44 protein-coding genes are annotated in these 55,854 nt (G+C 58.9%); 18 read left to right on the top strand and 26 right to left on the bottom strand.

All coding sequences use genetic code 11. The annotated features are described in order from the left end of the window. Window positions 1–10 precede the first annotated feature (10 nt). Window positions 11–2,638, bottom strand: a complete 2,628-nt coding sequence (locus NANH_RS0100225; protein ID WP_027260250.1) for a right-handed parallel beta-helix repeat-containing protein — start codon at window positions 2,636–2,638, stop codon at window positions 11–13. Between the two features lie 1,143 nt (window positions 2,639–3,781). Between NANH_RS0100225 and NANH_RS0100220 the strand changes: the two genes are divergently transcribed. From NANH_RS0100220 to NANH_RS0100200, 5 genes are all read left to right on the top strand, one after another. Next, the gene (locus tag NANH_RS0100220; RefSeq protein WP_051372162.1) at window positions 3,782–4,582 is read left to right on the top strand and encodes a WecB/TagA/CpsF family glycosyltransferase; all 801 of its coding nucleotides are present in this window, start codon (window positions 3,782–3,784) and stop codon (window positions 4,580–4,582) included. Between the two features lie 123 nt (window positions 4,583–4,705). Continuing rightward, window positions 4,706–7,291 carry an AMP-binding protein gene (locus NANH_RS27275; protein ID WP_051372161.1) on the top strand — a complete coding sequence of 862 codons (2,586 nt, stop codon included), beginning with the start codon at window positions 4,706–4,708 and terminating at the stop codon, window positions 7,289–7,291. Between the two features lie 99 nt (window positions 7,292–7,390). Continuing rightward, complete coding sequence (gene rffA / locus NANH_RS0100210) at window positions 7,391–8,539, top strand: dTDP-4-amino-4,6-dideoxygalactose transaminase (protein WP_027260248.1); 1,149 nt, start codon at window positions 7,391–7,393, stop codon at window positions 8,537–8,539. A 3-nt stretch (window positions 8,540–8,542) separates the two neighbouring features. After that, on the top strand, window positions 8,543–9,109 hold the full coding sequence (locus NANH_RS0100205; protein ID WP_027260247.1) for an acyltransferase: 567 nt from the start codon (window positions 8,543–8,545) through the stop codon (window positions 9,107–9,109). Continuing rightward, entirely contained in the window at window positions 9,099–10,028 is a 930-nt protein-coding gene (locus NANH_RS0100200) for a hypothetical protein (protein WP_027260246.1), read from the top strand. The genes NANH_RS0100205 and NANH_RS0100200 overlap by 11 nt, the downstream gene beginning before the upstream one ends. A gap of 39 nt (window positions 10,029–10,067) precedes the next feature. Here the strand turns inward: NANH_RS0100200 and xrtD are convergent, their stop codons facing one another. The 4 genes from xrtD to NANH_RS24900 form a co-directional block, all read right to left on the bottom strand. Then, the gene (gene xrtD, locus NANH_RS0100195; protein WP_027260245.1) at window positions 10,068–11,672 is read right to left on the bottom strand and encodes a VPLPA-CTERM-specific exosortase XrtD; all 1,605 of its coding nucleotides are present in this window, start codon (window positions 11,670–11,672) and stop codon (window positions 10,068–10,070) included. Window positions 11,673–11,815: 143 nt separating this feature from the next. Next, window positions 11,816–12,907: an acyltransferase family protein gene (locus tag NANH_RS0100190; RefSeq protein ID WP_161631351.1), complete on the bottom strand. Its 1,092-nt coding sequence runs from the start codon at window positions 12,905–12,907 to the stop codon at window positions 11,816–11,818. Window positions 12,908–13,047: 140 nt separating this feature from the next. Next, the gene (locus tag NANH_RS24905; protein ID WP_051372160.1) at window positions 13,048–13,374 is read right to left on the bottom strand and encodes a serine O-acetyltransferase; all 327 of its coding nucleotides are present in this window, start codon (window positions 13,372–13,374) and stop codon (window positions 13,048–13,050) included. 128 nt (window positions 13,375–13,502) lie between these two features. Beyond that, entirely contained in the window at window positions 13,503–14,330 is an 828-nt protein-coding gene (locus NANH_RS24900) for a VirK/YbjX family protein (RefSeq protein ID WP_161631350.1), read from the bottom strand. Window positions 14,331–14,807: 477 nt separating this feature from the next. Here NANH_RS24900 and NANH_RS24895 point away from each other — a divergent pair, with 477 nt between their 5' ends. Beyond that, window positions 14,808–16,145 carry a glycosyltransferase family 4 protein gene (locus NANH_RS24895; protein WP_051372158.1) on the top strand — a complete coding sequence of 446 codons (1,338 nt, stop codon included), beginning with the start codon at window positions 14,808–14,810 and terminating at the stop codon, window positions 16,143–16,145. A 9-nt stretch (window positions 16,146–16,154) separates the two neighbouring features. Here NANH_RS24895 and NANH_RS0100170 read toward each other — a convergent pair whose 3' ends face one another. Further along, window positions 16,155–17,084: a glycosyltransferase family 2 protein gene (locus tag NANH_RS0100170; protein WP_027260243.1), complete on the bottom strand. Its 930-nt coding sequence runs from the start codon at window positions 17,082–17,084 to the stop codon at window positions 16,155–16,157. Window positions 17,085–17,276: 192 nt separating this feature from the next. On the opposite strand from NANH_RS0100170, the gene NANH_RS0100165 reads away from it, so the two are divergent. After that, entirely contained in the window at window positions 17,277–18,596 is a 1,320-nt protein-coding gene (locus NANH_RS0100165; protein WP_027260242.1) for a nucleotide sugar dehydrogenase, read from the top strand. A gap of 1 nt (window position 18,597) precedes the next feature. On the opposite strand, the gene NANH_RS0100160 is transcribed toward NANH_RS0100165, so the two are convergent. Beyond that, window positions 18,598–19,257 (bottom strand): hypothetical protein, encoded by a 660-nt coding sequence (locus NANH_RS0100160; protein WP_027260241.1) that lies wholly within the window; start codon window positions 19,255–19,257, stop codon window positions 18,598–18,600. Window positions 19,258–19,498: 241 nt separating this feature from the next. Between NANH_RS0100160 and NANH_RS0100155 the strand changes: the two genes are divergently transcribed. The 3 genes from NANH_RS0100155 to NANH_RS0100145 all read left to right on the top strand — a co-directional run bounded on the left by NANH_RS0100155 (window position 19,499) and on the right by NANH_RS0100145 (window position 22,510). Then, window positions 19,499–19,957, top strand: coding sequence for a GNAT family N-acetyltransferase (locus NANH_RS0100155; protein WP_027260240.1), 459 nt, complete (start codon window positions 19,499–19,501; stop codon window positions 19,955–19,957). A 24-nt stretch (window positions 19,958–19,981) separates the two neighbouring features. After that, on the top strand, window positions 19,982–20,926 hold the full coding sequence (locus NANH_RS0100150; protein WP_027260239.1) for a GNAT family N-acetyltransferase: 945 nt from the start codon (window positions 19,982–19,984) through the stop codon (window positions 20,924–20,926). Between the two features lie 423 nt (window positions 20,927–21,349). Beyond that, window positions 21,350–22,510: a glycosyltransferase family 4 protein gene (locus NANH_RS0100145; RefSeq protein WP_074920689.1), complete on the top strand. Its 1,161-nt coding sequence runs from the start codon at window positions 21,350–21,352 to the stop codon at window positions 22,508–22,510. A 24-nt stretch (window positions 22,511–22,534) separates the two neighbouring features. Here the strand turns inward: NANH_RS0100145 and asnB are convergent, their stop codons facing one another. The 5 genes from asnB to NANH_RS0100120 all read right to left on the bottom strand — a co-directional run bounded on the left by asnB (window position 22,535) and on the right by NANH_RS0100120 (window position 32,246). Further along, window positions 22,535–24,472, bottom strand: coding sequence for an asparagine synthase (glutamine-hydrolyzing) (asnB, locus tag NANH_RS0100140; RefSeq protein ID WP_027260237.1), 1,938 nt, complete (start codon window positions 24,470–24,472; stop codon window positions 22,535–22,537). Beyond that, window positions 24,472–25,740 (bottom strand): glycosyltransferase family 4 protein, encoded by a 1,269-nt coding sequence (locus NANH_RS0100135; RefSeq protein ID WP_027260236.1) that lies wholly within the window; start codon window positions 25,738–25,740, stop codon window positions 24,472–24,474. Before NANH_RS0100135 ends, asnB begins: the two co-directional genes overlap by 1 nt. Before the next feature lie 114 nt (window positions 25,741–25,854). Beyond that, complete coding sequence (locus NANH_RS0100130) at window positions 25,855–26,964, bottom strand: acyltransferase family protein (protein ID WP_027260235.1); 1,110 nt, start codon at window positions 26,962–26,964, stop codon at window positions 25,855–25,857. Between the two features lie 182 nt (window positions 26,965–27,146). After that, window positions 27,147–29,594, bottom strand: a complete 2,448-nt coding sequence (locus NANH_RS0100125; protein WP_027260234.1) for a PKD domain-containing protein — start codon at window positions 29,592–29,594, stop codon at window positions 27,147–27,149. Beyond that, entirely contained in the window at window positions 29,595–32,246 is a 2,652-nt protein-coding gene (locus tag NANH_RS0100120) for a fibronectin type III domain-containing protein (RefSeq protein WP_027260233.1), read from the bottom strand. A 306-nt stretch (window positions 32,247–32,552) separates the two neighbouring features. On the opposite strand from NANH_RS0100120, the gene NANH_RS24890 reads away from it, so the two are divergent. From NANH_RS24890 to NANH_RS0100100, 4 genes are all read left to right on the top strand, one after another. Further along, on the top strand, window positions 32,553–34,034 hold the full coding sequence (locus NANH_RS24890) for an O-antigen ligase family protein (RefSeq protein WP_051372157.1): 1,482 nt from the start codon (window positions 32,553–32,555) through the stop codon (window positions 34,032–34,034). Between the two features lie 119 nt (window positions 34,035–34,153). Beyond that, complete coding sequence (locus NANH_RS0100110; protein WP_027260232.1) at window positions 34,154–35,116, top strand: glycosyltransferase family 2 protein; 963 nt, start codon at window positions 34,154–34,156, stop codon at window positions 35,114–35,116. Between the two features lie 3 nt (window positions 35,117–35,119). Continuing rightward, a complete protein-coding gene (locus NANH_RS0100105; protein ID WP_027260231.1) occupies window positions 35,120–35,962 on the top strand; it encodes a sulfotransferase family protein in 843 nt (280 codons plus the stop codon). 9 nt (window positions 35,963–35,971) lie between these two features. Continuing rightward, the gene (locus NANH_RS0100100; protein WP_027260230.1) at window positions 35,972–36,967 is read left to right on the top strand and encodes a glycosyltransferase family 2 protein; all 996 of its coding nucleotides are present in this window, start codon (window positions 35,972–35,974) and stop codon (window positions 36,965–36,967) included. Between the two features lie 3 nt (window positions 36,968–36,970). Here NANH_RS0100100 and NANH_RS0100095 read toward each other — a convergent pair whose 3' ends face one another. The 5 genes from NANH_RS0100095 to trfA (NANH_RS0100075) form a co-directional block, all read right to left on the bottom strand. Continuing rightward, complete coding sequence (locus NANH_RS0100095; protein WP_139236524.1) at window positions 36,971–38,404, bottom strand: oligosaccharide flippase family protein; 1,434 nt, start codon at window positions 38,402–38,404, stop codon at window positions 36,971–36,973. Window positions 38,405–38,573: 169 nt separating this feature from the next. After that, complete coding sequence (locus NANH_RS0100090) at window positions 38,574–38,840, bottom strand: hypothetical protein (protein WP_027260228.1); 267 nt, start codon at window positions 38,838–38,840, stop codon at window positions 38,574–38,576. Beyond that, window positions 38,837–39,478, bottom strand: coding sequence for a ParA family protein (locus NANH_RS0100085; RefSeq protein WP_027260227.1), 642 nt, complete (start codon window positions 39,476–39,478; stop codon window positions 38,837–38,839). The genes NANH_RS0100090 and NANH_RS0100085 overlap by 4 nt, the downstream gene beginning before the upstream one ends. Window positions 39,479–39,663: 185 nt before the next feature. Further along, window positions 39,664–39,867 (bottom strand): hypothetical protein, encoded by a 204-nt coding sequence (locus NANH_RS29015; protein ID WP_027260226.1) that lies wholly within the window; start codon window positions 39,865–39,867, stop codon window positions 39,664–39,666. A 189-nt stretch (window positions 39,868–40,056) separates the two neighbouring features. Then, window positions 40,057–41,046 (bottom strand): plasmid replication initiator TrfA, encoded by a 990-nt coding sequence (gene trfA, locus NANH_RS0100075; RefSeq protein WP_245601333.1) that lies wholly within the window; start codon window positions 41,044–41,046, stop codon window positions 40,057–40,059. 539 nt (window positions 41,047–41,585) lie between these two features. Between trfA (NANH_RS0100075) and NANH_RS0100070 the strand changes: the two genes are divergently transcribed. Together NANH_RS0100070 and NANH_RS0100065 are read left to right on the top strand one after the other, a co-directional pair. Beyond that, window positions 41,586–43,007: an MBOAT family O-acyltransferase gene (locus tag NANH_RS0100070; protein WP_027260224.1), complete on the top strand. Its 1,422-nt coding sequence runs from the start codon at window positions 41,586–41,588 to the stop codon at window positions 43,005–43,007. A gap of 7 nt (window positions 43,008–43,014) precedes the next feature. After that, window positions 43,015–44,106 carry a hypothetical protein gene (locus NANH_RS0100065; RefSeq protein ID WP_139236526.1) on the top strand — a complete coding sequence of 364 codons (1,092 nt, stop codon included), beginning with the start codon at window positions 43,015–43,017 and terminating at the stop codon, window positions 44,104–44,106. On the opposite strand, the gene NANH_RS0100060 is transcribed toward NANH_RS0100065, so the two are convergent. The 9 genes from NANH_RS0100060 to trfA (NANH_RS0100020) form a co-directional block, all read right to left on the bottom strand. Next, the gene (locus NANH_RS0100060) at window positions 44,097–44,489 is read right to left on the bottom strand and encodes a GtrA family protein (protein ID WP_027260222.1); all 393 of its coding nucleotides are present in this window, start codon (window positions 44,487–44,489) and stop codon (window positions 44,097–44,099) included. The two genes, NANH_RS0100065 and NANH_RS0100060, sit on opposite strands and share 10 nt — an antisense overlap. Continuing rightward, window positions 44,479–46,023, bottom strand: a complete 1,545-nt coding sequence (locus tag NANH_RS0100055; RefSeq protein WP_027260221.1) for a hypothetical protein — start codon at window positions 46,021–46,023, stop codon at window positions 44,479–44,481. The genes NANH_RS0100060 and NANH_RS0100055 overlap by 11 nt, the downstream gene beginning before the upstream one ends. Continuing rightward, entirely contained in the window at window positions 46,020–46,799 is a 780-nt protein-coding gene (locus NANH_RS0100050; RefSeq protein ID WP_027260220.1) for a WxcM-like domain-containing protein, read from the bottom strand. The genes NANH_RS0100055 and NANH_RS0100050 overlap by 4 nt, the downstream gene beginning before the upstream one ends. Beyond that, window positions 46,796–47,782 carry a glycosyltransferase family 2 protein gene (locus NANH_RS24885; RefSeq protein ID WP_051372155.1) on the bottom strand — a complete coding sequence of 329 codons (987 nt, stop codon included), beginning with the start codon at window positions 47,780–47,782 and terminating at the stop codon, window positions 46,796–46,798. Before NANH_RS24885 ends, NANH_RS0100050 begins: the two co-directional genes overlap by 4 nt. After that, complete coding sequence (locus NANH_RS0100040; RefSeq protein WP_036048990.1) at window positions 47,782–48,900, bottom strand: DegT/DnrJ/EryC1/StrS family aminotransferase; 1,119 nt, start codon at window positions 48,898–48,900, stop codon at window positions 47,782–47,784. The genes NANH_RS24885 and NANH_RS0100040 overlap by 1 nt, the downstream gene beginning before the upstream one ends. Before the next feature lie 233 nt (window positions 48,901–49,133). Beyond that, the gene (locus NANH_RS0100035) at window positions 49,134–49,646 is read right to left on the bottom strand and encodes an RES family NAD+ phosphorylase (protein WP_027260218.1); all 513 of its coding nucleotides are present in this window, start codon (window positions 49,644–49,646) and stop codon (window positions 49,134–49,136) included. Next, window positions 49,646–49,993 carry an antitoxin Xre/MbcA/ParS toxin-binding domain-containing protein gene (locus NANH_RS0100030; RefSeq protein WP_027260217.1) on the bottom strand — a complete coding sequence of 116 codons (348 nt, stop codon included), beginning with the start codon at window positions 49,991–49,993 and terminating at the stop codon, window positions 49,646–49,648. The genes NANH_RS0100035 and NANH_RS0100030 overlap by 1 nt, the downstream gene beginning before the upstream one ends. A 267-nt stretch (window positions 49,994–50,260) precedes the next feature. Next, window positions 50,261–50,887, bottom strand: coding sequence for a recombinase family protein (locus tag NANH_RS0100025; protein ID WP_027260216.1), 627 nt, complete (start codon window positions 50,885–50,887; stop codon window positions 50,261–50,263). 242 nt (window positions 50,888–51,129) lie between these two features. Further along, the gene (gene trfA / locus NANH_RS0100020) at window positions 51,130–52,170 is read right to left on the bottom strand and encodes a plasmid replication initiator TrfA (RefSeq protein WP_027260215.1); all 1,041 of its coding nucleotides are present in this window, start codon (window positions 52,168–52,170) and stop codon (window positions 51,130–51,132) included. A gap of 1,145 nt (window positions 52,171–53,315) precedes the next feature. Between trfA (NANH_RS0100020) and NANH_RS0100010 the strand changes: the two genes are divergently transcribed. After that, a complete protein-coding gene (locus NANH_RS0100010; protein WP_027260214.1) occupies window positions 53,316–54,608 on the top strand; it encodes a hypothetical protein in 1,293 nt (430 codons plus the stop codon). A gap of 593 nt (window positions 54,609–55,201) precedes the next feature. Then, the gene (locus NANH_RS24880) at window positions 55,202–55,603 is read left to right on the top strand and encodes a helix-turn-helix domain-containing protein (RefSeq protein ID WP_051372154.1); all 402 of its coding nucleotides are present in this window, start codon (window positions 55,202–55,204) and stop codon (window positions 55,601–55,603) included. The last annotated feature ends 251 nt before the right edge of the window (window positions 55,604–55,854 follow it).

The following is a 55,854-nucleotide window of genomic DNA, read 5'->3' as shown; positions in this document are numbered from 1 at the left end:
TGTGGTCGGGTCAGGAAAGCAACCAGACCTGGTCTTCGGTCGGCAAACCGATGTCATCGGTCAGATCGGAAACGACCGGCCCGACGGCAGGCGCGACATTGTCGATGATATCCGTCACGCCCTGGCCACTGCCCGAGCTGATATCGAGCCGGACGGTGTCGGTGGCGTGGTCGACCACCAGATCGGCGTCCAGACCGTTGCCCAGTCCGATGAACTCGATCTTGTCCAGCTGGCCCAGCAGTTCGTCCACCGCGATCAGGGTGTGCGACCCGGCCCCACCGTCATAGTCGGACAGGTCGATCCGCAAGGTGCCGTCCAGCGTGACGCTTGATTTGACCGGGCTTCCGGCCTGATCCCAGGCACCGGAACGGAATTCCTCGATGGTCGAGAACCCGTCGGCATCGCCCTTGAAGGTCAGCGTGCTGCCGTTCTGCATTTGCAGTTTGGCATCGCCGCTGCTGGCACCGTCAAATCCGATTCGGGCGTCCGAGCCGTCGATGATCAGCTGGCTGCCGTTGGTGACCTTGTAGGTGGCGCCCGAGGTCGCCAGCAGGGTTTGCCCATCAGTGGCCTGCAGCAGGGTCTTGCCAGTGACGTCGCCGGTATTGGCAAAGCGCCCGCCATCCACCTGGAGCGTCAGCACCTGGTTGCCGGCATAGCCGTCGGTCCAGAACTGTCCGGCGTTGATGGTCTGGATCAGGCCCGCGTCTCCGCTGGAGGCCAATGTATCCTCGACGCTGAGCTTGCCGCTGTTGACGTAGAGTGCGCCGCCGCCCAGGTCCAGATCGTCCAGCTGCGTGGTGCCGCCGTATTGCACGTGGTTGCCGCCCAGATCGACGCGGTCGCCGTTGTCGGGCAGTTCCTCGTTGTTCCAGTTGATACGGTTGTCCCAGCGGATGCCATCGGCCAGAGCGTTCGGAATGAAGCGATGGCTGGTGGCGCTGCCGTTGCCGCTGGCTTCGACACCGAACCCGTTCTGGAAATAGGCGATGATATCATCCGCCGTTACATCGACCTCATCTGCCAAGATGGCTTCCATCAGTTCGGCGATGGTGGCCTTGTCCTGACCCAGAACCTCTGCCGCAAATCTCTGGATCGTGGTCTGGTCTGCGAGGTCTGTGTCCGTCACTTTGCCGTTGTCTGTGACAGAGGATGGGCTGACCCAACCGCCGCCTGCCCAATTGTAGATGATAGTATCGTCATAGACTGTTTCGTTTCGAATTTGCAGCGCATCATGGGTGACCGTTTTTCTTGCCAGTTCTTCCGGATTGTCCGGATCTGCGAGATGCGCGATGATGTTGTCCAGCAGCGTGGTGTCGATGGCCTTAACTTCCACGCCCAGGGTCCGACCGCCGACAGCGCCATGGGTCCATTCCTTGTGCGCCCCGGAGGTCACCACATTGTCGGTGAAGAAAGTGAAATTTCCGATCGGGCCATCGCCCTGCGATTCATAGATGCCGCCCATCATGTTCACGGCGACATTGTTGTCGACAAAAACGTTGTCTTCGATGAATGCGCCGCCCCGGAACTGGACTCCCACTGAGCTCGCCTGCGAGATGATATTGTCGCGCGCGGTGACATCAGAGGTGTCGTTTTGAAGATAAACACCGTGGGAGAACATGGTGGGCGGCACACCACCTTCAGTGGATCCGTCCGGCAGGTAATCGTCCTCCCAGCCATTGTGGTGGATGATGTTGCCTTCCATGAGGATGCCAGTTGTGTTGGTCGAGAAAAAGGCGGTTCCGCCTCCGGACCAATACCCATCGGTTTGCGCTGGGTTGAGGATGTGTGAGAGGTCGGAATCGCGGAGGGTAAAACCTTCCGTATTCTGGATGTTTATAATCCCGCCACCGTCGGAGACTTGACTGTTGTTGACGATGATGTTTTCACCGCCCAGGCTCAGGATACCGCCTTGCGGTGCGATATCGTCGAACACGACATTCTGGCTTTCGAGCTGGTAGATCTTGATCGGGTCGGTTAGTACTGGCCGATCACCTTCGCCCCATGACGATACATAGAGCGGATGCAGCGGGCTTTCCCCCGATGCGGCCACACCGATCAGCCGTCCGGCATTTTCATAGGTATAGCCCTTTTCGAACATCAGCCAATGCGATGCAATGGTCGGAGTTCCGCCGGAGGGGTAGAGGAGCGCATCCCACAGGTCCATGCCGACATCCGTGGCCAGGGCCATGTCTTCCGAGCCACCGTATTCCGGATGATCCATCAGCCACTTTCCGGTGACCGTACCCTCGCTGACGCCTTCGCGGGCGGCGATGTCGGCAGCTGTCAGCGCGCCGTCGCTGCCCGAGACATAGACCTTGCGGTGATTGTCGCCGGTTTCGACGACCAGATCGCCCTGTGCATCGGTCTCCAGCATGTAGTGCTTGCCTTCACCCCAGCCGGCGTCCTGTTCGGGGGCGGCAACATCCAGCGCCGCGCTGCGGGTCTCGGTGGTGCCATTGGCATAGGTGATTTTAAAGTCGAACGAGAGTGCTCCGCTGTAGTCGCTGCCCGACATGACCAGGGCCAGCGTGTTGTCGGGATTGACCGTGACATTTCCGTGCGCGGGGCCATTGGTGATCTGGATCGAAGCGATGTTCTGCGTAGCGTCGAATGTTCTGCGTAGCGTCGACCGCAAACACGGTCACCCGCCCACCAGCGACGGCGGCAGTCGCCCCTTGGCTTAACGAGACAGGTTCAATCTGCCCTCCATTATCGACCTCGGGCGGCTCTGGCGGTTCGACTTCCGGGTCTTCCGGCTCTTCGGGCTCTTCGGGCGGCCTTGGCAGTTCGACTTCCGGCTCTTCGGGTTCTTCCGGCGGTCTTGGGAGTTCGACTCCCGGCTCTTCCGGGACCTCGGGAGTGACGACCTCGGGCGGCTCTGGCAGCTCGACTTCCGGCTCTTCGGGCGGCCTTGGCAGTTCGACTTCTGGTTCTTCCGGCTCCGGGGCGGCGGTGTCCAATCCGCGTCTCCAGGCAAGCATGTCCTGCCAGGAGGGGGGCTTTGACCAAGAAAAAGAAAGGTTGGAAGTCCAAGGCATATGTTTGTCCCAAGTTTTTATGGCCTGCGCGTCAGCCGATCATTCTTCCGAACTGCCGCAGGCTGTTTTTTTTGTGTGTGTTTTATGTTTCTCGATCCATTCGGCAACCGGAACCCCTGCGGGTGGAGGCTGTTTGATGCCAAGATGGTCAGGTGGTGTCGGTCCGTTTACGTTTCGCCATGGCAAGGTGTGCCACAGGATAACCTGTCTGCTCGTGTCATTTGCTCTGCCTGTTCTCGTGAGTGTGATGCGATGCAGGACGCGTCGCGCCCGCCTTGTACGGGCAACGATCCGATTTCGGAATGGGGAGATCCGAATACGCGCGCTATCTGCGGGTTTTCGCCGATGGTTCATCTTTAACGGGAAAGATGACCCTGCGTCACCCGAGTTTCGGGATTCCTTTTCCCGCTCTGCGGTCCCGTCAGTACAGTGCAGAATTGCCCTTTGGTCGCTGTGCTTCAGTCTCAATGTGGCCCCAATGCAGTTGCAAGGATGGGCTGAATGCCCGATACGTCAGGGGCATTTTCGCGGCAGTGCCGGCCGATTTCTGAAGGGTGAACGATTTCGATCATGTCTGAGCAGCACTTGGAAAAGGCAGGGTTCGGCGGGGAGAGGATGGGTTCGTCTTGTTACTCAAAGATTAACGCACTCTTGATTTGCTCTACCATAAGTTGTGTTTTTTCGGCGGAGGGCATTTCGCTTGCCCCTTCTGGGGTCGACAGAACGAAAGGCGCTTTCACATGAAGGACAATTGTCGCGACGTGGTACCGGCTGCGGGCTTGGGAGAGCTTAAGCGTGTGCCGCTGCTGAATGCGTGGGTGAACGATCTGTCCATGGACGCCCTGGTCAGGGATTTTCCCGAGGGGTCCATGCTGACGCTGCATGTGGACATGATGATGAAGCTGCAGCACGACCGTGCGTTCTATGACCTGCTGGACAAGTTCGATGTGATCACATGCGACAGCCAGATCATGTATGCCGTTCTCAAGCTGCTTGGCACACCGGTGCAAGAGCGCGTGTCAGGCAGCGACTATTTCCCGCGCTTTTACATGCACCACAAGGACAATCCGGAGGTGACCGTGTTTCTGTGCGGCGGCAAGCCGGGGATCGCCGAGCTGGCGCGCGAGCGGATCAACAGGAAGGTCGGCCGCGACATCATCGTCGGCACCGATGCCCCGGCCTTTGACCTCGAGACCCGCGAAGGCGAGATCGAGCGCGTGATCGAGGCGATCAATGCGTCCGGTGCCTCCGCCTGCCTGGTCGGTCTTGGCGGCGGGCGGCAAGAGAAGTTCATTGTCAAATATCGCGACAGGATGCCGGGGGTGAAGCTGTGGCTGCCTTTGGGCGGCACCATCGATTACGAGGCAGGCACCTTGCCCCGCCCCGCGCCGTGGGTGACGGATGCTGGGCTGGAATGGTTCTATCGCCTGATCAAACAACCCCGCGTTCGGTTCCGCCGCTATATCATTGAAAACCCGCCCTTCCTGTGGCTGGCGCTGAAACAGAAGCTGGGGATCTATCGGGATCCGTTCGGGGAATGACCCTGCCGTTGCGGTCTTTGTGTTCGTTTGAACAATCAGTGTTTTTGTGCTTGCCGGTCTCCGGATTTGTAAAGGTACCAAGGCATGAGATAATTCGTAAACCATGGTGACGAGCGAAAAAACATGAGTGTAAGCCGACTGGATCATCTGGTTCGCATTCGGGCGAAAAATTCACTCTCGTTTCTTGAGAAGGCTTTTGAACTTTACAGTCGGAGCACCCCCTTTTGCATCGAGCGGGATACAATCGAGCATCCTGCGATTCAGGCCATGTCGCCGCAGGATCCGGAACCGGTGGAGGAACGCTTTGGCTGGGGGCAACTGAACTACAAGCCGGATTTCTCCGAGGCGATTGCGCAGATCGTTTTCACCTCCGGAACGGAAGGCCGCCCCAAGGCCATCGCCATAACCCATCGCAACCTTGCGGATGTGGTTGTGCGCCTCAACCGGGTCATGGAGGTCGATGACAGTATCCGGGAATACATCGGTGTTCCGGTGACCTATTCATTCGGTCTGGGCCGCGCGCGGGCGGTTGCGGCGGCGGGCGGTGCCTTTTTCCTGCCCGAACGCTTCGATCCCTCCGAGATCGCGCGGATGGCCGCCGCCGGAGAAATCAACGCGATTTCTGCGGTGCCCGCGCTGTGGCGTCTGGTTCTTGCCAATCCCGGCATCATTGGCGATGCGGGCCGGGCGATCCGCTGGATCGAAATCGGCAGCCAGGCCATGAGCGCCGAGGAAAAGGCCGGGATGCGCCGCCTGTTCCCGAACGCCCGCATCGTCCAGCACTATGGTCTGACCGAGGCATCACGCACGACGTTTCTGTGCATCGATTCCGCCCCGGACGATGTCCTGGGCTCTGTCGGCGATCCGACCGGAGAGGTCGAGATCGAAATCGGACCCGATGGCAGTATTCGGATCCGGGGGCCGCATGTCGCGACCGGCACAGTCACCGATGATGGCGCGATCCTTCCTCTGGTGGATGGCGATGGCTGGCTCGTGACCAAGGATCAGGGCCGGTATGAAGATGGGGTGCTCTGGTACGACGGGCGGTTGGATGACCAGATCAACGTGGCCGGGATCAAGGTTGGCGCCGAAGCTTTGGAGGCACGGGTTCGGGAGTTGATTCATGCGAAACCCGGCTCATTCGCGATCGGGGCGGGGTCCGATGCCTTGCGCGGCGAGATTGTCCTGTTGGCCGTGGTCCAGATGCCGGATGTCAATCCGGCTCTGGTGGAGGAAGCAACACGGATTGCACTGCGGGAACGCGGAGTCGAGGCTGACGGTGCCTTGCGCCGCATCGAGGTTTCCCAGTTGCCGACCACCGGAACAGACAAGGTCCAGCGCCGCAGGCTGCGGGATCTTGTTCCCGTGCCCCCTGCCGGGCCGGTTCAGGCAGAGCAGGTCGACCTGAGCCCGGAACAGGCCCGGATTGCCAAGGCATGGCGCCGGGTGGTCGGGGATACCCTGATCCGCCCCGATGACAGCTTTTACGATCTGGGCGGCGATTCCCTCAGCGCGATGCAGATTGGCCTGACGATGGAATCCGACGGGTATCCCAATGCCGTTGTCAAAGGCACGTTGGAGGGGCGCACCCTGGCCGAGCTGGCCGGGGCCGAAGTGCGGGACGGATTTCCGGATGCGACGATCCGCAGCTGGGCGCTGAACCTGGTGCGTGGCCTCATGGTGCTGTCGGTGCTGTTCGCGCATTGGGCCCCGGGCGTCTTTGCACGTCTTGGTCTTGAGGAGGCGACCGCCCGGATCATGGGGCCGTTCTATCGTATGGGAACACCCGGGTTTGCCACGGTTTTCGGCCTTGGGCTAGGGTTCTTTCTTTTTCCCAATGTTCTCGATCGTCCTGCCGCGGTGCGCAGACGCTTGCGCCAATCCTGGCTGCTGGTCGGGGCGGCGGCGCTGCTGCTGGCACTGGTGCTGGGGCTACGTCTGAAACTGTATCAGGGGCACATGCTGTCGGCCGAACAGATTGCGGTTCTGTTTTACGGTGTGCTCACCTTCTATCTGGTGGCGCTGGCGCTGGCCTTTCCTGTGATGCGGCTGATCGCCCGGCGGGACCGTCCCTATGCGGATTGTCTGCTGGGAGCGGTGTTGCTTTGGTCTGTTTACCTGATGCTCCGGCCGCTGATGCCGCCGGACTCTCTGGGGTCGCCACTAGAGCTTCTGAAACTGCTCGCGGTGGGGCATTACAGCGTTCCCAGGATCGGGGGGCTTGTCCTTTTGGGGCTCGCTGCGGGAATTTGGTACGCGCGTCAGACGGAGGCGGCCAAGGCCGCAAGAACCGCCGCCGTGACCGGGGCGGGGATTGCGGCGGTGGCTGTGCTGATCGGTATCGAGCACGGCGGAATACAGGCGCTGGCGGATCCTCTGGGCGGGTTCCACAGATCCCTTGCGGGTTATGTTTTTTATGCGGCGCTTGTCGTGACCCTTTTGGGGTTGGCCACACGTGCCATATCGCATTGGTCCTCATGGCCCGGGGGGGTGCGGACAGGTCTGAAATTCCTGATCGTCACCGGAGCTTTGGCCCTGCCGATCTACGCCTTTCACGGGGCGGTCATTCCCGTGGCCGACATCGGCAAGGACCTTGGGGTGCCCGGCGGCATTGCGATCGCAGTTCCGATGGGCTTGTTTCTGTCCGGGATCGGTTGGCTTGGGCTTCGCGTCTGGCGGATGTACTTTGGAGTTTCCGTGAACAATTAACAGAATGTCAGACCACATATTGGCTTAAGGTTTGCGTTAATCCCGGCGCTGACTAAAACAGGTTCTCGATGCCGACGGGATCGATTTGGAAAAATAAGAATGACCGCAAGTAAGACACCCTTCAATAAACCCTCCATGGTGGGCAAGGAGGTTGCCTATCTGCAAGAGGCAATCGACCGGGGGCAACTGTCCGGCGATGGTCATTTCACCAGGCTCAGCAATGCCCGTATCGCCGAGATGACCGGGGCTCGCTGCGCGCTGCTGACCCATTCCTGCACCGCCGCGCTGGAAATGGCGGCGATCCTGTGCGATCTGGAGCCGGGGGACGAGGTGATCATGCCGTCCTTCACCTTTGTCTCGACCGCAAACGCGGTGGCCTTGCGTGGGGCGGCGCCGGTCTTTGTCGATATCGACGCGCAAACGCTGAACATGGACCCCGAAAAGACAGCCGCCGCTGTCACGGATCGGACCAAGGCCATATTTGCGGTACACTACGCGGGTTTTCCGGCCGACATGGATGCTTTGGCCGTAATCGCCCGCGACCATGATCTGCTGCTGGTCGAAGACGCGGCCCAGGCGCTGGGATCCACCTACAAGGGGCGTCCGGCAGGCAGTCTGGGCGACATGGCGGCGTTTTCCTTTCATGAGACCAAGAACATCATCTCGGGCGAGGGCGGTGCGCTGACCCTGATGCGCCCGGATCTGGTCGAACGGGCCGAGATCATCCGCGAGAAGGGCACCAACCGCTCGCGGTTCCTGCGCGGGCAGGTCGATAAATACACCTGGGTCGATATCGGCTCGTCCTTCCTGCCGGGCGAGTTGGTGGCGGCCTTTCTTTATGGCCAACTCGAACAGGCCGAGGCGATCAAGCTGCGCCGTTTGGCCCTGTTTGACCGCTATGCCGAGGCTTTTGCCGATCTGGCCGGGGCCGGGCGGGTGCGCCTGCCGGTGGCACCGCCGGATACCACGGGCAACGGTCACATGTTCTATCTGCTGCTGCGCGACATCGAGGATCGCGACGCCTTTATTGCGCATATGCGCGCGGCGGGTATCATCACGCCGTTCCACTATGTACCGCTGCACTCCGCCCCGGCCGGTCGGAAACATGCCCGGTTTATCGGCAATGGCCTGCCGGTGACGGATGACATCTCGGCCCGGCTTGTGCGTCTGCCGCTGTTTTACGGGCTGGAAGACGGGATCGAAGGGGTGATCGAGGTGGCGCAGCGTTATTTCGAGCAAGAGGTTTGAGCCATGGCGTATCTTTCGCAAAAGGCCCTGGAGGCCATGGGGTTCGCCCGCTTGGGTCGCAACGTGAAGATCAGCGACAAGGCGTCGATTTACGAGGCCGAGAAGATGGAGATCGGGGATAATTCCCGGATTGACGATTTCTGCGTCGTTTCAGGGAAGATCGTGATGGGGCGAAACGTGCATATTGCGCCCTTATGTCTGGTCGCGGGCGGAAACCCAGGGATCACTTTCGAAGATTTTTCGGGTTTGGCTTATCATGTAAAGGTGTTTTCACAGTCTGACGATTACAGTGGCGCGACCATGACGAACCCCACGGTACCTTCTGTCTATAAGGCAGAAGTGGGTAAACCGGTGCATTTGGGAAGGCATTGTATTGTTGGAGCTGGAGCCGTCCTCACGCCTGGGGTCACTCTTGGGGAGGGTACGGCGGTAGGCGCTTTGGCCTTGGTACTCAAATCAACAGAGCCGTGGACGATTTATGCCGGGACCCCGGCTCGTCGCGTAAAAGCGCGTAGTCGGGATCTTCTGGCGCTGGAAAGGGACTATCTTGGCGCTGAATATGAAGGTTGAACGCATCTCTATGCAACGAAACTACATCGTCTACGCCCCGGCCTATAACGAAAATGTGGGAGGGATCATCTTTCTGCACGAACTGGTCCATGTGCTGAACCAGATGGGGGAGCGGGCCTTTCTATGGCCGATGTTGCCTTCATATGGAACCAATTTCCGCGGCCGTTTGAAGAAGTTCAAAAGGACTCTGCTCGACAGGCAGCATGCGCGCTATACGGTGTCCCCCAATCTGAACACCCCCATTGCCACCTCCGGAGATTTGGGGGGGGCCAGTATCGTGGTCTATCCCGAGATTGTTCTTGGCAATCCACTCAAAGCCAGAAACGTGGTGCGCTGGCTGCTCTACAAGCCGGGCCTGCGCCATCCGTACGAGTTCGGTTCGGACAACATGTTTTTTCGGGCGGGAGAGATGTCTGACCTCCCCGAAATCACCGGTGGCGCACCAGACCTGTTCCTATGGAAGATCAACCGGACCTACCACAACGAGAACCGTCCGGATCGCGACGGAGTTTGCTATATCGTCCGCAAGGGAGTCGACAAACCGCGTATTCAGGAAACCGAAGCGCCGGGTGCGATCCAGATCGACAAGATGTCTCATGCCGAGATCAACGAGATATTCAACCGCTGCCACACGTTCTATTCCTACGACGAGGCGACGATGTACTCGCAATACGCCGCTATCTGCGGTTGCACCTCGGTGGTGATTCCGGGGCTTTACGGATCACGTGAGGAATGGGTGAAAAACCACGAACTGGCGCGCTATGGTGTGGCCTACGGGCTGGACGACATCCCCCACGCCGTGACGACCCGGGACAAGGTTCTGGGTTTGCTCGAAGTCGAGGAAGCCAAGGGGCAGGCCACGGCCGAGCGTTTCGTGGAACTGACCAAGGCCCGGTTCTGGAGAGACGCCGCCGCATGAGATGCGGCGGCGCAGTCCGGGATTGCGGGCGCTTTTTCGTTACTTGTCCGGAATAAAGCGGGGCAGGGGCTCCTGGATGCCACGTAATACTTCAAGCAACCGCGCCTCCGCTTCTGCATCGGTTTCGTTCCGGTCGATGAGCGTGGTCAGACGCACCAAGCCACCATCGGTCCGGCCGGTCTTGATACCATCCATCATCAGCCAGAATTTTGCTGCAAAATCCCAAGCTATTCGGCGGTCTTTCTGCTGGAACCAGTAGAACACCATCATCCGCATCTCACCTTTCTGAATGATGGCGCGGTTGATCCGGAACGGCGTGTCCGATCCCATTGCCTCGGTGATGTCCGTGCGCTCCAGCCAGGCGATTTCCCAACCCGAACCCGGCAGGCAAATCTCGGGGGAATGCACCCCCCCGTCGCTTTGATCTTCGTACCAGGCCATGAACAGACCCACGGGGAGATCCTGACCCGGTTTGGCCAGGTTGACCTGATGGTAGTCATCCGCTCCCAGAGCTGCGGTCAGCTGGGCATTGAGGATATCGCGCGGACCTTGCTGCTGCCACTCGCCAAGCTGGCGAGGGAAGGTCGCGAAGCCTTCCCGCTCGGGCACGCGGCCGTCGCGGTCGGGCATCGTCATGATTGCCGTGGCTCCTGCCAGCGCCAGAATGGCGGCCGTGATCAGTGCCTTTGACGGGCGCACATATTGCAGCCGGGAGATTTGCGGCAGCAGGTCGGACAACTCGAGATCAAGTGCGTCCGCGAGGCTGAGCTTGTCTGGATGCAGGAACAGCATCAGCCAGGCCAGGAGAAACAGGATTGCGATACAGGCCAGAAAGATCACCCAGCCCTCAAAGAAATGGCTGAACCCTTCCAGCCAATCCAGCCCGTAATACTGCACGATGATCCCGGCAATTGCGATCCGGATCGAGTTCATCAGGAGGGCGATCGGGACAGCCGACAGCAGCAGCACCGCCTTTTGCCATTTTGGACCGCGATAGAGCACCGCGAAGATGTAGGAAAAGGACAGGATCGGGAACATGTAGCGCAGGCCCGAACAGGCCTCGGCCACATGCAGCTTGGTCACGCCCAGGTCGATGATGTTGCCGTCCAGAAACACCGGCACCGATAGCATCTGCAGGAACCAGACGCCCATTTCCGAGGACAGGAACTGCAGCGAGGTCGAGACCTTGTAATAGATCACTCCGGGCAGGGGCAGCATGTAGACCAGGTGCAGCACAGAGGGCCAGAAATTCCGCCCGGTGCGCCAGCCGAAACTGGTCAGAAGCAATCCACCAACCCAGAGGATCATCGCATAGGCGACGATATCGTCGATATTGGCCAAGATCCCCAAGGCGCCGAACAGCAGCGAAAAGGTGATCAGAAGCACGCCGGGCCAGCGGTCGGATTTGGGTCCGGGATCGGCCGGCTGATCGCGCAGCTCGCGCAGGAACAACAGCGCCGACAGCACTGGGATCAGAGGGCCGTGGCTGTATTCCGGCAATTGCCAGGCGACCAGCAATGCATTGATGCCGTTGGCAAAGAAAATTCCCGCCGCCATGATGGTGATCAGGAGCCAGAACATGCCCCAGGTAAAAAAGGAGGAGAGGCGCGGAGGCGCGGCTACTTCGGAACTGGGTGCAGACATATATAACCTCTTTGGCGCCAATCGTATCCTGACCCCGCAACACGTCAGCACAATGACATGCGGGATCGGGCGGCACAGTGGCACATCGTTCGTTGAAGTTCTATTGCCAGGCCGGGGTTCCGAGCAAAAAACTGGACGGCGGATCAGCCTTTGGGGTTTCGGGCCAGTGCCGATTTGACCTGCAACTCGAAATCGGCGATGAATGCAAGGATTTGGTTTTTCCGGTCGAGGATCGGTTTTTCCACGAATGTCCAGCTTCCCATCGCGAATAATGCCGAAAAAGGTATAGTTAGCGCCATCAGGAGCAGGGTATTGTTGACGCCCATCTCGATATGAAGGGTTTGCATGATCGGATAGTGGAACAGAAAAATACCGTAGGAAAGATCACCGAACGGGATCTTCGGAAGCTTCAGCAGCCCGAAACAGACGGTTGCATAGGAAATCGGTATGATCGCCAGGTACCGCGTTTCATATATTTCAAGAAGAATCACTCCCAGCACGAACATGATGACCGTCAGAGCCCTGCTGTAGGGCAACTTGTCTTTGTACAGATAAATGCTGCAGGCCCAGAGAAAGGCGAGTTCGAGAGATCGCCCATTGACGTGCAGCTCTCCTCCATCGGGTTGGAACCTGAACAGCTCTCTTGCGGTCAGGAGGATTGCGAACAACAGCATCGCGACTGAGAAATGCCTTTGTAGATAGGGAAACTTCAGCGTCACGAGTGCGATGCCGATCAGGAAGATGTAACATTTCAGCTCGTAGGGTATTGTCCAGAGCTGGGCATTTACAAAGCCGCCCTTGAAGACCCCGGGCAGCGTAAAGTGGATTTCTCCGATTATGTTGAGAAAATATTTGTAGAAATCTATGTGAGTGAAATATTCGGACAGTGGCAGGCTTGTGTAGATCGCGCCCAGAAGGGTCGCCGACAGAAAAACTTCAACGGCCAGCGCCGGGACAATACGCAATATCCGCAGCGCGGCAAATTGCATGATCGAATTTCGGAACAGGCTGCCCAGAACGAGATATCCGGACAGGGCAAAAAAGGCCGGCAGAATGAAGTACCAGACATAGGTATTGCCGAATGTCCATGTGTTCGAGGCCGGGTTTGATTCTACGGCGCAGTGCTGAAGAACAACTCCGGTTGCAAGCCCGATCCTCAGGTAATCGAACCCGACCGTATGGCCCTTGTTTTTCAATGCCATCTCCGCGATGGTTTGGTTAGTCAGCGTCTTCAAAAACGTCTCCATCAAAAAAATCCCGGAGCCGCGTCGCGCGCCGGATCATGGTTTGGTAATAGGCTGCAATTCCTCAATTTCCGGTTTTATTCTACTTCCCGTAAGGCTGCTCGTTCAGAATATGTGGAAATGTGGGCGGCTCACAAGGTCCGGGCCGGGATGCCGACGGCGGTCGCATTTTCCGGGACATCGGACAAAACGACGGCATTGGCACCGATCTTGGCGTTCTTTGCGATGTGAACGCCGCCCAGAACCTTGGCTCCGGCCCCGATGTAGACGTTCCTGTCAAGGCGGGGCGCGCCGGGGCCGGATGTCTGGCCCAGGGTGACCTGCTGCATGATCAGGCAGCCCTCGGCGAGGATGGCGTCCTGGTGAATCACGACGCCCGTCAGATGTGGAAACCGGACCGAGGCGTCTATCGTGGCGTCCCGATGGATGTCCGATGCGCTGATCACGGTCCAGAACATGTGCCCGAGCTTTCCCCATGCACATCCAAGCCAGGCCATGGGGCCGGGTTTGTTCCGGTATCTCTGATAGCGATGAATGGCGCGGATGAGTTTGCGATCTTGATGAGCCAGTAACATGGGCAGCGCCTTCAGGTGTCAACGAACGTTACGACCGGTGCTCTGGGCAACGTTTCGCATATTGCCGCCTCCGTGTCTTCGAGGAATGCGCGGCGTTTGCGATACAGGGATCGCTTCTTGGGTTTGACGGTGTCCAGGTCCCGATGTCCCGGGTCCACCTGAAGTTCAAAGAATTCCGGGCTGACCTCCTCACCTCCTCGATCACGCCAAATATCATCATAATCAGGGGTCAAGTCGGCCTTGCCAAAGTAAGGATGTTGATGGTGACGATGGGCCTGCGAGACCGCCAGGATACGTTCGACGCCAATCTGGCGGCACAGAATGCGCAGTATATCGACCATGAAGTCCCGCGGGCGGATGCCCATGAAGGATTTGGTCAGGTCGCGGTACAGGGCCAGGGCATCTTCGGTCTTGCGCCCCTGAAGCCCGCCTATGACAGCTTCAAGTGTGCCATCCGGCGCTTTGTGCAGCGAAAAGGCCAGAGAATAGGCCCTGAAATCCCCTTTGAACAGATTGATGACCAGACCGCCCTCGCGCATGAACCACCGTGGCTGATCCATGATCAGGCGCAGATCGTCATGGATATCGGACATATCCAGAATTTCGATCTTTTCGTCGGTTTCAAACCGGAACGGTGGGGGCAGGCTGTCGATCGCCTGGTAATGGGCCAAAATGCGTTGCAGCCGTGTCGGCACGTCCCATCCCGCGCATTGATAGGGCCAGATCAAGGCACCCAGCATTTGGGGCCGATCGGTCATGATCCGGGCCAGGGCGCTGCGAGGGGCCGCCGTGAAGAACCGCCGGGTCAGTGCGCGATGGCGATGTCCCGCGACGATCATGCGCGTTCTCAACAGCAACGCTCCGGGGCGGTACCCTGGAAAACAGGCCCGCGCGCCTTGCAACAGATTGAGAGAGAAATTTGTTTCCATCGGACGGGTTTTACGCCTCATTTACAAAATTGCCGGTACCGCACCGCGCGGGCCACGATGGCATGTCGCAGCAAGCTTCTGCACGTGATCGCGTGCGTGGGCAAGCAGAGCCAGAGAATATGGCATGAAGCGTCAGACTTCACCGAACCTGTTTAAGAAAAGGTTCAAGCCCATCCCGATGATGAGCTGTTAGCGTACCGGCTCCAGGGCGACTGGATTTCCGGTCAGTTTACGATTTATCCCGTATCTTGGGCATCAGTATCTCAAAGGACCAGCATGTTTCGGTTGTTGGCTTCGGTATCGCGCAGTTCAGGCTTGGCCCAAGAGCTTGCGCAGAGACCGGGTTTCCGAGACAGGTAGCGTGGTATTCGTTTCCGAGGATCAAACATGTCGAACGCATCTTCCCGCCCACGTGTTCTTGTCATCGCCGAGGCCGCCAACCCGGAATGGGTCAGCGTTCCGCTTGTGGGCTGGTCGATGGCGCGGGCGCTTGGCGAGGTGGCGGATGTTCATCTTGTGACGCAGATCCGCAATCGTGACGCCATTCTGCGCGCCGGACTGGTCGAAGGACAGGATTTCACCGTGATCGACAGCGAGGCGATTGCCCGCCCCCTGTGGAAGCTCGGAAACGTGCTGGGCGGCGGCAAGGGCAAGGGCTGGACCATATCCACCGCAGTGGCCGTGGTGAGCTATCCCTATTTCGAGCATCTGATCTGGAAGGCTTTCGGGGATGCCATTGAAGCCGGGGAATACGACATCGTTCACCGTGTCACGCCGCTGTCGCCGATCACGGTGTCCCCCATCGCCGCCAAATGCGCTGCGGCGGGCGTGCCCTTTGTCATGGGACCGCTCAATGGCGGGGTGCCCTGGCCCAAGGGGTTCGAAGACGTGCGCAAGGCCGAGGGGGAATGGTTGTCGCGTTTTCGCGGGGTTCGCAAACTGTTTCCGGGGCGACGCCGGATGCTCAAGGCGACGCGGGCCATTCTGGCAGGGTCGCGTCAGGCGGTCCGCGAAGTGCCGCGCGCCTTTGCCGACCGGGCCGTCTGGCTGCCGGAAAATGCGATCGATACGGCGCGGTTCAACCGGATTGCGCCACAGAAGATCGACGGGTCTTTGCGGGCGTGTTTCATCGGGCGGCTGGTACCCTGCAAAGGGGTGGATATGCTGATCGAGGCGGCAGCACCGGTGCTGGCCGCTGGCAGTCTGCGGCTGGATATCGTGGGCGACGGCCCCGAGCGCGGCAAGATCGAAGCCCTGGTCGACAGGTTCGACTTGCGATCCTCGGTGACTTTCCACGGCATGGTGGATCACCGCCGGGTGCAGGATCTTGTGGTCGGGTCCAACGTGCTGACCTTCCCTTCGATCCGGGATTTCGGCGGGGGCGTGGTGCTGGAAGCCATGGCGCTTGGCGTGGTGCCGATCGTTGTCGATTATGCGGGGCCGGGCGAACTGGTTGTGCCGGGGACCGGCTACAAGATCCCGATTTCCTCACGCGATCAGATCATTGCCGATCTGCGCCGCCAGCTCGAAGAGATTGTGGCCGATCCAGGCGCTCTTCCGGCCATGGGCGCGCGTGCGCGTTCGCATGTACAGGCCAATTACACCTGGTCGGCCAAGGCCCGCCAGGTGCGCGAGGTCTATGACTGGGTATTGGGCCGACGCGCGGACCGCCCGGATTTCGCCGCAACGCAGGCTGTGGCGGCTATCTCTCCGACCGGATCCTGAGGGGGCCGCTCAGGCTGGCGCTTGCCAGACACTGGCGCGTTCCGCTTCGATTTCCGCTGCGGCGCGGGCCTTGCCGACGCGCAGGGCGCGCAGCTGGTAGGCGCGGATGAACGGGATCAGATCGGCATCGCTTTGCTGTGGGACGCGGTGCAGCCACGACCCGAAATAGCCGCGCAGCATCGACAGGCTGCCGGTTACATAGGGCGGTTGGCGCAGCTTGTTGATGGCCGAGGCGATCAGGAACAGCGGATGTGTGCCCATGTAATACTGCCCGAACCCGTGGCGGCGGCGGCCGGCGTGGATGTTCTGTTGGCTGGACCCCATCGGGCGCAGGTGCTCGAATTGCAGCTCGGGATCGTCCCAGCTGACCGCGATCCAACCCAGTGATCGCGCCTTGTGGCAGTCGATCCCGTCCCACATGACTTCGCGCACAAAGCCACCGATCTGTTGAAAACAGCTGACACGCATGAACTTGGACGCGCCGACCGACATCTCGTCGCCGATGCCTTCGGATATCCGCTCGCCCCTGGCACCGGTATACCAGGTCTTGCCGGAACAGGTGCCGACGCGGGGATTGGCCTCCATCCGGTCCATCAGCCCGGCGAAATAGCGCGGCGGCAGGTCCAGATCGAGGTCGAGTTTGCAGAGATAGGTATAATCGTTCAGATCGACCGTATCCAAACCCGCATAAAACGCCTCGATCACGCCGGGGCCGACGGCGCGTTTGCCCCGGTCCTCGCGGCGCACCACCCGGATCCAGTCATGCTGCGCGGCGTATTCCGCCAGGATCGCGGGCGATGCGTCGGTCGAGCCATCGTCCACGATCACCCATATCGCGGGGCGTTCCTGTTGCGCCACCATGCTGTCCAGCGTGCGGCGCATGTAGTCCGCCTCGTTGCGGCCAGGGGAAATCACGACATAAGATCTGGGATCGGGCATGGATTGCATATGGCCTGGACAAGGTTAAGAAATATTGTGCTTTTGCCCGCCCCGGGGCGGTGTCGCAAGCCGTGCCTGCAGTCCGCGCCGCGGTTTTACCTTTCCAGCCCCATCATGTTGCCAAAAACCCCTGTTCCTGAGACATAGCTTGCAAGATTTCAGCGCGTTGCGCTTTCAGTACGGGAAACAGGTATGTCATTGTTGGATGCAATTGCGGACAAGACCGCGCGGGTGGGCGTGGTTGGGTTGGGTTATGTCGGGCTGCCACTGGCGGTCACCGCCGCGCAGCGCGGATTTTCCGTAACCGGGTTCGATATCGACCAGTCCAAGATGGATCGGCTGGATGCCCATGACAGCTATATCGGCGCGGTGGCCAGCGATGACCTCAGGACGCTGTCTGACTCCGGGCGGCTGGACTGGACCACCGATTTTGCGCGGCTTGCAACATGCCAGGCGATCCTGATCTGTGTGCCGACGCCGCTGACCAAACAGCGCGAACCGGATCTGTCCTTTGTTACGGTTACCACCCGCGAGATTGCCCGCCACATCCGCCCCGGCACTCTGGTGGTGCTGGAATCCACCACCTATCCGGGCACCACGGACGAAGTACTGGCGCCGATCCTGGCCGAATCCGGTCTGACACTGGGCGAAGATATTTTCCTGGGCTTTTCGCCTGAACGCGAGGATCCGGGCAATGCGCGATACAATACCAGCACGATCCCAAAGATTGTTGCCGGTTCCGGCGAGATGGCCGGACAGCTGATCGAATCGCTGTATGCGGGAATCGTCGATCAGGTGGTGCGCGTGTCCACCACCCAGACCGCCGAGGCGGTGAAGATCACCGAGAACATCTTTCGCGCCGTCAACATCGCCTTGGTGAACGAGTTGAAACTGGTCTACGACCGGATGGGCATCGATGTGTGGGAGGTGATCGACGGGGCCGCCACCAAGCCATTTGGTTTCATGCCCTTCTATCCTGGGCCCGGCCTGGGCGGGCACTGTATCCCGATCGATCCGTTTTACCTGACCTGGAAGGCGCGCGAATACGAGGTGCCGACGCGGTTCATCGAACTGGCGGGCGAAATCAACACCGCCATGCCCAACCACGTGATCGACCGGCTGCGCGAGATCGTGGATCGCGACGCCGGCAAGGGTCTGAGCCGCGCGCGTATCCTGCTGGTGGGCATCGCCTATAAAAAGAACGTCGCCGACATGCGCGAAAGCCCGGCGATGAAGCTGCTGGAACTGCTGGACGAGGCAGGGGCCGAGATTGCCTATATCGACCCCCACGTTCCCGAGATTCCGCCGATGCGCGAATACCGCCAGTTCACCGCGCGCCCGGCACTGGACCCGGCAGAGCTGAAACCGGGCCAGTTCGACGCGGTGCTGATCGCCACCGATCACGACGCGGTGGACTATGCCGCGCTGCTGGACCTGGAGTGCCCGGTGATCGACACCCGCAACGCCATCGCCCGGCGCGGGCTGCCGATGGAACGGGTGGTCAAGGTATAGGTCAGCTCAGGCGGCGCGCGCGGCGCCGAACGAACCCGAACGCCATCAGTCCCATCGCCAGAAGCGGTGCCGCAGCGGGCAGAGGGACGGGGGAAATTTCGGTGCTGGTGAAATTGGCGAGGGCGAAATCGGCCGTTGCGCCACCGTGTTCATAGAAGTTGCCGTTCAGCCATCCAGTGCCCCAGGTCCTATCGTCGGTGAAGAACAGACGTCCTTCACCCGTCATCGGATTGCTGCCCAGATACCATTCTCCACTGGAACCCCATGCAAAGATTGTAAAGCCATTCGGATTAACCGCTGAATCAACGACCGATCCGGGTTGAGGATGCATCCGATTGAATTCTGCGCACAGAATACCACTGAGGCAGTCGATGGAGTAGATATCAGACCAGTCAATCTCCAACTGCATCGCGACGCGTCCGGTTTTTCCGATAAGATCCGCCAGCGGATGAATGCCTGCCACGACTTCTTGATAGAGCGGATCGTTGTACTCGACCTGTCTTTCCGTGACATTGCTGGTAAATGGTGAAGAAATTTCCGTCAGGTTGCCAACCGAAAACCAAGAGTCCACCACATCAAATTCATAGCGGATCGTTCGGGCATCAGCCTGAGTGGAGAACAGTCCGGACAGAAGCCCGGCAATCATCAAAAAACGTAACATCTCTAAATCCTTAACAGATAAACAAAATCACTCTCACCCAAGCAATAGGGTAGCAACGGGTGGGGTGGGCTGTCAGGCTGTATTTCCCGGATGGAAAACAACCTAACCGGTATGTGCGGTGGGTGGAAAAGAGCGCTGCGGTAAATTCCGGGTGCGGATTGCATCCGTTATCGCACTGGTGACATTCGTCCTGTATCGGATAGGGGATCAGAACCTGTCCCCGGAATAAAGACCACGTAACGTGCCGCACGATATCGAATTTGTCCCATACGATGACACCTTCCTGTCCCTGTCCTGGGGCTGGCTCAACGATCCCGAGATCAAGGCGCTGACGATGACGCCGGATTTCAGCCGCGCGGCGCAGGCCAGTTGGTATGACAGCCTGCCGGGGCGCGGCGACTATCTGATATGGGGCGTCATGTATGCCAGCAGGCCGGTGGGTGTCTGTGGCCTGAAAGGGATTGCGGACGGTACGGGCGAGTATTGGGGCTATATCGGCGACAAGACCTGTTGGGGCAAAGGCGTCGGCGGTCGGATGGTCGGGTTCATCGAGGATCAGGCGCGTGCGCTTGGGCTGGGCGGGATCTGGTTGCGGGTCTGGGATGGCAATTCCCGCGCCCGGGGGCTGTATGAAAAGCTCGGATACCGGCTGGACCGCCATGCGGATGATGTGGTCCTTCTCAAAAAACCGCTGCACTGACGCGGCCAAGGACGGATTAAGCTTATGGAAATTCTGCGTTACAGCCCCGAACATGCGCGCGATTGGGATGCATTCGTAGACAATTCGCGCAACGGGACGTTTCTGTTTCGGCGCGGCTATATGGATTACCATTCGGACCGATTCACCGACCATTCGCTGATGGCGGTGTCTTCAGGTCAGTTGGTCGCGGTTCTGCCGGCCAATGAACGGGACGGCACGCTTTGGTCGCACCAGGGGCTGACCTATGGCGGGTGGGTCTATGGCGACAAGATGCGCGGCGCGTTGATGCTGGATGTGTTCGAGGCGATGACGGGGTATCTGGCCGGGTTGGGGACGATCGACCGGGTGGTCTATAAAGTTGTGCCGGAGATCTATCACCGGGTCCCTTCGGAAGAGGATCAGTATGCGCTGTTCCGCCAGGGGGCACGCCTGTTTAGGCGCGATATCGCAACTGTGGTGGTGCCCGGGGCCAGGCTGCCGATCCGGTCGGGAAAGAAGGGCAACATCAAGAAAGCCCAGAAAGCTAGCGTCGAGGTGCGCCAGTCGCAGGATCTGTCGGCCTATCACGGGATCCTCAGCGACGTTCTGGCGCGCCACGATGCCGCTCCGGTGCATTCCCTGGCCGAGCTCGAACTGCTGATGGGGCGGTTTCCTGACAACATCAAGCTTTATGGGGCCTATCTGGACAACGCGCTGGTGGCCGGTTCGATCGTCTTCGAAACCCCCCAGGTCGCTCACACCCAATACCTGGCCGCGTCAGATGCAGGTCGATCGAACGGTGCGCTGGATCTGCTGCTCGATTGGCTGATCCGCGAGGAATACCGGGACAAGCGGTATTTCAGCTTCGGGATTTCAACCGAAAGCGAAGGTACAGTCCTGAACGAAGGCCTGATCGCGCAGAAGGAAGGGTTTGGCGGGACGGCTTTCATGCATGACTTCTATGAATTTCTGATCCTGCCAGCCGGTTAAGGCTGTGCGTCACTCTTCGGCCGGGACTTTGGCCCATAGGTTTGTGGCGCAGGTTCTGGAACCAGGCCTCATAGTTGCGGAAACTGGACCTGTCCCGCTTTCGTTCCGCCCTCGGTGCTCGTTTAAGTCACCTTCCGTTCGAAAGCGACGGGGCTTTTCCAGCCCAGTGCTGAGTGCATGCTGTAAAGGTTGGAGGTGCCGCTATCCGGCTAAGCTCCCGAAATGGCGCGCGCGAGTTAACGGTCGTATCCTATCTAACCAAGAGAATTCGGTTCGTTCATCTGGTTTTATCTGTATTGGGCAAGTAGCGTTAGGGTCGTGCTGGTGGGAATACCTATTCTCCATTACAGGCATTCCTCTGGGCTTGGAACCTTTGTGTGGAAAGTGTTTAAAGCCCAGGTAAACAAAGAGAGAAAATTCTCGGTGCGAAGTATCGTATTCATTCAGAACGGCGACTTTCGGGAAGCTTTCAAGAGGTTTGCCGATGGTGGTGCTGAAACCTACCGGGATCAGAAGAAATCAGTGGATTTTGTCGCAGCCCTTGCACCAAAGGCACGGGTGACAACTGTCGCTTTCGGTCCCAAAGCGTATCGCACGGAACTAGCGCCGAACCTGTGGGCAGTCGGGTTGCGTCGGGATGGCCTTCGCTCTTCGGGCATTGCGCGGGTATTCGATGACACCGCGCCAAGCCATATCGTCCTGCGCACGCCACACCTTGGGTTTCTGCGGGAAACGCAGAAGCGGAAAATCTGGTTGCTTCCTGTGTTCGCGGACATTTTCGTTCGTAAAGGCGTACGTACGGCCCTGCAGAATTTTACGGTCCGTCGTGCGTTGCAACGTTCGCGATCTCCCTGTGTTTCCAATCATAGCCTGAACGCGTCACGTTCGCTGGTTTCGGCCTTGGGGGTTCCGTCTGAAAAGGTTGTGCCCTGGGACTGGAGCAGGGTTCCGCTGGCTGGTGCATGCAAGGCGGGGGTTGCCGATCCGGCCAGCCCAACGGCGTTTTTTGCCGGAGCCATGACCGAAGCCAAGGGGGTCGGGGATTGCCTTGAGGCAATTGCCGAGCTGCGAAAAGGGGGGGTGAATTTTTCGATGGCTTTTGCGGGACCAGGTGATCTCCGCCACTGGGAAAAGGTCGCAGAGACGCTTGGCATCTGGGATCAAGTCCGGTTCCTCGGGATGATTTCGAATGCCGACGTGCGTCGTGAAATGCATCGGCACGACTTTGTCATTGTCCCGTCGCGGCACAGCTACGCAGAGGGTCTGCCTAACACGATTTACGAAGGGCTGGCTTCGCGATCAGTCTTGATCATCTCGGACCACCCGGCTTTCGTCGGGCGTCTCAAACCGGGCGAGGAATGCCTGATGTACCCGGCTGCGAACCCCAAGGCACTTGCGCAATGTTTGAAACAGGCCACCGAGGACCGTGAACTCTATAAAAGGGTTTCCGAGAATTCGGAGCGCGCGCATGACGGGCTGTATATCGGGTTGGAGTGGTCCGCTCTGGTCGAGACCTTTCTTGACGATCCTGAGAACAGATCCGGCTGGGTTGAAAGGAATTCCTTGAAGTCCTCGATGTCTTGACCGACGGAAACAAAGGTCGGCAGTCTAAGGTTGTTCCAGCCAAGCCTGCACCATCAGGACACACCACAGTTGTCCACCCCAGTTGAACCGGCCCGACAGGTGTTGTTGCCACATGCGGTCGATCGCCTGGGGATTAAAATAGCCTTCGCGGGCCAGGCGCGCGGGATCCAGAAGGGCGGCGGCCCAGTCTTTCAGGCCAGACCGCAGCCACAGACCGATGGGGACTTCGAAGCCCATCTTGGGGCGTTCGATCAAGTGTTTGGGTACGTGGCGATACAGCACCTGGCGCAGGGCCCATTTCGTCGTGTCCCCGCGCAGTTTCATGTCCTCGGGCAGGCCCCAGGCAAATTCCACCACCCGATGATCCAGCAGCGGCGCGCGGCTTTCCAGCGCCACGGCCATGGTGGCGCGGTCGACCTTGGTCAGAATGTCGTCGACCATATAGGTCAGCATATCGAGCTGCATCATCCGTTCCAGATCGCCCAACCCTCCACGCGCAGGTGGGTGATCGGCCAGCAGCGAGGGTGGCGGCGTGGCACCGGGCACCGCCGCTTCGGGGAAGCGCCAGACCGAGACCATGGCGCGGTGCAGCGCCATCAGATCGTCCTGACGGGCGTAATTGGCCAGACGGTGCAGGCGCTGTCCGATCGGCTCCTTGCCCTGGGGCGTGGGGATCAGCGGCGACAGCAATCTGGTCAGCGCCCCGGCCGGAATCGCACGGACCAGCCCCGCGCCCATGCTGCGCATCGGGGCAGGCATCCGGTCCAACGTGCGGCGCAGTTTCAACGCATGGGCGTAGCGACCGTAACCGCAGAACAGCTCGTCGCCGCCATCGCCCGAGAGCGACACGGTGACATGTTGCCGGGCCAGTTCCGACACCAGGTAGGTGGGGATCTGCGAGCTGTCGGCAAAGGGTTCGTCATAGATCTGCGGCAGGCGCGGGATCACGTCGCGCAGCTCTTGGTCGCTGACATAGAGATCGGTATGATGGGTGCCGAGGTGAGCGGCCACCGCGCGGGCGAACTCGGCCTCGTTATAGCGCGCCTCGTTGAAGCCGATGGAAAAGGTGTGGACGGGCTTGTCGGACTGATGCTGCATCAGCGCCACTACAGTTGAACTGTCGATGCCGCCAGACAGGAAAGCGCCGAGCGGCACGTCCGACATCATCTGCTGGCCCACCGCATCCATCAGCAGGCTTTCCAGCGCATCCACGGTTTCCGTGTCCGACATGCGCGGTGGCTTTTGAGCAGCCGCGATCGCCGCGCCATCCCAGTAGAGCCTGCGCCGGGGTTCGGGCTGCTCCATCGAAACGGTAACGATCTCTCCGGCGCGGACCTTGGCGATACCGGTATAGATCGAACGGTCTTCGCCCACGTTGCCATGGCGCAGTACTTCGGTCAGACTGCTGCGGGCGATTTCTCCTGTGAAAGCAGGGTGTTTTCGCAGGGCCTTCAACTCGGATCCGAAGAGAAAGGCGCGGCTCGCACCCGCGCCCTGCCAGCCGTAATAAAGCGGTTTTTCCCCCAGCCGGTCTCGCATCAGGGTCAGTTCCCGCGTCTTGCGGTCCCAGAGGCCGATGGCAAACATGCCGACGGCGCGTTGCAACGTGGCCTCCAGCCCCCATGCATCGATCCCGGCCAACAGGGTTTCCGTGTCCGACGTGCCGCGCCAGGCGGCTGCGTGGCCCTGTTCGTCGAGCTCGGCACGCAACTGACGGTGATTGTAGATCTCACCGTTGAAACTCAGCATGTAGCGGCCCGAGGACGAGGCCATGGGTTGATGCCCGGCGGGTGTCAGATCGACAATGGCCAGGCGCAGATGTCCAAGAGCAATGCCAGCCTCGTCATCGCACCAGTGGCCCTGGGAATCCGGCCCGCGATGGGCGATGGCCCGCATCATCTTGGTGACGCGCGCCTCTGCTCCCGGCGCGGGGGGCGCGAGAAATCCGGTGATACCGCACATCAGCCCGCCTCCGGACGCAAAGGTTCGGGGCGCGGAGCATCGCCGCCCTGCCCTGCAAACAGCGCCCCGATCCGGGCGGCTTCGATTTTGGCGTCGAATTCGGCCCGCACCTTTTCGCGCCCGGCCCGGCCCATTTCGGCGCGCTGCCCGGGCGGGGTATCGGCCAAGGCGGTGATGGCATTCGCCAGCGCCTGAACGTCGCTCGCAGGCACCAGATGCCCCGAGACGCCATTCTCGACCAGCTCGCCCACGCCCGCGACCTGGGTGGCGATCACCGGCTTGCCCGCAGCGAGCGCCTCCATCAGCACCACCGGCAGGCCTTCGGCGAAACTGGGCAGCACCAGCGCATCGGCGGCGGCCACGGCTTCGGCCACGCCCTCTTGCGACTGGAACCCGACAAAGCGCACCGCATCGCCCAAGGGTCGCGCCAGCGTCTCAAGATGCGCGCGGTCATCGCCATCTCCCACCAGCGTCAGGGTCAGATCGGGATGGGTTTCATGCGCACGGGTCATGGCGTCGATCAGCACCCGCAACCCCTTGATCGGGGTGATGCGCCCGACGAAGACCAGGTGCAGACCGGGGCGCTGCGGTGGCGCGGGGCGGTCATAGCGGGCCGGGTCGACCCCGCAATGCACGATGCGCAGCTTGTCCCAATGGGCGGGGTCCGAGAAATACATCGCTTGCGAGCGCGCGAAATGGCTGATGCAGGCGACAAAGGCGGCACGCGCGGTCTTTTCACGCAGGTGCCATTTTTCAGGCTCATAGAGTTCGGCCGGGCCGTGCAGCGTATAGCTGAAGGGAATGCCCGACAGGGCACTGGTCAACATCGCCACATTGGCGCTGGGATCGGCGAAATGGCTGTGCACGTGATCGATGTCCCTTTGGCGCAAGTGTCGGGACAGCACCATGGCCTCGGCCAGGTAAAAAAGCTGTTTAAGCATGCCTTTGGCCCCCGGAGGGGCCGTGCGCCAGGTCAGAGCCAGCGTCCGCGTCAGCCGTGCCGGAGACGCAAGCGCCGCTCCCAGGGCAGACAGAGCCTGCAATGGCTTCTTGCCGGATTCGATGATGTAAAATGATGTATCCGCCGCCTCACGTTCCTCCAAGCCGGTCAGATGGTTGGTACCGGGTCGGCGCATCGAACAGGTCAGAACCTCAAAGCCGAGATCCCGCAGGCCAGCTATCTCGCGCTGAATGAACGTATGCGATACGGCCGGATAGAGCGACGTCAGATAGGCCAGACGCGGCAGGGGGTCTTGGGTGGGGATCATCCGGCACAGAAACTTTCAAACGCAGTCGCCCCGTTATCCCGAAGCGCACCAGGCAGGTAAAGCTCTAACTGGGATTTCACCGATGACGAAAGGCATGAAAAACCACACGATCAGTCACAGGGTTTCGGACCCACGCGCACGGGTCAATCGTGATTGATACCGACGGATGGCATTCTGTGCGGGGCATTCGATTTTGATATACGCCCACCTGCTGATCGCGATGAGCAAAGCAAAATATCCGAAGGCGAATACGTTTGTCACTAGCAGGTCGGGAGCAAACACTCCGAACGATCCCACCATGAGTATGGACATCTGCAAGGGTGAATGCAGCAGATACGTGGAATACGTGATGTCCCCGACAGGTTTGAGAAATCGGAACCGGTCTCCTTGCGTCGCTTCAAATAGTCCCACCAGAATTAACAAGCCTGAAAACAAGGGGGCCAGTTGCAAGGTCAGCGGCACGTTAAGGCCAAGCTTCCAAGCCATCATCATCGGAGCGATCCCGGCCGCGACGCATAACAAAGCCATGGCCAATTGACGGCATCTTGTCAGTCTAAGCGTGTAGCGAAACACCGCATAGGCCAGGCAGCCAAAGTAGAAATGTGCACCACAGACAAGGATCAGGTGGTTCGATACGGCCATGAGGCCCAAAAAAGCGAAACAAGCTACCAATGAAATCTGCCAGCCTGGACCTCCCAATACGAGCAGCACGATGAACACGACATAGATCACGACCTCAATAGAAACAGACCAGATCGGCCCGTTGAACGACAAGCCGCTTTCGAATCCCCAGTTGGAGGCAAAGGCCAGATTGAGAGCAAAGTGATACGCATCGTTGTTGCCGTAGATAAAAGGCTCGCCAAAGTACCGTGTGGCTACGGATTGCAGTACGGCAATGTACAGCAAGGTTAAAAGGTGCAGCGGGTAAAGTCTGGAAAATCTATTTACTGCATAAGACTTAGGGTCGACTTTGCGAGATCGGTCGCTCAAATATACATGCGCGAATACGAAACCGGATATGACCCAGAACAACATTACGGCCAAGCTGCCTTTGGCGATGATCCAGTCCAAGTGACGAAAGAGTATCAGATCGGTCCAGCTCGAACCATTCAACCGCGCAGTGAAGTCGTTTTTGAAAAAGTTCTTGTAATGAAAAACCACGACACAAAGGGCCGCGCAACATCTGATAAAATCGATCAGGTAGAACGTTTTTATACGTGTCATTATTCAGTCACTAGCGCCAAGAACGGCAGTTGTCGCGGATCCCGGATTCGGCCAACCGTCTCCAGCGCTTGTACAGGTTACCGGTTTGACCACCCCGTGTCAGCAGGGTGGTCTTGTCTTGCGAGGGAAAACAAAGAAGCTATCAGGGAGGACATCATCCCCCCAGCCGGAACCGTCCGGCGTTATTCCGCTTCCCAAGCCCCCATGGAGGGCGGCTCGGGCCGGTCCTGAAGCGTGATGTCCATATAGGACACATCTCCGTTCAGTGCAGCCCCCAACGCCGCTGATCCGGGCAGCGGTCGCGTGTCCTTTACCGCACTTTCCGGCATGGCATAACCGGTTTGAAGCGGAGATCTTTCGCTCATGTCCAACACGGGACCATACCCTGCCGAGGCGGGCCAAGTCACGCCACTGCGGTTCGTGATCGTGACACCGGCATCCTCAAAGCGCATTTCGAACAGTCCACTGTCCAGTGACATCCATCCGTTACCCACGCCCTGAACGACCAGCTGGTGCTTGTCTGACCCTTCCTTGATATGAGCGCGGGCCAACTGTGTCACGCCGTCTGAAAGCGTCCAATACGGCTGAAAATAGGTTCCTCCGTCCGGAACATCCTGACCCAACAGTTTACCCGGATGCCGTGCAACAATTGGACGCCATCCTGCGGTTCGCGGCTGCCACAGAGCTACGTCCGATACGGGTGCATAGGAAGTCTCCGCATATGGTGCTTGGAAACGCGGCATATGGGTTAGGTTGTTTTCTTCGATCACGTTCGTGAATTTTGGGGCACCACCTTGAGTGATTTCGTACAATAGAACCGGTTCTACAAAGACCCCTGAAACCGAACTGTTCTGCAGATAGGTTCGGTCCACCCGCATCGTGTTGTTGTAGATACGGACGGGAGCATTCCCAACAATGTTAGCATCGAACTGAACCGGTGATTCTTGATACGCGCCATACATCGCCTTTACCTCGACGAAGTTCTTGAATGCATTTCCGTAATTTATCTTGGCCTGCCCTGCCACAATGCAGAGATTATTTCGGATGGTGACACCAGAGGCCACAGTATAGAATGCTTGGTGGCCAGCATAGTTCATTACGCTAATAACGCCATCGATAATAGCGTTCATGGCTGAGGAACCGCCTTCGGAAAACTTGCCTCGCGCGATGGAGTTCGCACCGATAATCAAAGCCTGATAACCGCCCTCAAAGGCACATGAATGCACGTTGATCACGGTGCCGTCTTTGGAGGGCGTATTACCCAGCTTCACATTGGCCTGTGTGTTATCAAGGTGGAATATGTCGCACCCTCTCATGTGATTGTTGCGCCAACTGTCAGATCGAATGACCGCCCGCCAAGCATCGCTTGAAAGAGAAAGGGGGTTTTGGTCGAAGCGGCACCCGGTGAATGAGATTGTGGAGGTAGCGTGCTCAGACGGCCCCCCGAGGTAGATTGGGTATTGCCCCCCGAAATCTGTCATGGTGCAGTCGTCCATGTGGAGATGAGAAGGGTATGTGCTGTTGGCGTTATCCGCAGGCGGGTTCCACGAAATCGTCCCTGTCCCGAACTTGGCAAAATCACATTGCGAGATGATTAAGTCCAAGCGACTGAGAAGACGCATCCCCAGCCAGCGCATCGAAGTATCGTAGTTACTAACAATGTCACTGGGAACTTGTGTAGTTGGATCGAAAGTTCCTTCCAGTTTCAATTCAACTATACGTAAATCAGGAGCAGGACCGGTGGCGTCACCTAGAATATAGCCCAAACCTTTGTCGTAAATGATAGCGGCTGGGCTATTCATCACATCGGTCGACGCGTAAGGCGGGGGCACAATCGTCGCCTTGCTGTCCCCATATGATCCCAAGTACAGGCCTGGAACCTCTGGATAGGCCGGATTGATGCTCAATCCAAATGTGGACCCACCCTTGAACAGCCAACGGTTTGGGACGCCGTTTCGTTGATCAGCCCAAACCGCATCATACCGTCCCTTCACACCATCAACATAAATCACGTCAGTGTAGACAATTTCATTATTCTCGTCGGCGTTTACCTTGATGGCATTCGGATAATTGGCGTCAACATAGGTCCAGTCGTCGTCGCCGTATGGGTTGACGCAGATTGTTTGACCGGACGTGCCGTCATAGACGGTATCCGGATCGGCCACGATGATGTCGATGCTGGCCGTGGCGGTCTTGCCGCTGCTCGGCTCAATGACCAACACGGTTGCGTTATGGGTGCCGGGCCGGGTGTACATATGCGTCACCATTGGCCCCTTGGCTGTGTTTCGGTTTTTCCACTCTGGCAGCACGTTTTCTGGCGCGGTCCAGTTCCCGCTTGCCGTGTCGCCAAAGTCCCAAAGATAGATCAGATCGTGCATCCGTGCGTCGTAAACTTCGTCGCCGGTCGGACCATTGGTGTCAAATACCGCCTCGGAAAGATCGACCCAGAACCGCACACTGTCAGGCGCGACCCGCAACATGGTGCGATCTACGGTGATGCTGATTGTGCCGCCATCGCCGCCACCGCCCCATGATGAAACATTGGCAGGTCCCGCCGTGATGGCATTTTGAGAAACAGAGATGTTCAGACTTTCGCCAGTCTTGAAGCCGGAAAGATTAAGAGTTCGCATCTACAGTTCTCCACAAGAAAATTGACCGATTTTTGCCGAGCCGCTCATAACAAACGCTGCGGCTCCGTCAGTAACATCGCTGTCGGTGACAGCCTGAGCCACAATACCGTTCAAAACGTAACGGATAATGGTTCCCTCGGCCTCGATCCGAACCCTGTCCCCGGCTTCCACGGCAGGGCCTATCCACAGTGCGGTATAACCGCTTGGTCCCTCTCGAACCAAGGAAACGCTCCCTGCGGTACATCGGATTCCATAGTAGCTGGTCGGGCCGGTCTGTCGCACATATAGGGCCACGGCTTGGCCTCCAGCGGCGGGTGGCTCGGTGATCACTACCTCGGCGAACTGATCCGTTGCAAGCGCCTCGCCGCATTTGAGCCACTGGGTCCCGCCCGAAACCAATTGCGCATTTCCCGATCGCGTCTCGATAGCGCCGCCAAGAGAATACTGATCCGACCATTCCGGTCGGCTCGTCAACAACGTTCCGTCGACATAATCGAACGTGTCAGTGAACAAGAGGCCAGTCCCTGCTTCCGCAGTTGTCGCGGTCCCTGATGCTGACCACGCGCCATGGCCAAGCGCACTGACCGCCCGCGTCTGGACATGGTGGATCGTAGCAGCCGTAAGGCCCGAGACGACATGCGGATTGCCGATATCCATGGCGATCACCCATGCCCCACCGTCTGCCTGCCAACGCAGGTCGTAGGACGTGATCGCACTGCCGCCGTCATTTGGCGCTGCGGCCAGAACCACATCGATTCCGTCCGATCCCGCCGCAGTAACCGTCGGTGCCGCCATCTGTTCTGGAACCGTTGCCACGGGGATGGCCATTCCACTGCTGGCCCGCGTTCGCGACCCGGCGGCATTCGTGGCCGTTTCGACATATGTGATTGTTTCGCCCCCGTCGGCCTCGTTCACCACATAGGTTGATCCCGTCGCACTTGGGATATCAACCCCATTGCGGCGCCATTTGCCGGCAATGGTCGGTGTGTCTCCGGCCTCGTGGATCCAAAGCCCCGAAAGGGCGGCCAGCGTTTGGCCCACGCCCGCCACACCGCTGGTGACCGGAGCGACAGCCGAGATCGGGCCATTGTCCAGATCGGATGCGGTGAATGGCCCATGTGCTCCGTTGTGATGAACGTTATCCGACCCAGAGACGGTGACCGTGAATTCGCCTTCGTCCACCATGATGTCGACCGTATCATCACTGTTTGCCACGATGTCCGGCAGACCCACAGGCGAAGTGATTTCCTCAGGCGAACCATAGGCCACAGGGGACCACTGACCCCGACCGACGGCGTTCAGCGCACGTGTTCGTATCTGATAAACCGCGCCTGTTATTAAACCCGTGAGAGTCTCCGGATTGGAAGCCCCTATGATGTTCACATAGACTCCGCCTTCTTCGCGCCATCGCAGATCATAAGAGGTGATTGGACTGCCGCCATCATCCGGGACGTTCCCCATGTCGACCCTTAGCGATGTTGGCCCGCTCGACGTAACCGTCGGTCTCGACATTTTCGCGGGGGCCGTGGCGGCGGATGTGATTGAAACGTCAAAGGAGATCTGAGCCGATCCGCCGCTGTTGGCGGCTGTGATTGCGATACTGCCGCTGACCTCTGATCCGGTCCGGATCGTGACGATGCCCGTCGTGCCGTCGATGGTCACGCCTGCTATTGGAGTATTAACGGAATAGGTGATCCCCGATCCTGCAAAGCCAGCCGCCGCATCGACGATCTGATCACCCGATCCCATGGCATAGGCCTGATTGGGCAGGCTTCCGACCGCGACAGGGGCGGCATACAACGCTCTGTGAACCGACGAGTTTGCGGACCCGTATTCGGTGGTGGTGACCGTACAGGACAGATCCGCGCCATCGACGGACGGCTCCACCAGATAGGTTTGTCCGATTGCTCCAGGAATGATCTGCCCATCACGGTTCCATTGGTAACCGGTCACTGTTCCGGTGGGCAGCAGCCAATTGACCTCTGCCGAAAGGGTGGTTCCGATCTGTGCGATCTCACCCATGAGACCGGTCAGAGTAACGGAAAAGCCGGCCCCGACGATGCTCACATCGAACTGGTTGTGGGCGACGCCCCCGCTGCTTTCAACCGTCACGGCGACCGTGCCGGACTGAATCCCGTTGCCGGTCTCGATCGAGACCACACCGGTGTCGCGATCTATAATCACGCCGGGAACGGTGGTGCTGACGGAATAGGTCAGATCTTCACCAATGAATCCACCCGCCGTCGCCACCGTGCTGTCGCCGGTATCGATGGAATAGCTGACATCAGGCAAGCCCCCCGTGGACACAGGTGCGGCAAAGCGCACGGTATGCGCCGGGCCGTCCTGCGGCATATAGGGGCCAAGCGGAGTTGCCGTCGGATAGATGTTTTCCAAGTTGTCGCCCGGGACAGGCGTGTATGACGCACTTGTCGCCCCGGCAATCTCGCCGGTGTTATCGTTCCATTTCCAGGCTACGGATGCCGGGGCGGCTTCGGAAAAATGATGTGCGGATGCATAGAGCGGCGTGCCAATTTGTGCTGTCTGGCCATAGGTTGAGTTGGTGGTCAACCCAGAGACCGACACCACGAAATAGGCCGTCGCCGCACCAGAAGCTCCAAGACCGAATGCGTCATCGGCGAGGGTATCAGGCATGAGGTTCTCCTCAGAAGGGGTTCATTCGAGAAGCACCGGTTCGGTATTCTGATCTTGTCGTTGAAACGGCGCGTATTCAGACGACGTAAAAGGTCCGCCAAATCCGTTAGCATCCCCCTGCACCACCGCCCCAAATCCTTAACACGCCCCAACCCCACCGCACGTTGCCCCGACCCGTTGCGATAAAATCTTTCTGTTCCGCGCATTTGACAAAACTTGCTTGAATTTGACGCCGGGATGGGATCCAGCATGTTAAGGTCCGCCTGCTACAGAGCCCAAGACTGAACCCGAGGCCGATTACCACCCATGCCGCCCCTTCTCGCCCTGTTTTCCTGGCCGCTGGTCGTTGTGGTTCTTGCACGCAAGTTTCGCCCGGCTTTGGCATTCATCCTGGCGATCTTGACTGGCTTTTTATTGCTGCCGGAAACGATCGCGTTCGACCTGCCAATGTTACCGGCCCTGACCAAACATACGGTCCCGGTATTATCCGTTGTTCTGTTCATCACCTTGTTTCAGACCGGCAAGGGAAAGACAGACAGTCGATCGCTGATACCCGAACATCCGTTTGTCCGGATTGCCGTGGTCGGTTTGGTCCTGGGCGCATTGCTCACGGTCGCCACCAATGGCGATCCTTTGCGCTATGGTCCGAAGGTACAGCCAGGCATGCGCCTATATGACGGGTTTGCGCACGCCCTCACCATGGCGATGATGCTTCTACCCATGCTGCTGGCGCGAAAATTTCTTGCCAGACCCGAAACCCATGTGTTGCTTCTCAGAGTCCTATGCTTCGCGGCTCTTTTCTATTCCCTTCTGGCGCTATTCGAAGTTCGCATGTCACCGCAATTGAACCAATGGGTCTACGGGTTCTTTCCCCATAGCTGGAGACAACATTATCGCGGCGGCGGTTGGCGACCGATCGTTTTCCTCAGCCATGGTCTGGTGGTGTCTCTGTTCTTCTGCTGCGCCACCTTGGCGGCGGCCGGTCTGTCGCGGCTCTATCACAAGCAGCGCGGCAAATTTCTGGCCGCCATGGCCTGGCTTTTCTTGACGCTGGTGTTGACCAAGTCACTGGGGGCTCTGGTCATTGTCATCCTCATGCTGCCAGCGGCACTGCTCTGGGGGGTGCGTGGCCAGTTGCTGACCGCCTGCGCTATCGCAGTTCTGGTCCTAGTCTACCCGATTGGCCGCTCCACCGGGGTCATCCCAATCCAGCAAGTCGCGCAGATTGCGGAATCCATCAGCCCTGAGAGAGCCGCATCCTTCATGACCCGTGTCGTGAATGAAGACAGGTTGCTTGCCAAAGCGCAGCAACGTCCATGGTTTGGTTGGGGCCTTTGGGGGCGATCCAGAATCTCCGATCCTATAACTGGGGTGGATATCACAATTGTCGATGGTCTCTGGATTGGTATGCTCGGAGCCAGCGGTTGGGTTGGATACCTGTCCAATTTCGGTTTGTTATGTCTCCCCATAATCCTGCTCTTCCGGCATCTCCGGCGCTATGACATCGGGATGGAGAGCTCCATCCTGGCCTTGGTTTTGGCGGCCAACCTGATTGACCTTCTTCCAAATTCCGGCCTCACTCCTGTCACTTGGGTCGTGGCCGGAGCGCTTTGGGGGCGGCTTGAGCTGGGTCGGATCGAGACTGAAACAGATACTGTGTCAACAGACACGTCAGGCAACTCAGGTTCTATTTACACCCGGCTGGGAAAACAGATAGCCAACCCCGCCAGATCTGGAACACGGCAGAATCAATACACTCGGCAGAAATCTCGACACGCCCGCAAGTAAAAAGTAAATTTGCGCCTCGGTGCCGATTATTGCCATCGTCCTGCCCTGAAATCCACCATATACATCGGGCAAAGAGCTCATATACCGGCAACACATAACAGAAATCCGTGCAATTCCAGATGCTCCGTTCCATTGGCGTTTCCATCATAAACTACAAGACTGCCGAACTGACGATTGCCTGCGTACAATCGGTTTTGGCAGATGTTGGCAATCTCCCGGTGCAAATCGTGGTGGTCGACAATGCATCGGGCGACGGATCGGCCGAACGCATTGCCGACTGGATCGCGGAACAACCTGCGGGCACGCCCGTCCGCCTGGTCTGTTCCAAGGCGAATACCGGCTTCTCCGGCGGGCATAATCTGGGCATGGCAGCGCTGGATGCCGACTGGTACCTGATCCTGAATTCCGACGCGGTGTTGCGTCCGGGCTTCCTGCAGGCAATGCAGGATGCCACTGCGGCCAACCCCAGGACCGGGTTGATCGCTCCGCAGATCGAAACCGAGGATGGAGACATCCAGGTCAGCTGTTTTCGCTTTCACAGCCCATGGAGCGAACTGATCCGCGGTGCTGGCAGCGGCCCCGTCACCAGGATCCTGAAGCGTCATGTCGTGGCGCTGCAGCCACCGGTGGATCCAGAACAGATCGAATGGGCCAGCTTCGCCTGTATCCTGCTCAATGCCCGCATGGCCAAGCAGATCGGGCCAATGGACGAAGGGTATTTTCTCTATTTCGAGGACGCCGAATACAGCCTGCGCGCCCGGCGGGCCGGGTGGACGATCATGCAAGAGACACAGGCGGTCATGGTGCATTACAGGGGGGGGTCGGGTCCGGTCAAAGCCCTGGAGCAGGCCCGCAAACGCCTGCCCCCTTATTTCTATGCGTCGCGAACGCGGTTCTTTCGGCAAGCCTATGGAATTGCCGGGCCGTGGTTGGCAAATCTCATGTGGTCTGCGGGACGCCTGATGGCACAGGTCCGGCAAATGCTGGGAAAACCCGCGCCGCGCCGCATCGAAGCAGAGCCACGGGATATCTGGACCAACGTCTTGCATCCGCTGGGGCCACGCCGCGCACCGGGAGAATAGGATATGACTGGCCCGGATTTTCTGGTGATCGGCGCGATGAAATGCGGCACATCGACTCTGGCGGCACAGTTGGCGGTACAGGACGGCGTCTTTATCACCACGCCCAAGGAGCCCAATTTCTTTTCCGACGACGATGTCTATGCCCGCGGGCCGGACTGGTACGCTGCACTGTTTCAGGAGGCCCATGCGCAGGATCTGAAAGGCGAAGCCAGCACCCATTACACCAAGCTGCCAACCTATCCGCAGACCCTGAATCGCATGCAGGCGATGTTGCCCACCCCACGTCTGGTCTACATGATCCGCAATCCCGTGAAGCGGGCAGAATCCCATTACATCCATGAATGGACCGAGGGCCGGCTTGGCCGTGACCCCGAGCAGGCCTTTGCACAATGCCGCGAGATCGTGGATTACGGCTGCTATGGCATGCAGATCGCGCCGTTTGTCCAAGCCTATGGGGCGACAAACATCCACCTGACCAGCCTGGAGCAAATCAAGGCGGACCCGGACCGGGCCTTTGCCGCCATTGCCGCCTTCCTCGGCCTTCCCGACGGCACGGCCTGGAAACATGACCTTCCGGCCCAGAACGTGTCCACCGAACGGATCCGCAGGCTCCCACTGCAGGCGGTCCTGGTCGACAACCCGGTCGCACGGGGACTGCGACGCACATTGGTGCCCAAATCCGTGCGAACCTGGATCCGTAATCAGCGCAAGATGACAACTCGACCGGACATTCCCGGCGTTCTGATGCAACGGATGCAGGCGCGATTTCTGGAGGATCGGGCCCAGTTGGCAGAGTTCTTCCCGGATCATCCCGCGCTTGATCTTTGCTATCCCTTTGCCACGTGACAGATGCCAATGACTGAGCAGCAGAATACCGCATTACCCTCTGCCGCCCCTGTCAGCTCGGCTGTCGTAATCGGTCGCAACGAAGGCGCGCGGCTGATCGCCTGCCTGGACAGCCTTCAGGGCCGGTTTTCCCAAGTGATCTATGTGGACAGCGGCTCCACCGATGGCAGCCAGGATGCCGCGCGCGCACGCGGGGCCGAAATAGTCACGCTCGATGGTTCCCGTCCCTTCACAGCCGCGCGGGCACGCAATGCCGGGCTGGATCACCTGATCGCTGCGGCCCCTCCCCCGGATCTGGTTCAGTTTCTTGACGGCGACTGCATCCTGCAACCTGAATGGCTCAATATCGCCCAGGGTTTCTTGCACGCTCATCCAGATGTCGCGGTTGTCTGCGGCCGCCGCCGCGAGCGCTTTCCCCAGTCCTCGATCTGGAACGGTATGATCGATACGGAATGGGACACGCCCATAGGCGAGGCGCGCGCCTGCGGCGGAGATGCCGTGATGCGCCTCGACGCTCTGCGACAGGTCGGAGGGTACAACCCCGATCTGATCGCCGGGGAAGAACCAGAACTGTGCCTGCGCCTGCGTCTGAAGGGGTGGAAGATCTGGCGCATCGATGCCGAAATGACCCTGCATGACGCCGCCATGACGCGGTTCGGACAGTGGTGGCAGCGATCGCGCCGGGCTGGATATACCTATGCCGAGGGGGTCGCAATGTACGGGCGCACGCCCGAGCGACACAAGGTCCGCGAATTTTCCAGCGCTCTGGCCTGGGGGCTGGCTTTGCCACTCTTTCTGTTGCTGACTGCGATCTTTATCACCCCCTGGATGATTTTGGGAACTCTGATCTATCCGCTGCAAATCCTGCGGCTGCGACTGCGTGACCTTTCCTGGAGGCAGGCCTTGTTTCTGCTCTTGGGAAAATTCCCCGAAACCCAGGGCGCGTTGACCTATATTTGGCACCGTTTGACCCGCAAACGGGGACGGTTGATCGAATACAAATAGGTCTCAGCCGCCCAGCCCGTTCAGCACCTCGGAAATTGCGGTGTCATGCAGGCTCAGCACACCCGCGACCCCGAGCGCGATGACGATCATAAATCCCAGATCCAGCAGGGGGTCCCAGCCCCTTTCGCGATGAGCCAACCAGGCCGTAAGGGGGTACACCAGCAAGGCCGCCAACCCCGGCGCGATGGCCGCGCCCAAGATACCGTATTCCCGGACCAGCAGGATCAGAAGAGTCAGCTGCAACGCTCCCAGAACGACCAAATATATGGTGAAATTTCGCGACTTTCCCGAAGCCAGGAGCAAATTTGCATAGGCGTTGAAGGCAAGCGTGGGCAGATAGGTCAGGCTGAGCAGAACCATGATCGGTCCGGCCAAAGCATATTCCGGCTCGTAAAGCAGTTTGATCAGCCAGTCGCCGATCGAGGCAAGAACCAGCCCCAAGCCAATCAGCGCCGTCGTCAGCATGACCCGGGCCAAGCGCACCTTGTGGCGATTGGCCGGGCCTTCGCGCGGCGGGGTTTTGGCATAGATCGGCATCAGAACCCGAGCGCCAAGTTGGTTGGAAACAATGAACGGGATCGACGCCATGAAGAAACCGATATTATAGATTCCCAACTCGCCAATGCTGATGAATTTCCCCAAAACGGCACGGTCCGCATTGTTGATCAGAAATCCGGCCATCGAGCCGATGAAAATGTACTTTCCGAAATGGAAGATCTCCCAGAACGCGGCGCGATCCCAACCCAGACGATCTTGGTGGCCGGACAACATCAGATGCGACATCATCGTCTTGATCGTGATTCCAATCAGCGTACCGATCACCAACGCCCAGACAGATTGCAGCCACCAGGCCAGAAGGATCGTCACCAAAATGCCCAGAGTCTGGCTGCCCAGTTCCATCATGGTCAGGCGACCAAGCGCAATATGACGGTTGGCCGTAGCCAGCCGCATCGATTGCAGTCCCTGGATGACGGTGGCAAAGCCCGCAACCGGCAACAGGGCGGCCAGCTGAGGCTGGTCATAGAAACGGGCCATGGGAACCGCCAGGGCAAGTGTAAGCAGCCACAGCAAAAACCCCCGCCCGATCTGAAGGCTCCAGGCTGTCTTGAGAAAGCCCGGATCGTCTCCCCGCTTGCTCTGCACGATAGATGGATTGATGCCCGTGTCCGAGAGCATTTGAAGTCCCGTCAGAACCACCATGACCAAGGCCATCAGGCCAAAGGCTTCGGGAAACAGCAACCGGGTCAGAACCAGATTCAGCAACAGGCGCAGAAACTGCTGGGCCCCGAAACCGAAAAAAGTAAACGCAGTGCCACGCAAGGCCCGGGCGCGCAGCCCGTCGCCCCCTAACAGTCGGCGCAGAGAAGCAGATATGCGGCCCTGTCTTTCAGAGTTCGCGCGCCCCTGCCCCATTGCCCGGTTCGATCCGTCCTGCACAGCACATTACCTTGTCCAAGCACCCTGGCTGGCGTTGTAGGCAAGCTGGTCCTAAACTCCAATGAACAAAAGCGGATTTTCCAAGATCCGCTTTTGTTTCCCCATAAGATCCGCACATCGGAAACCCTGCACTAAGACGTCAATCCTATGACGATAGGATTATAGGATCCTATACCCGGCCATGCTTTTCCTCCAGCAAGGTCAGCGCCTCAGCCAAAAGATCGGGCACCTTGCGCCGGGTGCGGATCGCCAGGATTTCATAACCGTCCGCGACCCGCCGCGTGATCCGCTTGTTGAACTGGACCTTTTCATCCTCGGCGACATGGTCAAACTTGGCGACCTGGGCCGATTTTGGCACTGATACTTCCGCGCGCCCTGCCCCGTCTTGTCCACGCCGGCGCGGCGGTTCAGCGATCTTGAGACCCTTGGACATCATGCAGCCTCCTTCATGCCCGGCAGATGGTTCATGATCGCCTGCGCCACGGCAACCGCCCGCTCCTGTACCTTCGGGAACGGCACTTCCGAGGCCGCGCGGCCTTCGGCATGGCCCTGGCGGATCGACGCAAGCTCGGGGAAAACCGGGTCCAGCACATTCACCCGCGCCTTGGTGAGATAGGCCCGCGCGGCGCGATCCTCGGCCTCGGACCCCTTTGCCCGGCAAAAGCAGAAAAACATTCTGTCCGTCGCAATGCCGGCTTCTTCCAGTTCATAGGCCGCTTCGACCTGCGGTTCCATGTCATCCAGACTGTAGCCGGTCGGCATCAGCACCAGATCGCTGTGCCGCGCCATGGTGCGACCGCCCTGCTCGGCGTGGGCCGGACCGTCCAGGATCATCAGGTCGAACCGCCCGGCTTCCTTGATCGCCCGGTCGACGGTGCGGTATTTCTCGACCGCAATCTCGGGGTGCAAGCCCGACTGGTCGCGCCGCGCCTTCCATTTGGTCGACGTGCCCTGGGCCGGATCCAGATCGGCGATCTTCACCACCCATCCAGCGCGCGCGACCTCGACCGCCAACAACCTTGCAAGAGCGCTTTTCCCAACGCCCCCCTTCTGTGAAATCAAAGAAATGATCACTGCTGCCTCCTATTTTTATTATATCCTATGATGCGAGAAAGCATGTATTCGAGCAAGATAGGATCCTTCAACAGCAGGAAGCTTGGATTCAACAGTTGCAGAATTGCAGATTTCTGTGATCCACAAATATCAGGATTATGAAATTATAGCTTTGCGATAATTATCAATCCTAGGATTGTATGAATCTAGGCGCGACCCCGTTTCTCAAACCACTTCGCACAGAATCCGACAAAAGCGCGGTCGGCGTCGCGCGGCGGTTCGATGATCCAATCCCGCCATTCCCGTTCAAGATGGTAGATATCCCAACCCGGTGCGGCGGCCCCGGCGCACTCAAAGGTCTCCGGCTTGAGCGCGGAGATACCACTGTCGTTCAGCGGGGCAGGGGTCATGGTGCCTCGGTTCTCGCGGCTCCCCCGTTACTTCATAGAAAGGTAACCAAAAACTATCGAGCGCTAAGGGGTTTCTTGAGGCCAAAACAACCAAATAATTGAGGGCCGCCCGGGTGATATCCAAGACATCAATATCTGCGTCTTGACCTCAAGAAATCGAAGTTCCTAGGATCATACAAATCTACCAATCTAGGGCCGACCGCGCTTTTCGAACCACTTGGCACAGAACCCGACAAAGGCCTTGTCCGCATCACGCGGCGCATCCAGACCACCATCGGCCATCCAGCTGCGCCAGGCTTGTTCAAGGTAATGCACGTCCCAGCCAGGGGCTGCGGCGCGGGCCTTGTCATGGGCTTGGGGGCTGAGCCGGATCAGGTCTGCCGCCGAGTCGCAGACGACCGGATCCATCGTGCCCCGGTTCTCGAACACCACCATATCGTCGTCAAAACGGATCGCGTAGTCCGGGATGTGGTCATAGGCCGCATCCTGATCCACGATCGCGCCGACAAGGCGCCGGAATTCACGCAGGGTCGAGGTCGAGCCGCATTTGCGCTGCAGGGCAGGGAGGCTGACCCGCCATTGCCTCTGCCGCCCACAATGCTTGCGCGCCAACTCGTAGAGCCGCCGCTCCAACGGCTTGCGCAACCGGAAATAGTTGCGATGCAGGGTCAGAACCTCCTGCGCCCGGATCGCGTTGAAGACCCAGTCCGACAGTTCGACCTCGATCTCCTGCATGCGGCCGTCGCGTGTCTCGCGAACGATGCGAGCCCGGTCGATGATGCTGAAGATATCCAGTTGCTCGGTGCCGCCAGTGGTAATGTTGGTCTCGATCTGCGTGCCCTGCAACCGTACTAGGGCCGCGCGCAGGGCCTTGTAACCACGTCCGTCCGTCACCCGGTTCGTGGCCTTGAGCAACTCGTAGGCCTTGATCCGGACAACCCGCTGCACCTGCCGGCCTTCGTTCAACGCGGCGATGACCTGGCTGATGCAGTAGATCAGCACGTCCCGGTCGTGGATCGTGGCCAGCCCGTCGGACGAGGGGCGCACCTCGACGTAGTTCTTGCCGCTCTCGTCCTCGTAACGGCGCGGCAGATGGTCCGGTTTGGTGGAGAGCGAAAAGATCGGATGCGCCATCGATGCAATGTCGCCCTTTGGGGCCGCATCGAAGATATCGCACACAAAGAAATCCTTCTGATCCTGACGATCGGGAAGGAGAGGGGACCGGACATCTTTCGTGATTTCACCCACCATGCCGTCACTTTCGTGATTTCACACACGCTCGTCAAGTCTTTCGTGATTTCACACACAGCAGGACCGGTTTCGTGATTTCACACACACCGCGAGCGCTTTCGTGACTCTACACACGCTCTTTCGTGATTTCACACACGTTCTTTCGTGACTCTACACACGGGGGGTCTGAAAAACACCTTTATTATCAAAGTATTGTAGGCCGTTTTTTTAGCGTAACACATATTTAACACATATTTAACACACAGAGCCTGTGGATAAGTTTATATGCATCGTGAAACGACACCAAATTACCAGAAAAGAATTGATACAAATTGCCACCAGTGCGAGGTGAAACCGAGTTCGGATGACAGGATCAAAGACATAGAAACTGCAGAGAAGGGACGAGTGTGACGACAATCCGACTGACGAGAACAAGAATCAAAAGATACCGCAAACCCGGTTCGTCACAGATCAGGCTCTGACGCTGTATGCTGTTTACCCAGCTGAATTTCTGGCTGTTCTTCGCCATTGTGTCCGCTCTCTATGTGCTGTTGCCCCACAAGGCACAGAACCGGATGCTTCTGGTGGCCAGCTACATCTTCTACGGCGCATGGGATTGGCGCTTTCTGAGCCTGATCCTGCTCAGCACCTTCATCGACTATGCCGTTGGTCTCCGGATGGCGACAGCAACCCGTCAGGATAAGCGCAAACAGCTCCTGTGGATTTCGCTTGCGGTCAACCTGGGCATGTTGGGCATCTTCAAATATCTCGGCTTTTTCCTAGACAGTTTCCAGGAGCTTTTGACCTGGGCTGGATATACCGCCGACCCGTTTACCCTGTCCATTGTGCTCCCGGTCGGCATTTCCTTTTATACGTTCCAGACGCTCAGCTATACGATCGACATCTACCGGCGCGAGCTGAAACCCTGTCATGATTTCCTCGACTTCGCCCTTTTCGTCGCCTTCTTTCCGCAACTGGTTGCCGGCCCGATCGAGCGTGCCAAAAACCTTCTACCCAATATTTCTGCTCCCCGGATCCTGAGCTGGGATGCGCTGGGACGAGGTGCCGTGCTATGCCTGCTGGGACTGATCAAGAAGGTCGTGATCGCGGACGCCATCGCCCCGTCGGTTGACGCGATTTATGCCAGTCCCGATCCAACCCGATGGGATGTCATTCTGGCGACCTGGCTGTTCGCCATCCAGATTTATTGCGATTTCTCGGGCTATACCGACATTGCGCGCGGGGTGGCCAAGATGCTGGGTTTCCGTCTGATGCGCAATTTTGCCCAGCCGTATTTCGCCGTTGATCCGCAGGAATTCTGGCGGCGCTGGCATATCAGCCTGTCCACCTGGTTGCGCGATTACCTTTACATTTCGCTGGGTGGTAATCGCGGTGGGCCGTGGAAGACCTATCGCAACCTGATGGCCACGATGGCTCTAGGTGGGCTCTGGCACGGAGCGGCCTGGAATTTCGTACTGTGGGGGCTGTACCAGGGCGGGCTGTTGTCTATCCACCGCGCGCTTGCCGGAACCCACAAACGCAGCGGGGAGGGGGCGCAGCGCAGCGCCATGGCATGGGTTCGGCGCATTCTGATGATCGCCGTGTTCTTCCAGGCGGTCTGTTACGGCTGGCTGCTGTTTCGGGCGACATCCTTTGCACAGATCGTGGATTTCACCGGTCGCCTGTTCACGGGCCCGCCGGGGCTGACGATTCCGACCATCCCGGCAGCCGCTTATCTGGGTATGGTTGTTCTTCTGGTCTGGGACGTGTTGATTGAACGGACGGGAAATGTACGCTTTTATCAGACATGGCCGATGGTGATCCGGGCCGGTATCTATGCCGGAATGATTTATCTTCTGGCGTTCGGAGCGACCACAGCGACTTCGGCTTTCATCTATTTCCAGTTCTGAGGGGGCTATGAAAAGAACCGCTGCAATGCTTGGTCTGATCCTGCTGTGTCTGGCGCTGCTGGATACGGGCGTTGCCGTGGTTCTGCACTGGGCCGAGGCGCAGGGCCGGATGGGCAGCCTGGTGCGTTATTTCGACTATGGCCGCTCGGTGCCCGGGAAACTGGCCCGATGGGAGGCCGATCCGGACGCACCGGGTAGCCTTTATAACGTGGCCTGGCGACCGGACGCGCTGGCTGTATCGGCTGCGGGTTTCGCCGATGAAGCGACCGACACGGGGCCGGTAATCCGCAGCTATGGCATGTCCTTTGTTAATGACATTATCGCCGCGGCGCGGGACCAGGATCCTGATCTGCTGTGGGACAATCTCGCAGGGCCGGGCGCACCGCCGAATTTCACTTATGCCCTGTTCCAGGAAGATCGTGCCAACCGGCGCCGCGGAGACATCGCGGTTCTGGGTATCCTATCCTCGTCAGTTCCGGCCATGGCTGCGCTCAGCAGCCGAAGCTGGGTGTTCGAGCAACCGGCCCCCTATACCTATCCTATTTTCCAACCGGAAGAAGACGGGCTGAAACGCATTGAGCCGCTGGTGACCAGCGTAGCCCAGGAACATGCTCTGGCCTCCGATCCGGCTCAGGCGAGGGCCTGGGCCGATCAGCTTGCGGAACGGGATGCGTTTTATTCGCCAATCACCTTCGGGGCGGTCTGGCTGGATGCCTCTCCCTTGGCGCGGTTGGTCCGCCGGTCCCTTGGCACTGCCCATGTCTCGCAAACCAAGGCCGATATCCTGGCCGGGTCGGGCTATCCCTATGTCGAGGTTCTGGACCGCATGATCGTCGACTTTGCCCGAACTGCGCGGGCGGATGGGCAGATTCCGATTGTCGTGCTGGTGCAGACCCGAAACCCGGTGAATGTGGATGTCCTGACGGTCGCGCGTCCGGGCCTTGAGCGTGCAAATGTCGCTTATCTGGCCACCGCCGAGCATTTCGATCCCACGGATATATCCGGGTTCGTATCGGACGGGCATTACACGTCAGAGGTCAATGCACGGTTCGGCACGGTGTTTCTCGCGCTTGTGGAAGCGGCCCAAACTCAGCGATAGACCCAGAGCCGGGACAGGACAAAAGACGTGCCGGCGATGATCACGGTGACCAGGATCTGCGCCGGGTAAAATCCCATGTCCATCCGTTCGATCAGGGTGTAAATCAACGTCGCGTTCATGCCCATGCACAACAGATGCATCAGGATATAGCGCACCAGCCGGGTGCCGGTGGGCGTGCTGCCAAAAGTCACGCGGGCCTGTGCCACAAAGTTGAAAGCGGCGCTGGCCACATAAGCGAACAGGCTCAGGATCACGACATTTGCGATAAAGGGGCGCGCCAGGGCGAGGACGATGAAGTAAAGCCCGACCGTGGTCAGCCCCACCAGGCCGAATTTTGTGCCTGTCCAGAGAAGGTCGCGCAGGCTGGCTGAATCAATTTGCATCGGGGGCCTCCAACAGGACATAATGTGGCGTTTTCTGGCGCAGGCGATAGCCTGCCAGAGCCTGTGACAGGATCCCGTCGATGCCGTTTGCATCCGGATCCAGCGGCAGGGACACTTCCTTGGTGTCGATCAGGGCAAAGGCGGGCGGCTTATCCCGCAGATCCTGTGCGATCTCTTGCTGCCAGGCCTCATAGCCCGAGAATCCGGTTGCGGCGAGACCGTCCAGACCGGCCAGTTGGAAGAACCGCAGGCTCGACCGTCGTTCTGCCAGGAAAGGGACGGCAAAGACCCGCCCCCACTGCAGCACGAAAGCGTCTGGCGCGCTGTCATCCCGGATGATCTGTACGGTTTCGGCGATATCCGCCCAGGCGGGACGACGGGGATCTTGCTGCACCGGGGCGAACGGGCCATGCAGCAACGTGGCCATATTGTCCCGGTAGGACCACAGCTTCTTTGCACTTCCCAGGCTTGTCAGCACAACGGTGAGAACCAGCATGGCCATGGCGAGGGTCCGCAAGGCCGGACCAGGGGCATTGCGCCGCCAACCGTTCAGCCCGTCCACCGCCACCGCGATCAGCAGGGTCATCAGGGGCAGCAGACCGCCCAGGTGATAGCCGAACCCCTTGTTCTGGGCGAAATAGGACAGCAATACCGCCGCGATCAACCCGACGATCAGAAGCAGGCCGCGACTCCAGCCCCGCTGCAGGCCCCAGACCGCGCCCCCAAACGCGCCCAGAGCGACAATCCAGTGCCAGGAATTGCTCAGAACGAACAACATGGGCGGCACCAGGCGGCTGCGGGGCTGGGGGACCTGATAGGCTTGAAGATTGAACAGGATGGCCTGCTGGTAGAAGTCGTCGAGCACCTCCAGCTGGGCTCCGTACCAGACCACCGCGCCGATCACGGCAGCAAACCCGAGGCAGAGCGCAAGGCTCTGGCCCAGCCGGGCGGTCCAGACCCGCGCAGGTTCGCCTGCAAGCCGCAACCATTCAAAGACCAGCAGCCCCGCAAGCGCGCTCAGATAGGTGGGACGGATCAGAACCGCCACGGCCACCAGCGCTCCGGCTGTCAGGCTGGCCATGCCTGCCCGCCGGGCCGGGGCGGGGCCCATCAGGCAGAGCGCGCCCAGAAGCACCCCCATGGCGACGATATCGCGCTGTCCGGCGCTCCAGTAGCCCGAGGTGACGTAGATCGCCGGGTAGAGAAACAGAAACACCCAAGGCGCGGCCTGAAAGCCGACACGTTTCAGGAACCCGGCCCCGGCCAGGGTGGACAGCACCAGAAGCAAGGTATCGATGGCGCGGAAAGACCAGAATTCGACCCCGAACAGCCGGATGCCCAGTTCGTGCATGAGCATCTTGCCCGGGAAGTTCTGCTCGACCGCCCCGCTGTAATAGAGATCGCCCTGCAGATGCGACCAGGCGATGTAGTCAAACAGCGCCTGATCCGGCGATACCGGCACGGTCAGATAGAGCGCCCCCAGGGCGGCAAACCACGCGGCCCAGAGCGCCAGCAGCGGCAGGCGTCTTGTCACCGTGCGGCGTCCAGCTCGGTGCGGAAGGTCTCGTAATCCCGAATGTAATCCGCGTTGTCGTAGGCGTGCGAGGCAAAGACCAGCAGCACCGCGTCGCGGGTATAGTCATATTGCGTGCCCCAGATCATCGGCGGCAGATACAGGCCGATATCGGGCCGCGACAGCACCACCTCCTGCCGGTTTTCGCCATCGTCCAGAAGCGCCCGACACGAGCCGCTCATGCAGATCAGGAACTGGTGACAGGCCCGGTGGGCATGCTCCCCGCGCAGCTTTGCCGAGGGCACGTCATAGACGGCGAAATAGCGTTTTGGCAAAAACGGCAGGTCGCGCTCGATCTCGCCGACGGTCAGGTTGCCCCGGCTGGCCTCCAGAACCTGGGGCATCCGGTAGATTGCGGCGTTTCCCACCTCCAGCGGAAGAATTTCGGCGCCGGTGCGGTTGCTGTCCGCGCCGGGACCGCCACCGGAAAAGGTGGTGATATCCTGGGGCAGGGCGGTGGTATAGCCGACCACCTGCGCCGGGTTGCCCTCGGCGATGGCATTGGGCGGGATTGCGTTCAGCACCACGGCGCCGTCGCGGATCTGTGCGCCGCGGCCGATTTCGACTCCGGCAGCAATCACCGCACCGGCTCCGATCTGCACGCCTGCGCGCAGGATGATCGGCTGTGCTCCGGTATCGCTCAGCACGGTGCCGCGCCCGATCCGCACGTTTTCTTCGATCTGGACATTCTGCCCGTGGGTGACGTCCGGTCCGATGCCGGTCGATGCCGTGTTCATCGCGGGCCTCCTTTTGAAACGACCGTGGCCTGTGCCGGATCAATGGCGGGTTGGTTTCCCGGAAATTTTTCAGAGGACATCACGATATGCAGGGGCCGTCCCTTGGTGTTTTCAAAAACGCGCCACAGATAGATGCCCAGCACCCCGAGAGACAGCAGTTGCAGCGTGCTGAAGAACAGGATCACCAGCATGGTCGCGGCATATCCCGGCACATCGATCTGTCCGAAAACGGCGCTCAGGAACACCACCAGCCCCAGAAAGATGCTGATCGCCAGCCCGCCGAACCCCAGGATCAGCAGCAGCGAAATAGGCAGGTCCGAAAAGCTGAAGATGCTGTCCTGCATGTATTTCCACTTCTTCGTGAAGGTCCACGAAGAAGTGCCGATCTCGCGGTCGGCCCGGTCATAGGGCAAACCCTTGCGGCGAAAGCCGATCCAGAACAGCAGCCCGACCAGAGAGCTGTTGCGCTCGGTCAGCCCCAGAATCTGATCGCGCACCGCCGATGTGATGCCAAAGGTGTCGACCCCGCCCTTTGGGATGTCCGGGGCGACAAAGCGTCGGTAGGCCCCCCAGAAGGCAGAGGAGGCCATGCGGGTGTGCCAGGGATCGCCGCGCCGCTGTCGTTCGCCATAGACCACATCGCATTCGTCGGCCGCCAGGGCCTGCTGCATGCCGACGACCAGTTCCGGTGGTTCCTGGAGATCGGCGGCCATCACCGCCATGTTGTCGCCCTTGGCCCGCTCCAACCCGGCGCGGATGGCGGCAAGCGAACCGAAATTGCGCGACAGGGCAACCAGCTGTGCATTCAGCCCGGTGGCCGGCAGGGACTCCTTGAGCACCAGATAAGAGCGATCCGGGCTGCCGTCGACGACAAGGATCACTTCGAAATCGTCGTCGATCTGGTCGCGTAGTTTTTGCACGGCCTCCAGCAGCGGCGGGATATTGGCCTCGTTCTTGTAGACCGGTATGATCAGAGAAAACATCAGCCTTTCCAAGCTCTTACTGTCGATACTACATGTTCCACTTCAGCATCCGTCAGATAGGGATGGATCGGCAGTGAGACCTCGCTTTGTGCAAACCGGCGGGCGTTGGTCAGCGTGCCGTGGACCACAGGCGCGCCCCGGTCGGTCATCGCTTTCTGGTCGGGGATCAGAACCGGGTAATGCAACCCGCCCTGGATGCTGTGCTGTTTCAGGTGATCCAGAAAGGCGTCACGCCGCTCGGGGGCTGTCAGGACCGGGAACAGGTGCCAGCCCGCACCATCGGGGTCGGGCCCCGGCACAGGGGTCGCATGGGGCGTGTCGAGGCCCGCCAGATAGGCCGCCGCGATTGCGCGGCGTCGGTCCAGCCAGGTGTCGAGCCGGGGCAGGAACGCCATACGCAGCGTGGCGGCGTGCAGCTCGTCCAGCCGACTGTTCAGGCCGATCACCTCGTGGATATAACGTTCAGTCTGGCCATAGTTTCGGATCGACCGCGCGGTGTCGTCCATATCCGCATTTGCAGGCAGCAGCGCGCCGCCGTCTCCGATCGCGCCCAGGTTCTTGGTCGGGTAAAAGCTGAAGGCCACCGCATGGCCGTCGGCCCCGACGCCCCGGCCATCCCGGCGCGCGCCGATCGCCTGGGCGGCGTCCTCGATCACCGTGATGCCCCGCGCCGCGGCCATGGCGGTGAATCGTGGCATGTCGGCCAGATAACCATAAAGATGTACGGGGATGATGGCGCGGATCGACGGATCTTCGGCCAGAGCAGCCTCGGCCGCGTCCGGATCCAGCAGCCCGTGGCCATCGGTGTCGCAATAGACCGGCTCAGCCCCGGCGCGCAGGATGGCAAGGCCGGTGGCAAAGGCGCTGAGCGGCGTGGTCAGCACCCGGTCGCCGGGGCCGATGCCCGCCGCCCGCAATGCGATTTCCAGTGCATCCATCCCGTTGCCGCAGCCCACTGCGGTGTCGCGGCCACAATAGGTGGCCAGATCGGCCTCGAACGCGGCGACCTGCCGACCCAGAATATACCAGCCGCTTGCCCCGACCTGGGTCACGGCAGCGGTGTAATCGTCCTTGCAGTCCGCCCACAGGCGATCAAAGCTATTCGCGGAAACTTCCATAAGGCCCTACATAACAAACAAAACCCGATAAGCACATCAACCGACAAAGTGTTGGTTTTAAGACATTTAGCGTGCCACACGAAGGCTTTTAGCACAGGCGTGCCCGATTGCATCGACAATCAGGCCGTTGCCGTGCAATCGATGCCAAAGCGTTGCAACATGTCCGCCGCCCGCCCACGATTGCGGATATCCGGACTGTCTGCCTGTCCGACCCGCGCCAGAAGTAAGTTCTATTACGGGGGTGCCGGTGGATGGCGGAGGCGGTTTTCCCCATCGATCAGCAGGACCTGGGCGGGAGGCTCGGCCCCCCAGGTCCACAGGACGACATTACAGGCGTCGGCAGGGGCTCCGGGGGCATAGCTGGGCACACGCACGCCGCAGAACCCTGCGGCGATCAGATCCTCTGCGAAGGCCTGCGTTGGCGCGATCCCCTCAAGCTCCATCTGCATGGCCCAATCCTTGAGCGCAAGATCAGCGGGTGTGACTCCGAAGCGATCCAGCGCGTCCGGTTCCGTGGCATCGAACAGGGGGTCAAGATCGACATCAAAGGCAACCAGCGTCGTTGGCATCAGGGTGCCGGCCTGGTTGGTCTCAAGGATGGTGGTTTCGATTGCACAGGACAGATACAGAGCGGGGCGGCCAAGCCGATTGAAACGGCCTCCCAGGTTTGCGGCCCCTTCGCCTGACAGAGGTCTGTAGGCCCAATAGGGGTTCAGTGCCCGATAGAGCGTGCCCCGGTAATGCACTACGCCATGATGCCCGCATCAAGGCGATCCAGATGGCGGTGCACGAGATCGGCCCGACCGTCGCGGACAAGCTGCATGGGTGTCACCGCATATCCCGGCAGCGGTGTTGAGCGATACCAGGCATAAGCCAGAAGGTCCGACCCGAAGCGGGGGCTGACCCGGCGAATGATTTCGATCATTTCCCGCAGGCGCTTCTGGGTCTTGGGGTTTCCGATCCTGGCCGAGCGCACCAGGGCATCCCGCCCCAGACCTGCGGTCTGGGCGATCTCGGCGACCGTTGTGCGCAGCGTTTTCGCCACAAGCTGCGGCGCAAAGAGGCCGTCGGTAGAGACGGATTGAAGGTCCATGATAAACCCCACTCAAAGTGACTGATAGTACGTCAATATCTGTGTCAGAATATGGAAAGGTCAAGACACCAACGCGCCCGTACGCTTGTTCCTGCCGAGGAAGATAATGTCCTAGGAGATCGGCCAGGACCCCTTCATTGCCTAGCTTCAACACAGCCAGCTGATCCTCATTAACCCCACCAAACGATTTGGATTTTTCGACACTTACGGCACGATCATAAGCATGATTATTGGCTATGCCCACGGTGTTTAAACGGCGCTTTTCGGTCAATTGTGCCTTTCTTCCCTTCCGGCATTTTTCAGTAATTCTCGAGCTGCGGTCTTCAGCGATCCGTCGGCATGGACATAGTGATACAGGGTTGAGGGTCGGATCCCGCCCAATTCCTTGCAGATCTCGGGAATGGACCGTGTGCTGTCGGCCATGAGATGCGTCGCATAGCGCAGCTTGTCTACAGTCATGACCCTTGGCCGCCCGCCTTTTCGACCTCGGGCACGGGCCGCGACCAGCCCTTCGTTCACCCTTTGGCGGATGATGTTGCGCTCCATTTCAGCAAAAGCCGCCTGAATCTGCAGGAAAGCCCGGCCCGTCGGGGTCGTTGTGTCCATCGGCGCGTTTAGCGCGCGGAATGCGATGCCACGCGCTTCCAGTTGATCTATCAAAGCAATCAGCTCGCCAGCCAGGCGGCCAAGGCGATCCAGATCGAGCACGACCAGCACATCTCCCTTGCGCAAGAAATCGAGACAAGCTGCAAGACCGGGGCGTTCGGCCTTGGCACCGGAGGCTCGGTCTTCGAATATCCGCTCACACCCAGCTGCGTTGAGCGCATCGAGTTGGCGGTCGAGAACCTGTACGCCCTCGATGGTGGAAATCCGTGCGTAGCCGATCAGTCCCATGGTGATGCCCTCTCGAAGAATTCACGACAAACCTATTTGGCGAAGTTATTTTCGGCAATTGATTTATACAGGGTTTTCGTAGAAGCGAGGTCGTATTAGTACTACTCGCTCAGCCGTCGGGGTTCGCATCACGACAAACATGTGTTTATCGTGGTGTTGTATTTTGTGTCCTGTTGGGGGCATGACCTTACGCTCTGGTCGGGTCTTGAGCAGTTACTGTCGGAGAGGCGAGGCGGTTCTGGCTAAGGTCTTCCGCGTCTTTCGAATACCTTTTTGCAAAATCCAATGAAGGCGGCATTGGGGTTGCGGGGTGGTTCCGTCATCCACCCCCGCCATTCCTGTTCGAGGACATGCACATCCCATCCCGGGGCGACTGCCCGGGCGTCATGGTAGGCTTCAGGATCAAGCCGGATGTGTGAGAAGGCAGCGGCCGCGGTTCCGACTTGATCGTTGCGCCGGTTCGTAAAGGTCACCATGTCGTCTTCCATCCGAACGGCATAATCGGGCATGTGGGCATGTTGCCCATCCTGACGCACGATATTCATGACCAGGCGGCGAAACTCCTTTTCAGTAGAGCTGGAACCGCACTTGGCTTGCAGTTTCGCGAGCCCGATCTTCCATTCCTTTTTGGCACCGCAATGCTTGCGGGCAAGCTCATAAATGCGTCTCTCCAACGGTTTTCGCAGGCGGAAATAATCGCGATGCAGGGTCAGCACTTCACGATGGCGGATGGCGTTGAACACCCAATCCGAAAGCCTGATTTCTACTTCCTGCATCCTTCCGTCGCGTGTTTCGCGAACGATCCTGAACCGGTCGATTAATCCGAAACCATCGAACTCTTCCTTGCCGCCGGTGATAAGGTTGGTCGTGATCACCGTACCCTGTAGGCGCTCCAAGGCAGCCCTAAGCTGTTCATAGCCCCGTCCGTCCGTTCCACGATTTGTAGCCTTCAGCAGGTCATATGCCCGGAAGCGAATGGTCGATCTGACCTCACGTTCCTCGTTCAAGGCTGCGATGCACTGGCTGATACAATAAATCAGCACGTCCCGGTCATGGACTGTTGCTAGTCCCTTCATTGAAGGTGTGACCTCGACGAAGTTTTGCCCACTTTCATACCGGCGGATGTGTCGGTCCGGCTTCGTTGAAATCGAGAAAATCGGGTGCTCCATAGATGCCATATCGCCCTTCGGCACGGCATCGAAGATATCGCAGACAAAGAAGTCTGCCTGCTGCATCCGATCCGGCAGAAGCGGAGATCTCGAATTCGTGTTATCACCCACCATGCTTTACGTTCGTGCTTTCACACACCGCAGTCAAGAGTTTCGTGCTTTTACCCACCATCTTTCGTGTTATCACCCACCATTTTTCGTGCGTTTACCCACCAGAGCCTCTGCAAACATTATTAGTTTCAGAGGGTTAGCCTCAACTATCTGGACCGTAACACAGATTCTAACACATATTTAACACCCATGAGCGACCAGGCCCCTGTGGATAACTTCACGGAACACCTACAATTCTGATCACCCCACTGGCATACGGCCCTCTCCAAGGATTGCTTGGCGGTTTGGATTTTCTTGCCGGCATCGCCCCATAGAGAGATCGCCCAATCTCTAGGACTTCCGATTTTCCATCTTCCTGCGCTCTCGGCGCGGAGCAAGCCTTTCCCTGGAAACCTTCATTTCTCAAGGCTGACATCAACCCAGAACACCCAGCGAAACATCACCACTAACCCCTATGAAAAACCCCAAAACCGCCCGGGATTAATACGGGGTCAATATGGGGTAAAACCGTGCAAGAGACCGAGAATGTTTGATCTCAATAATATGAAATATTCGGTATTTCTGATGGCGCTGATGCACTCTGTCCTCGACCGCCTTGTTGCCTCGATCTGCCATCTGGGTTCCCGCGTCGTTCGGAGTTGAAACGTTGCAATACGACCTCGATTATACATCGCCCCTTTCGGAGCGCTATCTAGGATCAGCGACCTTGACCCGGGTTCCAACTGTTTGAAGCTGGTTGCCAGATCAGACTGGAAGGACTGTCTGGAAACTCCCGTGTCACCGGGGAGGTGTGTAGGGGGCCATGAGAGCGCACAGGGTGACCGTGGGTGGTGTCTATCGTGTTTTGGCGGAAAACCCTACTCCCAGCGATGACGCCTGTCAGCGGCGCGCTCTGCCGGCCTGCGGCTGCCTCCTGTAAGACCACCTTCTCTTATCGACCAACCCAAAGGGAACAGACCTTCCGATCTATTCAACCCTTGTAGGTATCTACCTGAATGTGTTCTGGCCGGTCAGGTCCGGACCTGGCCTTTCCCTGTTCCGGTTTCGTTGCTTACTGATCCGTGTATCGCATCACGTTCTATCGAGGTCACGGCGATTTCAGCCGCGCCAACTCAAGCCCACACAAACAATGAGGCCGCCAGACATCTATGACACGGCTGAAAATCCCCCTGAAGTTCAACAAAGCTCCGATCTGGCCCACACATCTGGATCCGCCCGCCCTGCGTTATTCTCAGAGCACCTACACAGCAGCATCAGGCGCAAGCCCACAGCCGGTTCTAGATGGTCGTAGCATTCTCAGCCCTGATATCGATCTGAACGACTTCAGATGCACTGCAGTGATCGATTGGATCGAGGTTCGTATGCAAAACACCCCGGGTCTCCATCAGGCTCGGAATATTCATTTCCACGCCAAGAAGATGCTCGATAAGCTTGGTTCGCAATCAACCATCTTTGTCTCCGGACCTGACGGAGAAACCGGATACATCGGTCACGATTTCATTCTGCGTCTGCAACAGCCCGTGGCGCGGGAAATGATGGAGTTTCTTGAGGAGATGCTTCAGTACTACAGACCACGCAACCCTACGGTCATGGCGCTGCCGATTGCCGGGACCGAAGTTTCGGTTGATTTCAGGGTCAAGCCCAAACCTGGTCGAGATCAGGATGCAAGCAACCTGCTGCGCTGGCGCATGGCCGATACGCTCAGGCGACACCTGCGCCTGGGGCCGGTTCTGACAGAGGAAGTGCGTTGCGCACCAAGGTATTACATTTATCTAAATGGTAGGGACACGGCCATATTTAACATTGATAGAAATACCTCGGATTTATCGGGCAAGTTGAAGGTCGAAGCAACCCGGCTAGGGCTGACACACGATAAGGTGGTCCCTTTGCGGCGAGCCTCACACAGGTCCGCTCCCATCGACACGACCCACTATATCGGTGCAGAGGAATTTGCGGTCATGCTGCGCGTCATGGATAAAACAACCGACAGGCGAAACCCCAGTTCCAGCAGCGCGGTCGACCTGTCACCGGAGGAGCGGCGCGCCAGGATCGAAGTGAGGCTCAAGAACACAGATGAACATGCGGTATTGGGGGTAGTGGGGCTGAACACGGTCGGTGATTTGTGCCGTGTCGATTTCAAGAAAATGAGGAAGCCTTTCTTCGAGTTCTTTCTCCCGACGGTTGGAACCACCTGCGATACTCTTTCATTGTCAGTTTCGGTCTCCGCAAGTGAGACAGATGTTTTTGCGCGCAGCGGTGTTTATGGGTTGGATCGGCTCCACCGGAGTATCGAAGCGATCAACCGCGCCAGGTATACGGCTAGGGAAATATCAACCCGCCCAACGAAGTTGGGAAAGAAGGGCAGGTTGATGTCCTATGTGGAACTGAACCGCAAGGTTGACCGGGCTCTCAGGGCGCTTTCGCGTCACTGGCGGGTTTAGGTGTCTCCATCCGAAAGAACCATTGATATGCTTTCCCATTAGAGTGATGCGTCGGTCTTCGTCTCTTGGCCCCTGGCGGGTCCTTCGAACTGCGACAGCCGCATCACTCTTTCTGAGTTCGACAAGGAAAGGGTGAGAAGGTGGTTCGTGCTGACAAACTGATTTCAATTTGGTTCAGGTAAGAGATATTTCGCGACTTCTGAAGCTTAGTGAGTACGGAATACTAATAAGTTATTATGAACAGCAGTTTTTACTATCCGCCAGCGTGTGCAAAGATTCCTGTTGCGCCCAACCATAGTTGACCCGGATCGACTTCAAGCGAGCGAATGGTCATCGTTGCTCGATTGGGTTTTTGGTCAACAAAAGTTCACGGCATTAGATATCCTCAGCTTGGTTCGGGTAAGGCGCTGTGTCAACGAAGGTGTCCTATTGGTGCGCCATCTCGCGCGAAAACCTGCTGCAAGCAGCCTATGTCGCCACATGACCCTCTCAGGCATCGGGGAGGGGGGCGGCGGCCCCGGCGATCTGATGCGGACATCTCCCTGCTGACTAGAACAGCACATCAGCAATCAAACAGCTTCAGGAGATATCCCATGAACAGTATTTACAGTCCCACCGCCATTCTTCTTGAAAAGGCAATCGATGCATCTGAATTGACGCAACGCGAAATCGCGGATCGTGTAGGCTTTAAACACGCCAACATTATCTCGATGCTCAAGTCCGGCGAAACCCGGGTTCCGTTGAATCGCATTCCCGCCCTGGCCCAGACCCTTGGCATGGACGAAAAGCATTTCCTGATCATCGCGATCCAGGAATATCACCCGGGTGTGCATGAGGTCCTCGTGGATGTTCTTGGACTGCCCCTGTCGGATGCCGAGCTCGGAATCGTCACGATGTTCCGTATGGCTGACCTGCGAGATGAGATTGAGACCGAAGAACCCTTCAAGCAGGCGTTGGAAGGTTTGTTGGCTCTGGCCGGGATGGCAGGCAAATGACACGTTGACACCGGCCAAACAGAGAGCACCGGGGCGGTTGCGTCTTACGCGGATCTCTCGGTAAATCTCCCCTGTTTTCCAGAAAGCTCTGGCGACGAACACCGAAACTTCTTCAAGGTCTTTGCGCTACGCAGGCGGGTCCAAATTCATCCGCTTCAACAACCGGATTGTAAGACTGAAAGTGTCGTTTGACCTTTTACTGTCGGCTTATTGTCGGCGGCTCCGGGGGCCACTGATCCCCGGAGCCGCCA

Origin of the sequence: Sedimentitalea nanhaiensis DSM 24252 (assembly GCF_000473225.1) — a bacterium.
GTDB lineage: Bacteria > Pseudomonadota > Alphaproteobacteria > Rhodobacterales > Rhodobacteraceae > Sedimentitalea > Sedimentitalea nanhaiensis.
Note: the sequence above shows the minus strand (reverse complement) of the source record. Positions and strands in the feature narration are given on the sequence as shown.

What these genes read in the sequence shown, in the direction of transcription:
- NANH_RS0100220 (WP_051372162.1), top strand. Translation starts at nt 3,782, where the DNA reads ATGAAGGACAATTGTCGCGACGTGGTACCGGCTGCGGGCTTGGGAGAG.
- NANH_RS27275 (WP_051372161.1), top strand. Translation starts at nt 4,706, where the DNA reads ATGAGTGTAAGCCGACTGGATCATCTGGTTCGCATTCGGGCGAAAAAT.
- rffA (WP_027260248.1), top strand. Translation starts at nt 7,391, where the DNA reads ATGACCGCAAGTAAGACACCCTTCAATAAACCCTCCATGGTGGGCAAG.
- NANH_RS0100205 (WP_027260247.1), top strand. Translation starts at nt 8,543, where the DNA reads ATGGCGTATCTTTCGCAAAAGGCCCTGGAGGCCATGGGGTTCGCCCGC.
- NANH_RS0100200 (WP_027260246.1), top strand. Translation starts at nt 9,099, where the DNA reads ATGAAGGTTGAACGCATCTCTATGCAACGAAACTACATCGTCTACGCC.
- xrtD (WP_027260245.1), bottom strand. Translation starts at nt 11,672, where the DNA reads ATGTCTGCACCCAGTTCCGAAGTAGCCGCGCCTCCGCGCCTCTCCTCC.
- NANH_RS24905 (WP_051372160.1), bottom strand. Translation starts at nt 13,374, where the DNA reads ATGTTCTGGACCGTGATCAGCGCATCGGACATCCATCGGGACGCCACG.
- NANH_RS24900 (WP_161631350.1), bottom strand. Translation starts at nt 14,330, where the DNA reads ATGATCGTCGCGGGACATCGCCATCGCGCACTGACCCGGCGGTTCTTC.
- NANH_RS24895 (WP_051372158.1), top strand. Translation starts at nt 14,808, where the DNA reads ATGTCGAACGCATCTTCCCGCCCACGTGTTCTTGTCATCGCCGAGGCC.
- NANH_RS0100170 (WP_027260243.1), bottom strand. Translation starts at nt 17,084, where the DNA reads ATGCCCGATCCCAGATCTTATGTCGTGATTTCCCCTGGCCGCAACGAG.
- NANH_RS0100165 (WP_027260242.1), top strand. Translation starts at nt 17,277, where the DNA reads ATGTCATTGTTGGATGCAATTGCGGACAAGACCGCGCGGGTGGGCGTG.
- NANH_RS0100160 (WP_027260241.1), bottom strand. Translation starts at nt 19,257, where the DNA reads ATGTTACGTTTTTTGATGATTGCCGGGCTTCTGTCCGGACTGTTCTCC.
- NANH_RS0100150 (WP_027260239.1), top strand. Translation starts at nt 19,982, where the DNA reads ATGGAAATTCTGCGTTACAGCCCCGAACATGCGCGCGATTGGGATGCA.
- asnB (WP_027260237.1), bottom strand. Translation starts at nt 24,472, where the DNA reads ATGTGCGGTATCACCGGATTTCTCGCGCCCCCCGCGCCGGGAGCAGAG.
- NANH_RS0100135 (WP_027260236.1), bottom strand. Translation starts at nt 25,740, where the DNA reads ATGATCCCCACCCAAGACCCCCTGCCGCGTCTGGCCTATCTGACGTCG.
- NANH_RS0100130 (WP_027260235.1), bottom strand. Translation starts at nt 26,964, where the DNA reads ATGACACGTATAAAAACGTTCTACCTGATCGATTTTATCAGATGTTGC.
- NANH_RS0100125 (WP_027260234.1), bottom strand. Translation starts at nt 29,594, where the DNA reads ATGCGAACTCTTAATCTTTCCGGCTTCAAGACTGGCGAAAGTCTGAAC.
- NANH_RS0100120 (WP_027260233.1), bottom strand. Translation starts at nt 32,246, where the DNA reads ATGCCTGATACCCTCGCCGATGACGCATTCGGTCTTGGAGCTTCTGGT.
- NANH_RS24890 (WP_051372157.1), top strand. Translation starts at nt 32,553, where the DNA reads ATGCCGCCCCTTCTCGCCCTGTTTTCCTGGCCGCTGGTCGTTGTGGTT.
- NANH_RS0100110 (WP_027260232.1), top strand. Translation starts at nt 34,154, where the DNA reads ATGCTCCGTTCCATTGGCGTTTCCATCATAAACTACAAGACTGCCGAA.
- NANH_RS0100105 (WP_027260231.1), top strand. Translation starts at nt 35,120, where the DNA reads ATGACTGGCCCGGATTTTCTGGTGATCGGCGCGATGAAATGCGGCACA.
- NANH_RS0100100 (WP_027260230.1), top strand. Translation starts at nt 35,972, where the DNA reads ATGACTGAGCAGCAGAATACCGCATTACCCTCTGCCGCCCCTGTCAGC.
- NANH_RS0100090 (WP_027260228.1), bottom strand. Translation starts at nt 38,840, where the DNA reads ATGATGTCCAAGGGTCTCAAGATCGCTGAACCGCCGCGCCGGCGTGGA.
- NANH_RS29015 (WP_027260226.1), bottom strand. Translation starts at nt 39,867, where the DNA reads ATGACCCCTGCCCCGCTGAACGACAGTGGTATCTCCGCGCTCAAGCCG.
- NANH_RS0100070 (WP_027260224.1), top strand. Translation starts at nt 41,586, where the DNA reads ATGCTGTTTACCCAGCTGAATTTCTGGCTGTTCTTCGCCATTGTGTCC.
- NANH_RS0100065 (WP_139236526.1), top strand. Translation starts at nt 43,015, where the DNA reads ATGAAAAGAACCGCTGCAATGCTTGGTCTGATCCTGCTGTGTCTGGCG.
- NANH_RS0100060 (WP_027260222.1), bottom strand. Translation starts at nt 44,489, where the DNA reads ATGCAAATTGATTCAGCCAGCCTGCGCGACCTTCTCTGGACAGGCACA.
- NANH_RS0100050 (WP_027260220.1), bottom strand. Translation starts at nt 46,799, where the DNA reads ATGAACACGGCATCGACCGGCATCGGACCGGACGTCACCCACGGGCAG.
- NANH_RS24885 (WP_051372155.1), bottom strand. Translation starts at nt 47,782, where the DNA reads ATGTTTTCTCTGATCATACCGGTCTACAAGAACGAGGCCAATATCCCG.
- NANH_RS0100040 (WP_036048990.1), bottom strand. Translation starts at nt 48,900, where the DNA reads ATGGAAGTTTCCGCGAATAGCTTTGATCGCCTGTGGGCGGACTGCAAG.
- NANH_RS0100030 (WP_027260217.1), bottom strand. Translation starts at nt 49,993, where the DNA reads ATGGACCTTCAATCCGTCTCTACCGACGGCCTCTTTGCGCCGCAGCTT.
- NANH_RS0100025 (WP_027260216.1), bottom strand. Translation starts at nt 50,887, where the DNA reads ATGGGACTGATCGGCTACGCACGGATTTCCACCATCGAGGGCGTACAG.
- trfA (WP_027260215.1), bottom strand. Translation starts at nt 52,170, where the DNA reads ATGGTGGGTGATAACACGAATTCGAGATCTCCGCTTCTGCCGGATCGG.
- NANH_RS0100010 (WP_027260214.1), top strand. Translation starts at nt 53,316, where the DNA reads ATGACACGGCTGAAAATCCCCCTGAAGTTCAACAAAGCTCCGATCTGG.
- NANH_RS24880 (WP_051372154.1), top strand. Translation starts at nt 55,202, where the DNA reads ATGAACAGTATTTACAGTCCCACCGCCATTCTTCTTGAAAAGGCAATC.